This window comes from Streptomyces sp. NPDC002867 (assembly GCF_053591895.1).
Genome location: NZ_JBSFUR010000020.1, coordinates 1 through 56969 on the forward strand (window position 1 = coordinate 1; position 56969 = coordinate 56969).

Genomic DNA, 56969 nt, shown 5'->3' on the forward strand with positions numbered 1-56969 from the left:
GGCACCCTTCTGCCATTCGGGCGCCCCCCAGCAGTCGTTCTGTCTTTCATCGCCTACCCGGAGGCCGGGTGTTGCGACGTTGATTAGAACCCAAGATGCGGCGGGGCTTCTGCGCGCGGTGGGCTACGTCGGCGTGCAGTGTCCGGCACGGGCACCGTTGTGCTCGCTCTCCGCTTTCGAGTACCCGGAGCAGGGACGCTGTGACGACACGCGTCCCACGGCCGATCTGTAGCACGCGGCACGGGAACTCTCCGCGACGAAATCAAGTCGTAGCCCTTCGCCCGTGAGAACCCGAACGCCCTGGAGGCCTCCTCCACGCTACCCGTTCGGCCCCATGTGGCACGGATATGCGTAGGGCTGTATCGGGCGTCCTGCAGCTCGTCGCTCGCATTTCTGACTCTTCAGTCCCTTTCAAGACCGCACTGCTGCGTGCAGCCCTTGGCTCTGTCCCGCACGAGCCACGCGGCAGCGGCAAGCGTTGACGCTGCGCGTCGCGCTGAGTTGATGGCCGTTTCGGCGATGTCTTTCCACGTACGGGGCAGGTTGTGGCGGTGGACCATCAATAGTCGGCGGGATCGCCGGTTTGGTAAACCGGCGATCCCCGGCTACATTCCGGCCGCTCAGCGGAACGGGTTCTCCGTCCCGTGGTCCGCCTCGGTGGCTGCGTCGAGGAGTTCGAGCACGTCAGCGCCGTCCGCATCCCGCTGATCTATCCACCACCCGGCCCGAGTGACCGTACGTGCCTTGTCCTCCAGCTCCGCCCAGTCAGCCTCGTCCCAGGTGTGTTGTCGCGTTCCCTGTTGGATCGACGTGTCGAAGCAGATCGAGCGGGGGTGGATGCGTGCCGGGTTGGCGTACGTTCTGGGTGCCGAGGGACCGTCGGGGGCGGGAAATCGAGTGCCCGTTCTAGGCGGGGTGGAAGAGGCTGGCGAAGCGTGAGGACCGAGTTGGAATTCATCCTGGGAATCCGATTCTTCTTTTCTCCGGACTACCGGATCGATGAGGCGCCGAGCCGGTATCTGTGCCGGTCGTCGTTCGCCCGTCTCGCGCAGGAGACGAAGCGGAACTACTCGGACGACAACTGCCTGTTCTCGACTTCCTGTGGGGGCACGGGAAGACCTGGCGCGATGCCACAGCAGACGATCTGTGGGACTTCGAGGACTGGCGGACAAGCTCGCTGCGGAATCCGCGCCGGATCGGTGGGGCACGGTGGAACCGCTGACTGGCTATCCGGCTGTACGAGTGGGCGGTGCAGCGAGATCACGTCACGGTCAGCCCGGTGAGCGGCGAAGAACGCGCGAACCAGCGAGGTCCGTTGGCTGACGCCGCGGGCATGTCGCCGTTGGGTGGAAGTCGGTCTGCGGGGGAATGGCGCTGACGGCATGTCCTCGCACGGCCCGTCGGCGTACACCTTCAGCGCCTCCCGCTCTGCCTCGTCGACGCTCAGCTGCCACCGCAGCTTGGAGCCGACCCATTCGGCGACGTACTGGCACTGGGCGGCGGCCACCGGCGGCATCCAGGTTGCGGGGTGGGCGCGCGCCGCACCGTCGGTATTACAGCCTGTCACCTGCCACTTGGGGTGGGGCGCGCTGCGCCGGGGCCACCCAGCGAGATGGCCATCAAGATCACATAACATCGGCGCCTGGGCCGTCCCGCTTCACGCGGGCTTGTGATCTCCTGGACTTTTTCCCCGCTCATATCGTCCGTGCAGGCCTGCACGAGTCGCTGTTGCAGGCACTTCAACCGCACGCGAATCCAGGAGATTTCTTTGTCCTTCATACGCATGTCCGCACAGCCTCCCGAGGGAGGACGCCGAAGACGCAGACGCGGCTCGGCCTCATGGCGCTCCGTCACCCTCGGCCTGGCCTTCGGAATGGCGGTCTCCGCCCTCTACGGCTCCTCCGTACCGGCCGCTGCCGTCCCGCACACGACACCACAGGCCGCCGACGCGCGTCAGGCGACCGCCACCCAGGCGGCAGACCTGGCGTCGGCTCGGGTAGCAGCGCGGTTGTCCGGCAAGCGCGTGGAGGCGCTTTCGGAGCGCACCGAGACCTCCACCACCTGGGTGAACAAGGACGGTTCACTCACCACGGAGGTCGCGGCCGGCCCGATCCGCTTCCGTGACGCGGCATCGGGCGAGTGGCGAGACGTCGATGTCGCGCTGGCCGCTTCCCCGGACGGATCCGTCGCGTCGAAGGCGCACCCGCGGGGTCTGAGGCTGGCGGGCAGGGCAGGTGCCAAGGCTGCCTCGCTGAAGGCGGCGCAGGCCGCTCCCGCCACGGACCTGGTGACGCTGGGCGAGGGTGATCAGCAGATCACGCTGCAGTGGCATGGTGGTCTGCCCAAGCCCGAGCTGGACGGTACCCGCGCGACGTACGTGAACGCGGTTCCGGGTGCGGACGTGGTCGTGGAGGCCACCCGTACCGGTTTCGAACAGTTCGTCCAGGTCAAGGCCAAGCCCGCGGCGGGCTTCTCCTACACGCTGCCCCTGAAGACCAAGGGGCTGAAGGTTGCTCAGCAGGCCGACGGCAGCGTGCTCTTCACGGACAGGAAGTCCAAGAAGACCGCCACGATGCCCGCTCCCGTGATGTGGGACGCGAGCGTGGACAAGGTCTCCGGTGAGCACACCCGCCGGGCCAAGGTCACCATGAAGGTCGTCAAGACCAAGGGCGGCGTCGACCTCGTCATTACACCCGACGCAAAGTTCCTCGCCGACCCCGCCACGAAGTACCCGGTGACGGTCGATCCCTCGACCTCCACCCTGGGGAACCTGTTCGATACCTACGTCCAGCAGGGCGAGACCGTCGACTGGTCCAACGACACTGAGCTCGACCTCGGCAACCCGGGCACGAAGAACGCCGACGGCACCTGGCGCACGGCCCGTTCCTTCATCACCTGGAACACCGCCCCGGTCGCCGACGCGCTGATCTCCAGTGCCACGCTGTCGCTGTGGAACTTCCACTCCGGCAACACCGACTGCACCGCGCAGCCGTGGGAGGTGTGGACCGCCAACAACGCCTCCACCTCCTCCCGTTGGACGAACCAGCCGGCGATGGTGACCAAGATGGCCACCTCCACGCAGACCAAGGGCAACACGGCCTGCACCGCCGACGGCTGGATCACCGCCGACGTCAAGGACCTCGTCCAGCACTGGTCCAACAATAAGTGGGCGTACTCGGGCATGGGCCTGCGGGCCACCGACGAGAACGACACCAAGGAGTGGAAGCGGGTCAACTCCTCCAACGCCGCTTCCAACCCGCCCAAGCTGACGGTCACGTACAACTACCGTCCGCGGACTGGTACGAAGCAGGAGGCGGGCGCCCCGTTCTTCTCCTACGGTGGCGCCTACGTCGTCAACACGGTCACCCCGACGCTGCGTGACACGTTCGTCGACGTGAACGGCGACAAGGTCCAGGGCGCGTTCCAGGTCTTCGACAACGCCACCAACGCCCAGGTCGGTGACGTCCTGCGGTCGTCGTTCGTCCCCTCCGGCCAGCCCGCCTCGGTGAAGGTTCCGGCCGGCGTGCTGACCAACGGCAAGACGTACCGCTTCCGTACGTCCCCCTATGACGGTACGCACTACAACCTTGGCTGGTCGGCCGAGAAGACCTTCACGGTCGACACCGCCGCCCCCTCCGCCCCCACCGCGATCAGCTCCACCGACTACCCGTCGAACGCGTGGGTCAAGGGTGCCGGTCAGGCGGGCACGTTCAACGTGACCCCGCCGGCCGCCGACCACAACTGGCTCGAGTGGTCTCTCGACGGCACCACCTGGACCAAGGTCGCCACCGGCGGCGCCTCCGGCGCCAAGGCGATCTCCATCGCCCCGCCCAAGGACGGCACCCACACCCTCGAAGTCCGGGCAGTCGACAAGGCGGACAACAAGTCCGAGCCGGTCTCGTACCCCTTCCACGCCGGCCCCGGCGGTTTCGTCCAGCCCACTGACGGCGAGCGCACCGCCCGGCGCCTGCCGCTGGTCGCCGAATCCGACGGCTCCAAGTACGACAAGGTCTCCTTCTCCTGGCGACGCTCCGAAGCCGACCCCTGGACGCCGATCCCGCCCGGCCACGTCACCTCCGGCGGCACCCCGCTGACGGCCTGGCCCGTCCCCCTCGTGAACGGCAAGAACGCCCCGCTGGTCTGGAACGCCACCGATACCGTCGACCCCGACGGCACGGTGCAGATCAAGGCCGACTTCACGGGACCGAACGCGGCCACCGGAGCGACGGACCCGCTCACCGCGGTCGTGGACAGGAATGCCTCCGGCGCCGCCTCCACCGAGGTGGGCCCCGGTTCGGTGAACCTGCTGACCGGCGACTTCGGCCTCTCCGCCGAGGACGCCTCCGCCTTCGGCATGTCCGTCTCGCGCACCGCCTCCTCCCGCACCCCGGAGAAGGGCGCGCAGCAGGAGGGCCAAGCCCCAATCTTCGGCAAGGAGTGGGTGGCCGGCACGGTCGCCGAGCTCGGCACGTCCGACTACTCCCACCTCCGGCGGATCTCCGACACCGCCGTCGCCGTGACCGACGCCAAGGGCGACGAACTGCACTTCACCGCCAACGCGGCGAAGACCGGCTGGATCCCCGAGCCCGGCGCCGAGGGGCTCCTCCTCACCGGCAGCGTCACGGGATCGTTCACCCTGTCCGACAGCGAGGGCACGGTGACCAGCTTCACCAAGCCCGACCCGGCAGTGCCGACCTGGCAGGTTTCCTCCACGCTGCGGGACGGACTGACGAACACCGAGACGAAGGTCATCTCGGGCAAGACCACGTACAACGGCAAGGCCGTCGCCTTCCCCAAGTGGATCATCGCGCCCACCTCCGCCGTCCAGGCCGCCACCTGTGCCGCCACCCCGGCCACCAAGGGCTGCCGGATGTTGGAGTTCGTCTACCCGACCGCCACCACCGCCACCTCCACCGCCTTCGGTGACGTGCTCGGCCAGGTGAAGAGCGTCCGCCTGTGGGCCACCGCTCCCGGAGCCGCCGCCTCCACCGCCCAGGAGATCGCGGCCTACGCGTACGACGACGGCGGTCGGCTCCGTGAGGCGTGGAACCCGCGGATCTCCCCGGCGCTGAAGACCGCGTACGCCTACGACGCCGCGGGCCGGGTCACCCGGCTGGCCCAATCCGGCGAACTGCCGTGGACCTTCACCTACGGCCAGGCGGGCAACGCCGCCACCGCCGGACCCGGCATGCTCCTCAAGGCCTCCCGCTCCGGCCTGAAGCAGGGCACCGCCGACGTCGAGGAAGGCACCGCGGCCACCTCCGTGGTGTACGACGTACCGCTGACCGGCACCGGTGCGCCCCACAGCATGGGCGCCGCGAACGTGAAGGCATGGGGCCAGCTCGACGCCCCGACCGACGCCACCGCGGTCTTTCCCGCCGACGCCGTCCCGGCATCCCACACCGGGAGCTCCCTGACGGCTGCCGACTACAAGCGCGCCACCGTGCACTACCTGGGTGTCTCCGGACGCGAATCCAACCTCACCGCCCCGGGCGGCCACACCTCCACCACCGAGTACGACCGCTACGGCAATCCGGTCCGCGAACTCAGCGCCGGCAACCGCGCCGTCGCGCTGGGACTCGGCTCGGCCGCCCAGGCAGTCCAGGCCGACCTCGGCATCGACCGGCTCACGACCGCCGAGCGGGCGGACCTGCTGGCCGGCCGGACCGTCTACAACGACTCCGGCACCCGGCAGCTCGAAGAGTTCGGTCCGCTGCGCCGGATCGAGCTGACCGCCGACCTGAAGTCGGGCACCACCGTACTGGCCCCGGCCGGCACGTCCGTGACCGCGCGCTCCTGGACGGTCACCGAGTACGACACCGGGCGTCCCACCGACGGCACCGCGAACGTCAGCGACCAGGTCACCAAGGTGATCACCGGCGCGCAGGTGCGCGAGCACCCCGCCGTCCACGGCGAGACCCGCGCCGTGCAGACCGTGTACGACTGGGTCAAGGGCCTCCCCATCCAGACGATCAAGGATCCGGGCGGTCTGTCGATCACTGAGACCTTGGAGTACGACGCCCAAGGCCGTGTCGTCAAGCAGCGCTCGCCCGGTGCCACTGGCACCGACGCGGCCACGCGCGTGACCACCTACTGGTCCGCGACGGGCGCCGGCGCCTGCCAGGGCCGCCCGGAGTGGGCGGACCAGGTCTGCTCCACCGGTCCGGCGGGCGCGGTCACCGGCGGCGGCACCCAGCCGGCCCAGCTGCCGACCACCACCACCGAGTACGACTGGTACGGCAACCCGGCCAAGACCCTCGACACCGCGAACGGATTGACCCGTACGTCGACCACCACGTACGACGGGGCCGGTCGTGCGACCAAGGTCGCCGTCACCGGTGGCGTCGGACAGGCCGTCCCGGACGTCACCACCGAGTACGACCCGGTTACCGGCCGGGCCGTGAAGACCACCTCGTCGACCGGTGGCACGATCGCCAAGACGTTCGACAAGCTGGGCCGGCTGATCTCCTACACCGACGCCGACGGAGGCGTGACCACCACCGAGTACGACCTGCTCGACCGGCCGGTCAAGGTCACCGACAACGCGCCCTCCACGGTCACCTACACCTACGATCACAACGCCGAACCGCGAGGCCTCCCGACAGCCGCCGCCGACTCCGTCGCCGGTACCTTCCAGGCCGTCTACGGAGCGAACGGATCCGTGAGCGCTGAGAAGCTGCCCGGCGGGTACACGGCGACGCTCACGCAGGACCCGACCGGGGCAACGGTGGCCCGCACCTACACCCGGGACAGCGACGGAACCACCGTCTACTCCGACACGGTGACGGAGACGGTCCACGGGCAGGCCGCGTCCCACGCGGGCTGGTCCACCCAGGACTACCGCTACGACGGCGTCGGCCGACTGGCCAGCGTCCGCGACACCTCCGACACCGTGTGCACCCGTCGTGACTACGCCTTCGACGCACGCTCCAACCGCAAGTCCCTGACCGTAGCCACCGGCACCCCCGGTGCCGACTGCCCCACCACCGGAGGCACCACCACCACCCACGCCCACGACAGTGCCGACCGGCTCGTCGACACCGGATACACCTACGACGCGTTCGGCCGCACCACCGCCCTGCCCGGCTCCACGCTCGGCTACTACGCCAACGACCTCGCCCACCAGCAGACCGCGAACGGTACCCGCCAGACCTGGGCGCTCGACCCGGCCCTGCGGTTCCGCTCCTGGACGGTGGAGACCAGCAGCGGTTCGACGTGGACCCAGACCGCGGCCAAGGTCAACCACTACGCCGGCGACGGCGAGAACCCCCGGTGGATCGTCGAGAACACCTCCACCGGTGCTCTGACCCGCAACGTCGACGGCCTCGGCGGAGGACTCGCGGCCACCACGGGCAAGACGGGCACCACCGTCCTGCAGCTGGCGAACATCCACGGCGACGTGGCCCTGCAACTGCCCCTGGACGCCGGCCAGGCCCCGGTCGCCCTCGACCACGACGAGTACGGCAACGCACGCGCCGGCCAGGCGGCCACCCGCTACGACTGGCTCGGCTCGCACCAGCGTTCCACGGAGACGCCTGGCGGCCTCACCCTGATGGGCGCCAGACTGTACAGCCCGGCCGTCGGCCGCTTCCTGTCGATCGACCCGATCGCCGGAGGCAGCTGCAACAGGTACGAGTACGCCTGCGCCGATCCACGCAACAAGTACGACCTCGACGGCACGGCACTCATGGAGCGCGTGCAGACGGACTGCAACTCCTACAACTGCGTGCGGATCAGGCGCATCTGCGACAGGTCGTCCAAGAAGTGCTCGCTGCAGTGGGACATGTGGTTCCGCAGGGGCTGGAGCGGCGCCTACATCTACGCCGGCTGGCGCTACCAGCTGTCGGTCCGCGGAATCAAGGTGTTCTCCGGCAGCTACAGCCACGGTGAATTGGGCTGGTACAACTTCCACGGCTACTGGTATGGCAACGGCGCCCGCGGCAAGCACAGTTGCTACGGCTTCACGTGCTGGCTGGACCCCGGCGACTCGGTGCAGTTCTCCGCGTCCGGCATCGCCCGGATCGGCTACACCAAGTACTACTGGAACCGGTTCCAGAACTTCGGCGGCGGAGGCAGCTACCGGTACTGACCCGCGTCGCCGCTGCGCGGTGACCCCCGCTGAGCCGGACTGACGGCCTGAGCGGGAGCCCGACACACCGCGGCCGCGCGGCCACACAGCGAATCGGCTGCCCCGGCCACTCCGGCCGGGGCAGCCGATTCGTCTTACCATCCACAGGTGGAGGAAAGCATGCCCGGCAGCGAGCTTGAGCTGCGCTACGAACGACTCTTCGCGCAGTGGCTGGAGCGCGTCCAAGGCGAGCTGGGCTGGCAGATCGCCGAGACCCGTCCAGCGGGCTGGATCCGCACGGCGTATCGCGAACACGGGGAGCTGCCGGCGGCCCGGTTCGCCCTGATCGCGTTCGAGCGGAAGCTGCGCTGCGTCTTGGACGCGTTCCCCCCGGTGGCCGCAGCAGCCGAGCGGGACACGGGCCTGCGCGTCGACATCCGCGCGGACTCCACTCCCCCTTCGCCGGACTTCCCGGTGGGGATGGTGACGGTGGCCGAGTCGGCCGTCCAGTCGTTCGACCCGCTCGGAGTGCTTGCGGAAGTCGCCGACGCCGTTCAGACGTATCTGGCCGACCGCTACGGCCGCCTCTGGCCGCTCTGCCCGGAGCACGACAGCGGTCTGCACGCCATCACGCACGAAGGCGAGGCAGTCTGGTGGTGCAGGGCGCAGGACCACCCCGCGGTCCGGATTCCCGGAAAGTAATCCTGAGTCCGGCCCCGGCCTCCGCTAGGAATGCTGGAGCAGTTCGGATCTCCCCCGGCTGCGCGGTGCCGAGCTTCAGATCATGGCCCTGACCGTCACCGGGCCCACGGTCTACAACCAGCACAACACAGGGAGCGGACTGTTCATCGGTGGCGATAACCACGGCAGCCTGACGATCAACCACGGTGGGCCCAGGCATGGCTGAGAGCCATCCCGAGGATCAGAAGAAGGTCGTGAACCAGACGAACATTCCGGCACGTTCCTGGCCGCAACGTCCTGGGCAATATCGTGAACTTCTTCGTCCCCGCACAACCGTCGACGTCCGCCGACGGTTGTGCGGAGCGAGGCCGACGGCCTAGTGCTCCAGCTGTAGATCGTGATCTTCGTGGTCGTGGAGTGGCGTGGAAGAGATGACGCCAGTGAGCCGGGGGTCCCTGCCGAACAGTGCCGGTCAGGGACACCCGTCTCCGAGCGGGTTATGAGGTCTCAACACCGCGTGACGGCTGCATTGCCGGGCGGAGGAAGGTCCGGTCGAAGCGGTGGATGCAGCGGGTCTCCTTGCTGAGCTGCCAGAGCTGCTGAGCCTCCGAATCGTGCCGGATGGCAGCACGGTAGTCCTCGTAGGCAGCCAGACTGGGGAAGGAGAACAGGGCGTAGGCGATGTCGTTGGCTCCTTCGTGCGGCAAGAAGCAGCCGTGGTGCGTGCCGCCGAAGCGGGTGACGATTGGGATCCACCCCGTCACGTACGTCTCGAACGCGGCAGTCTGGCTGGGGTCGATCTCGTAGCGCAAATGACAAGTGATCATGTGAGTATTCTTCCTGGCCCGGTGGGTGCCCGGTACGGATCGAGCGCTGAGTGCCTCGGCAGCGGGCTGGCCGGCATGCGGTCTTCATGGTTGGAGGGTCGCTTGGCGGTGGTAGTGGCTTGCGCGGGCGCGGGCTTGGTGGCGACGGCGCCAGATCGACCAGTGCAGCCGGTGTGCCACGTCGAGGACAGGCCGGACAACGAGTGTCGTGAACAGGCGCTGGATCTCGTTGCAGGTCAGCGGGATCAGGCCGTCCGGGGCTGGGTCCTGAGCGCGTTCGGCGGCAGTGGCCGCGGCGAGGAAGGCGTGGGCGAGCATCGCGAGAGTGACCCAACGGTGCCAGGACGTCCAGCGTCTGACCTGGTGCTCGTCCAGTCCGGCCAGGCCCTTGCCGGACTGGAAGGTCTCCTCGACCGTCCATCTGCGTCCGGCCACCCGCACCAGGGTGAGCGGCACTCGGTTCGCTGAGTAGCAGCGGTAGAAGGCGAGTTCACCGGTGCTCCGGTTGCGGCGGACGAGTAGATGGCGGTGACCGGGACAATCGTCGGCGATCTCGGCCAGGGGCCCAGTCGTAAAAGCGGTGGCCTTTAGCCTCGATCTTTCGTGGTGGTCCGTCGGTTTCTTGTGGGCCGCTTCGAGGTGTCCGGCCGGTTGTGAACGTGGCGGTAGCCCGGCTGTCGCGTGGAGTGGGCGCCGGGTTCCACGGCTCCGGTCGGGGCGGTATGACTCGCAGGGGCGGGAAGGTGCTGGTCAGGCAGGCTTCGGCAGTGCCTGAAGCCGGTCGATGGCAGCGATGATCACTCCGGTCCAAGGCCAGTGGTCGGGGTAGCGGAGCCAGCGGCGTCGGCCGGTGGTGACCAGTTGGGCGGCGGCCGAGAACAGCCGCAGGCGGAGACGTTTGGGTTCCCATCGGCGGGTGGTGCCGGTTAGGGCGAGCATGGGCATCCAGGCCAGCAGGTCCAGGGCGATCTGCACGATCTCCAGCCAAATCTGGTTCTGTGCGAAGCCGTGCAGTGGCAAGTTGCGCAGGCAGGTGTCGCGGGCGGCGCGGATGCGGTCCTCGGCCCTTGCGCGGCGGCGGTGCCGCAATTCCAGATCAGCGAGCTGGCCGCCTTGGGTGTTGGTGGCGAAGCAGGTTATGCGGTTGCCGTCAACGTCAGTGATCCTCAACTGGGCGCCGGGGTGCGGTCGTTCCTTGCGGACGATCAGCCGCATGCCCTTCGGCCAGGTGCTCAGGTCGGGCATGCCGGTGGTCTCCGCGATCCATGCCCCGGGACGCTGGACGCCGCTGGCGTCGTAGGCCGGCGTCCATGCCCGTTTAGGGATCTTCAGCACCGCCTGGTGGATGGCGTCAGTGATGGTCATCCCGACCGAGTACGACAACCACCGTCCTCTCCGGGACAGCCAGTCCAGGAAGGCGTGAGTGCCGCCGCCGGAATCGGTGCGGATCAGCGTCTGCCGTCCTCGCCGCAGTGCCTTGGGCAGCTGGGACAGGGCCAGTTGGGCGATGGCGATGTGGTCCGCGGCGGTGTTGGAACCGGCGTTGCCCGGACGGAGCAGCGCGGCCACCGGCTCCCCGGACCCGGCCGGTCCATGGTCGACGAACGCCATCAGAGGGTGGTGTCCGAAGGTCTTTTTCCAGGTGGGAGTGGCGTCCTGCTTGTCGGAATGGGCGATGACCAGCGCCCCGTCGATGTCGATGGTTACCAGCCCGTCGGCGGCTGGACCATCCTGCCCGGCCAGCTGCCACACGTGCCGACGCACCTTCGCGCGGGCCGAGCGGATCGCGGATAGCGCCTTCGGCCCGGCCTTGGCGAGGGTGTCGATCAGGCGGGAGACGGTGGGATCGGAGGCCACCGACCCGTAGGCGGCTGGCTCTGCCCGCAGCATCGCCGCGTCGGCCAGGCAGTCCCCGCCCAGGGCGACCGTGAGCGCGACGTCCAGGAGGATTTTGCCCGGGTCGTGCACCGCCCGGTCCTTGCGCCACGGAGCCAGCGCCTCCGAGAAGGCGGCGTCCAGCCCGGTCTTGCGGACGGTCTCGGTCAGCAGGACGCCGCCCGCCTGGGCGACCACAGCTGACGGGGCCGAGGTCGTGCGGAGAGGCGGGTAGAACCCGGTACGCTTCTTCACCTGGAGAGTGCTTCCTGAACTGCGGTGGACAGAGCCTTCGACAAGCCCCATCCTCCCAGCTCAGAGGCACTCTCTGTCTTCCTGGCCGTCCTGTGGAACTCAGTGGGTGTCACTGGATGTGGATGGGCGCAGGGGACCATGTCGGCGGCAGCTGTTCAGCCGGATCCCCAGTCACCAGCAGCGGGTAGCGGAACTGCCACCACCGCGCTTGCTCGGCCATCGCACTTCGGCTCATACCGAGCGGCTTGATCGGTGCTGTCGCCGCTCTGAACCGATCGTCCAGGGCATCGAGCTCGGGCTGACGGAGCCTGCGGATCCGTTCGGTCAAGATCGGCCAGGCATCGTGGAGCCAGTCGCGATCGGCGATATCGTTGTCGAACTCCCAAGCCCACGTGGTGTCGAAGCCCTCTTCGACACTCGTCACGAATTCCGCCCAGGCCTCCATGCGAGCGTTCAGCGTAAGGGCATGAAGGTAGCGACTGGACAGCCGTTGCATGGCTTGATGGACCGACGCGTAGTCCTGACCGTCCAGCAGTTCACTCTCCATGGCTGGCAGCCTCGCACGAGGGCCCAATGGCGGCACCCCCATTCCGCATGTGACTGTGGCCGACGCGGGCAGGACACCGCGCACCTGGCAGGTGCAGCAAACCGACCGAGCCCGAGAGCCGATCCGGACGGCGAAGTGGCAGATCAGAAGCGTTCTCGGTACCCCCAACGTCAGCCGTGCCCAACAAGCCCATGAAAGGGCGAGGCTAGTGACGCGCCATCCTGAAACGGCACGGCCCTACACCCGGTCGCGCCTGAGAGTCGTCTCGCCGAGCCCGAGGGCCATGCCGCCGCCCCCGGGCGGCGGGCCCATGAGCTGACGAGCGAAGTCCTCCAGGATCGAGGGGTTGGTAGCGAAGAACTCCATGACCCGCTCGGTTCGCTGCTCAGGCGAAAGCTCTTTCAGTTCCTGCTGCCATGCCAGGGTGGCAGCACCGCCATCCTCGACCTCGGCATTCACGATGAGGCTCCAGAGCGCCTGCTGGGCGTCCTCACGAGCGAGCCAAGTCATGAACATCTGCTGGAACTGCTCGCTCGTCACAGTGACCTTCGGGTCGCTGGGCGCGGTGGCCACATCTTGGGAAGGCGCGTCAGCCTCGACCCCCGGGACAACAATAGGAGGTGTCGTCGTGACCCCGGCCCGCAAGGCCTTCTTCTGGGCTCTGCGGGCCTGCTGCTTCAGCACCAAGGCTTCGCGCTTGGCAACGAGGAACGGCACGGTCTGGGTGTGCCACCAGTGGGCAACGAGAGGTTTTGCGATTTCTACGAGACCATCGATGATCTGGCCCGCGATGTCAGCCACGGCCTGTTGGCCGGGGGTGAGCTGAGGACGCTGATCCTCCACGTACTCGGTGACGTAGACGATCTCGGGCTTGTCTGCGAAACCTGACTCGTCTTCGGCCTTCAGGCGGATCTCGACGTGCTCCGGTCCCTTGTCACTCGTCTTGGGAGTGAACCCACGACTCCAGCCTTCACTCTTCCGCGAGTCGGCGAGACGCTCGCCCTTGGGGATGCGAACAACTGCGTCGACCTCGTCGTACTCCTGGTCCTCGGCCATGCGTCCTCGTCAGTGCTCGGGTCTTCCTCGGCGCTCGGTCGACGAGGATGTCGCGGTAGTAGAACCTCACCCATAACCGTAGCTGTAGCGTCCGACGATTCGGCAGGTTCGGCGAGCATCGCATCAGCCGCCACAGAGCCGCAGGTCCAAGGTTGTCACCAGTCTCCTTGCCGGATCCGCTCGTCGGACACGATCCCGTAGACGTACCGCCCAGAACGTTCGGGGCATCGTGGAATCTCCGACGGCCCCGCGATCGGCCATGCCTCCAGCGCTGACCTGATCTCGTGCCACTGCACGTTGCGCCGGCTCTCGACGATGACCAGGGTGTAGCGGTTGGTCCGGTAGGTGAAGGGCTTGCCGGTCTTCGTGTAGAAGACCTCTCCTTGGTGCTCCTCGATCCGAGGCCTCGCTGTCTCCATGTTGGGACCGACCGGCACCGGCTCGGGCGGAGGTGGCGGTGGCACTGGATGCCCTGCCCACCGGAGCCGTTCCTCCGGCGTTGGCTCCCGGCTACTCAGATGCCAGGATGCGCTCCCTCGCACGGTGGTCGACGTGACCGCCAGCTCTGTGCCGTCCGGCAGCACCCCACGGCCAGGCTCTCGGTAAGACTCCGCAATCGTGATGTCACGCCGCTCATAGCCGAGCCTGCTGGCAACTGACTCCAGGGTGCCCATCTGAGTGTTCCCGACGTACGACCACTGGTCCTCGCTCGCATCGTCCGAGAACTCCACGACGCCGACAAGGTAGACCCCGTCCTCGTTCGGGTCGCCGAAGAGCTGCCGCAAGCGGTCGGGTCCAAAGTCGCCCGTCATCTATCCGTCCACCCCTGCATCGCCGCTATCAGATTCTCCGTCGATCAACGCGATCACAGTCTCCTTGGCTTGCGGCTTAGTCGCGTGCTGTGCCATCCGGGACCCGATCACGGCCACCCTGCTGAGCACCTCGGCGGCTTCCTTGAGTGTGGTTGAGGGCGGCAGCACGAAGCGCGCGCCAAACTCGACCTCACCGCTGAGCTTGGCCTGCCCCTCGCCGTAGCCATTGCCGAGGAACGCTGGAGCGCGGAGTTCCTTGAGTCGAGCCACGCCATCCTTCTCCCACTGCAACGTCTTGCGCGGCGGATGGGGTCTCCACGGAATCCAGTCCTCTTGGGCGAGGTACTCCTGCCAGAGCAGCGCCAGGTGATCCCAGTCGTAGGCCTTGGAGGAGGTGACTTGCTGCTGCACGAGGAAGAAGCGGAAGTCGACCCCACGAAGCCCGCTGCTCTCGACGAGCTTGCCAACGTCCTGAGTCGGCAAGCTCTCGGTGGCTTCCCAGCGGACGGTGTAACCGCTGCCCGGAATCGGGGCGTCCACGATCGCGACGTACAGGCCACCGGAGCCGATCTCCTGGATGGACTTCGATGAGCCGCCTGGCAAGGCGACGTTGTCGTACATATAGGCAGCACGAAGCCGGAGGGCGAGGTACGGGTCGATACCGTCGATCTGATTCCAGACGGTGTCGCCATCCACCTCCGGCAACTGGGACTCGATGTGGCTCGTCCAGGCTGTGGCGGTCGTCGCGGCCCACGGCACCGGGGACGAGGCGAAGGGAGCGATGAGCTCCTCCCAGGTGAGGTTCTGCCAGTCCTGGGCATGGGTGGTGTCGAGGCGGATGCGCTGAAGCGAGACCGCCACGAACTGGCAGTCGTCTCGGTCCTCCTCGGCGACGTATTTGTAGTACCGCTCCAGCTGTTCAATTCCGAGGCCAGCAAGCAGCTTCACTTCGACGACAGCGACAACCTGACCGTTCGCCCTCCACCACCAGGTCGGGTCGATCCGACGCCTTCCGGCCCCGCGACTTCGAGACCTCCCGACGAACCTGGAGCGGGCCAACAGCCTCGATCCCGAGCACGGAGCGGGTGATCGCCTGGTCGGCATTCATGAGGGTGGCGAGCAGATCGCTCCACGCGTTCTCGCTGTTGATCGAGAGCAGGAAGCGAAGGTCCGGGAGACTGCTCACTCGCTGTCCTCTCCCAGCTCCGCGTCGATGTTGAGCACGCGGATCCCGGACTGCGACTGCGCGAGGAGCACCGCAGCGTTCTCGGCAAGGCGACGGGCGGACTTGAGCCGCAGGTCCAGCTCGACATCGTCACCCCAGTGGACTGACGTTGCGATGGCGAATTCGATCGAACCACCGGACTCCAAGTGGCCGACGATCTCCTTGTGGATGCGGCGGCTGGTGCGCTGACGAGAGCGATCCGTCTTGGCGTTGCGGTAGTTGCTGGCTCGCCTGGCCAGCTCCACGGACTCCCCGATGTAGAGCACGCGGATGCCGTCGTCGTCCACACCGAAATCGTAGCGGTAGAGCCCTGGCACTCGCGGGAGTCCGGGAAACCTCGGCAGGCTGGCTTCGTCCAGCGTGATCGGGCCGGCGCTCAGCCACGAGAACGCAACACGGACGTCGAGCGCCTCCAGTTCCTTGAGCTGGGACTCGTCGAAAGACCCACGACGAGACCGGTCAGCCGCGGGACCGAGCCGCTCTCGGTGGCCGAGGATCCGGCACCGATCAAGAACCCGAGGTTCTGCAGCCACCGCCGAGAGTCATGCGACTGAAACCGGCTGCGCTTGGCACCTGTCGCAAGGGAGATGACCTGCTTGACCGGCCAACGCACACCATCTACTTCGACCCAGTACTCGCGGATCTCCTCGGGCACGTGACCAGCAAGACGCCCACGAACAAGCGTGGGCGTCAGCTCGAAGGATTCGCCATCGAGGGTGAACTGCATGGAATGGAGGTTAGCCTCGATCGTTCACGAGTCCTCGTCAGTTCGCTGACGGGGACTCTGTGCGTGTGGGGTGCGGCTTTTCCGGGGGTGGGGCAGGCTGATGGCCCGGTTGTCGCGTGGGGTGGGCGCCGGGTTCCACTCCCGGGGTGGTCGTGCGGGTTGTTAGGACGGTCGAATTGGCTGGTCAGCCGGGGTTCGGGAGGGTCTGGAGCCGGTTCATGGCGCTGGTGATCACGGGCGTCCATGGCCATCGGGTGGGCAGACGCAGCCAGTGGCGGCGGCCGGTGTTCACGAACTGGGCGGCGGCGGAGAACAGCCGCAGGCGGAGCTTCTTGGGTTCCCAGCGGCGGGTGTCGCCGGTCAGGGCGAGCATCGGCAGCCAGGCGAGGAGGTCGAGTGCGAGGGAGACGATCTCCAGCCAGATCCGGTTCTGGGCGGTGTCGTGCAGGGGCAGGTTGCGCAGGCCGGTGTCGCGGGCGCCCCGGATGGGGTCCTCGCAGCGGGCCCGCAGTCGGTGACGCAGTTCGAGATCGGCGAGCTGGCAGGCTTTGGTGTGGGTCGCAAAGCAGGTCAGCCGCAGTCCGTCGAGGTCGGTGAAGCGCAGTTGGGCGCCGGGGTGAGGCCGCTCCTTGCGGACGACCAGCCGCATCCCCCTGGGCCAGGTGCTCAGGTCGGGCATATCGGTGATCTCCGCGACCCAGGCGCCGGGCCGCTCGGTGCCGCCGGCGTCGTAGGCCGGCGTCCACGCCTTCTTCGGGATCTTCAGCACGGCCTGTGGATGGCGTCGGTGATGGTCATTCCGACGGAATACGACAGCCACCGGCCCCGGCGGGAGAGCCAGTCGAGGAAGGCGTGGGTGCGTGGGTGCCGCCGCCGCAGTCGGTGCGGATCAGTGTCTGCCGTCCCCGCCGCAGAGCTTTGGGGAGTTGTGCCAGGGCGAGTCGGGCGGTTTCGACGTGGTCGGCGGCGGTGTTGGAGCCTGCGTTGCCGGGCCGCAGCAGGGCGGCCACCGGCTCCCCGGACCCGGCCTGGCCGTGGTCGACGAACGCGACGAGGGGGTGGTGGCCGAAGGTCTTCTTCAAGGTCGCGGTGGCGTCCTGTTTCTCGGAGTGCGCGAGGACCAGCACTCCGCCGATGTCCACGATCACCTGGCTGTCGGCGGCCGGACTGTTCGCACCGGCCAGCTCCCAGACCCGCCCCGTGCTCAGGAACGTGCGTCCCGGATCGCCGCGAGGGCTTTCGGGCCGGATGCGGCGACTGTGTCGATGACACGGGAGACCGTGGGATCGGAGGCCACCGGGCCGAAACACATCCGGCTCGGCCCGCAGCATGCCGATGTCGGCCAGGCAGTCCCCGCCGAGCGCGACGGCCAGGGTCACATCCAGCAGGATCTTCCCCGGATCGTGCACGGCCCGCGGCTTGCGCCACGGCGTGAGTGCCGCCGATATCGCGGTGTCCAGACCGGACTTGCGGACCGTCTCGGCCAGCAGCACCGACCCGGCCTGCGAGACCACCCCACGGCCACCGCCCTCGACACGGACACGCGGATACGACCCGCTACGCTTCTTCACCTGGAGAGTGCTTCTTTCCTCGCAGCTGACAGGACCCTCGACAAGTCCCATCGTTGCAGGTCAGCAGCACTCTCCATTTATTTGATCAAGGCCCATACAGACCCACTCGCGAAAGCGCGAGGCTAAGTCGATGGCGGGTGAGCGCTTGCTCCCGCTGCCCACATTGGTCCGCGAGGCACTGAAGGGTCTCCGCGCCACGCAGGCGGCCGAGAAGTTGGCTGCGGGGGAGGCGTACAGCGGCAGCGGCTACGTGCTCGCGGATGGACTCGGCACGGCGCTCAACGGTCGCCAGCTGCGCGTCCGGGCATACAAGATCATGGATGAGAACGGCCTTCGTAGGGTCCGCTTGTACGATGCCCGGGCGTCGTGCTTGACCTACCTCGCGAACAGCGGTGTCCCGGATCACATCCTGGCCCAGTGGGCGGGTCACACCGACGTCAAGACGACCAAGAAGTGGTACGTGAAGCCGGACGTGGAAGACCTTCGCCCGGCGGCGGAAGCTTGGGGAGGCTTGGCGAGCGCCCTACCCCCCGCCAGTGAGAAATTGTGAGATGTGGGAGCGTGAGCGGGTGAGCACGACAACGACTAAGACCCTGCAATACCGCGTTGACGGGCCAGAAGACGCCCCGGCCCTGATCCTGGGAGCGTCCCTCGGTACAACATGGCACATGTGGGACCGCCAGATCGGTGAGCTGTCCGCGCGGTGGCGGGTGATCCGATTCGACCTGCCCGGGCACGGCGGCGCTCCCGCGCACCCCGCCGACTCCGTCGGCGAGCTCGCGGAGCGGCTGCTGGCCACCCTCGACCTGCTCGGCGTGCAGCGCTTCGGCTACGCCGGCTGCTCCATCGGCGGCGCCGTCGGCATCGAGCTCGCCCTGCGCCATCCGCACCGACTGGCGTCCCTGGCGCTGGTCGCCGCCTCGCCCCGGTTCGGCACCGCCGACGAGTTCCGCCAGCGCGGTGTGGTCGTGCGCACCAACGGTCTTGACCCGATGGCCCGCAGCGCACCCGAGCGCTGGTTCACCGGCGGATTCGCGGCCGCCCAGCCCGCCATCGTCGAATGGGCGGTCCAGATGGTCCGCACCACCGACCCCGGCTGCTACATCGCCGCCTGCGAGGCCCTGGCCGCCTTCGACGTGCGCTCCGAACTGTCCCGGGTCGGTGTGCCCACCCTCGTCCTGGTCGGCTCCGAGGACCAGGTCACCGGCCCCGCCGAGGCCCGCACCCTGGTCGCCGGCATACCGGACGCCCGGCTCGCCCTGGTGCCCGGCGCCTCCCACCTGGCGCCCGTCGAGCAGCCCGCCGCCGTGACCGACCTGCTGGCCCACCACTTCGGCACCGCCTGGAACGACACCCTGGCGTCGATCCCGGTCCCGCAGGCGCCCGCCACATCGGCGCCCGTCTCGCCCGTCGCCGAGATCGCGCCGGCCGCGCCCGAGCAGCCCGCGGCGGTGCATTACGGCAGGCCCGACCCGTACGACGCGGGGATGAAGATCCGCCGGGAGGTGCTCGGCGACGCGCACGTGGACCGGGCGACGGCCGCCGCCGACGACTTCACCGGAGACTTCCAGGAGCTGATCACCCGCTACGCCTGGGGCGAGGTGTGGTCCCGTGAGGGCCTCGACAGACGCACCCGCAGCTGCGTCACGCTCACCGCCCTGGTCGCCGGGGGCCATCTCGACGAGCTCGCCTTCCACACGCGCGCGGCGCTGCGCAACGGGCTGACGCCGGCGGAGATCAAGGAGGTCCTCATCCACGCCGCGGTCTACTGCGGCGTGCCGGCGGCGAATTCGGCGTTCAAGGTCGCCCAGGCGGAGATCCAGGAGGAGACGAAGCCCCGCGCATAGCAGGATGTGGCGCATGAGGATCGTCAAGAAGACTCATTCCTGCGTCCGGCTGGAGAAGGACGGGCGCACGCTCGTCATCGATCCCGGCGGCTTCAGCGAACAGGACGCGGCGCTGGGCGCCGACGCCGTCCTGGTCACGCACGAGCACCCCGACCACTTCGACGAGGGACGGCTGCGGGCCGCCCTGGAGGCGAACCCGGCCGCCGGGATCTGGACCCTGCGCAGCGTCGCGGACCAGATCTCGGCGGCGTTCCCCGGCCGCGTCCACACCGTCGGCCACGGCGACGCCTTCACCGCCGCCGGATTCGACATCCAGGTCCACGGCGAACTGCACGCCGTCATCCACCCGGACATCCCGCGGATCACGAACGTCGGCTACCTCGTGGACGGTTCGCTCTTCCACCCCGGTGACGCGCTGACCGTCCCGGACCAACCGGTCGACACCCTGATGCTGCCGGTGCACGCGCCGTGGAACAAGATCTCCGAGGTCATCGACTACGTGCGCGAGGTGCGGCCGCGGCGGGCCATCGACGTCCACGACGCGTATCTCGCCGACATCGCCCGGCCGATCTACGACCGGCAGATCGGCGGACTCGGCGGCGCGGAGCACGGGCGTCTGGCGCCGGGGGAGTCCCGGGACGTCTGACGGCGTGCCCCGGGCGGACCTGTGCCTGTCACACCCCGCCGTTAGGCTTGCCGCATGCGTATCGCCACGTGGAACGTCAACTCGATCACCGCCCGGCTGCCGCGGCTGCTGGCCTGGCTGGAGAGCAGCGGCACCGACGTGCTGTGCGTCCAGGAGACCAAGTGCACCGAGGAGCAGTTCCCCGCCGAGGCCCTGCGCGAGCTCGGCTACGAGTCCGCGGTGAATGCCACGGGCCGGTGGAACGGCGTGGCGGTGGTCTCGCGCGTCGGCCTCGACGACGTGGTCAGGGGCCTGCCCGGCGCCCCCGACTACGAGGGCGTGCAGGAGCCCCGGGCGATCTCGGCGACCTGCGGCCCGGTCCGCGTCTGGTCGGTCTACGTGCCGAACGGCCGCGAGGTCGCCCACGACCACTACGGCTACAAGCTGCGCTGGCTGGAGGCGCTGTCGGTGGCGGTGACCGAGGACGGGGCGGGTGAGCGCCCGTTCGCGGTCCTCGGCGACTTCAACATCGCCCCCACCGACGACGACGTGTGGGACGTGGCCGCGTTCGAGGGTCTGACCCATGTGACCGCGCCCGAGCGTGCCGCGCTGGAGGCGCTGCGCAAGCGAGGCCTCTCGGACATGGTTCCCCGCCCCCTGAAGTACGAGCACCCCTTCACGTACTGGGACTACCGCCAGCTGTGCTTCCCCAAGAACCGCGGCATGCGCATCGACCTGGTCTACGGGAACGGGCCGTTCGGCAAGGCGGTCAAGGACAGTTACGTCGACCGTGAGGAGCGCAAGGGCAAGGGGGCGTCGGACCACGCACCGGTTGTTGTCGATCTCGACATCTAGCGTTTGTGGACGCGCGCCCAGTGGTGCGTCCGGCCGGGGGGATGCGAGGCTGAGCGGTATGAACATCCCTTTCTTGGACAACTGGCTCAGGCGCCATGACGACGATCGGGAGCAAGGGGGAGGGGCCGCCGCGAAGGAGTTCGATCCCGAGCGCGCGGCAGCGATCACCGAGCTGCTGTCCGAGTGTGAGCTGCTGCGCGTCCGGGCGGGGCAGGCCGGGCTTGAACTGGACGATTCCCCGGCCTCGTTGACGGCGCTCGACCAGCTGCCCCCGCGATGGCGGGACGACCCGGAGGAGCTGCCCTGGCTGGGGAACGACGCGGGCCTGTACCTGGGCACCGTCATCGTGCGGACGGTCCCCGGTGCCTCCTGGCACGTCTGGCCGGGTGGGCACCCCGTGGTGCGGCTGGCGTCGGGCCGCGAGGTGAGCGTCGTGGAGGCGGGTCTCGAGTGGGCGGTCAACGGAGCGCCCGAGCTCTCCCAGGTCTACGCGGAGGCCGCCGAGGCCTGACCGGGCGCGGAGGGCGCCGCGTAGGACCAGGAGCCTCCCGTGCGCTTCCCGCGCGCCTGGCGGATGCCCCGGAGTGCTCCCGCTGCCCTGAGGAATTCTCGATTTATACGGCTTATGTCGTGTTTATGCGTGTCGGGTGTGAAGGGCCTCGCCGGGCTGGATAGTTTGCGCTGACCGCGACACGGAGAAAAGGGGCAGGGCAGCGTATGGCCGTCGATCCGTTGATCGAGCTGACGTCAACACCTACTTCTCATTGCGCTCGAGGTGGCGCCCGCCGCCGTAGTTCGTCCCCATAGACGAGGCTGACACAGGCCGCGCCAGCAGCGCCGGCCGAACCACGAACGCTGTTGTCCGGGGTCCTTCGCGCACGCCGGTGCGGGGGTGAGAGGGCAGCAGCTCTTGGGGCACCACCCCGCCCTGCCGTGCGCAGGGCCCGGCGGCAGCCGGTGATCACTCCCTCGCAGCCGGACCGACGGGCAGGACGGGTCGGTGGGCGAAGAGGAGAAGGTCAGCTGCGCGCCGGTCGGGTTGTGCCACCAACTTGCCGAGGCCGAGCGGGCCCCACGTCGTCACCGGTACACGACGAGGGCACCGCTCGCCTCGAATCCTCCGGCGCCGGTCCCGCGCGCCGGGCCTTTCCGTCCCAGCCGCAACGACCGCTTCACGGGCGCGGCACGGGCGCGCGCGCCCGTGCCTCCGACTCCGACGTGCCCCGGCCCCTCGGACTCCTCCGACCTCCGGTCAGCTCACCGCGCTGTCCGAAGTGCTCGGCGCGGGGAGGGCGCTGAGCGCGGCCCTCGTCACGTCGGCGACGACCTCGACCACGTCCGGCCCGTACGCCTGCGAGTTGACCACCTTCAGCAGCAGGCAGAAGGAGTTCCGGCCGTGCTTGCGGTACAGCTTCTCGTGGTGGCGGGCCAGATAGCGGGTGGCGGCCTGGTTGGTGATGGCGCGCTGACCGCAGAACAGGAACACCGGCCGGCTTCCCTCGCCGGCCGTCAGCCGGGCCAGCAGCACGTACTCGGCCGTGCCCCGGTCCATCCGGTAGTGCTCCGTGCCGATCACGAACGACCCCTGGTCGGGGCCGGGTTCCGTGTCGGTGTCGACCAGCACACCGGGCAGCAGGCTCTGCAGGTGCGCCGCCGTCCGCCGGTTGGTGAAGGGCCCGCCGACGCAGAACTCGGTGCGCTCGCCGAAGCCCTGCTGCGTCGCGTCGTGCCAGATGATCTGCGCGTTCGCCCCGCAGTCCTTCACCAGCGCCGACAACTCCAGCAGCGCGAACACGTCGAAGCGGTGGACCGAACCGTCCCGTCCCGCCTCCCGGTTGACGACGAGCAGGCACTCCGAGTTGCCCGGCAGCCCGAAGAACGCCTGCTTGCGCCGGAGCCTGCGCCGCCAGAGGTAGGTGCGGGCTATCCAGCCGATCGAGGCGCTGATCCCGGCGGCCACCACACCGAGCACGATGTTGCGTACGTCGTCCGTCATGGGCGCGCATGCTAGCGGTGTCGGTCGAACGGCGTACCGGGCGGTCCTGACGGGGCGGCGGCGACGGGGTTAGGCTGCGCGGACGTTCGCCCTCGGGGAGGTACGCATGCGTCGTTCCGTCGTACGGAATGTGTCGGTACTGGCCGTTGCCGCGGCCGTCGCCTCGATCGGCGCGGCGGCTCCACCGACCTCCTCCCTGCCGGACGCGGCACCTGCCAAGACCCCGCTCGCCGTCGGATACGGCGGCGCCGTCGCCAGCGTCGACGCCGACGCGTCAGCCGCCGGCATCGAGGTCCTGCGGAAGGGCGGCAACGCGGTGGACGCGGCGGTGGCCACCGCCGCCGCGCTCGGCGTCACCGAGCCGTACTCCGCCGGTATCGGCGGCGGCGGCTTCTTCGTCCATTACGACGCCAAGTCCCGTACGGTCCATACCGTCGACGGCCGCGAGACCGCGCCGCTCTCCGCCGACGCGTCCCTGTTCCTGGAGAACGGCAAGCCCATCCCGTTCGCCGAGGGCATGACGTCGGGCCTCGGGGTCGGCACGCCCGGCACCCCCGCGACCTGGCGGACCGCACTGAACGCCTGGGGCAGCAAACCGCTGAAGGAGCTGCTGCGTCCGGCCGAGCGGCTGGCCGAGGACGGATTCACCGTCGACCCCACGTTCCGTTCCCAGACGCAGGCCAACCAGGACCGCTTCGCCGACTTCCCGGCCAGCGCCGAACTCTTCCTGCCCGGCGGCGGACTCCCGGTCGTGGGCTCGGTGTTCAAGAACCCGGACCTGGCCCGCACCTACAAGGAGCTCGGCCGCAAGGGCGTCGGCGCCCTCTACCGGGGGCCCATCGCCGACGACATCGTCCGCACCGTGCAGGAGCCCCCCGTCGCCGAGGGCGCGGACCGCGTCGTGCGCCCAGGCGACCTGACCCCTCGCGACCTGCGGGCCTACGAGACGATCCGCCGCGCCCCCACGAAGGTCTCCTACCGGGGGCTCGACGTGTACGGCATGGCGCCGTCCTCGTCCGGCGGCACCAGCGTCGGGGAGGCGCTCAACATCCTGGAGCGCTCCGACCTGTCCGAGGACGAGGCCACCCAGGCGCAGTACCTGCACCGCTTCATCGAGGCGAGCCGGATCGCGTTCGCGGACCGGGGCCGCTGGGTCGGCGACCCGGCCTTCGAGGACGTGCCCGTCAAAGGGCTGCTGTCGGAGCGGTTCGCCGACTCGCGCGAGTGCCTGATCAAGGACGACGCGGTCCTGAAGAGCCCGCTCGCACCGGGCGACCCGCGCCGGCCGGCCGCCTGCGGCTCGACCGGCGAAGCCGCCCCGACCACGTACGAGGGCGAGAACACCACGCATCTGACGACGGCCGACAAGTGGGGCAACGTCGTCGCCTACACGCTGACGATCGAGTCGACGGGCGGCAGCGGCATCACCGTGCCCGGACGCGGTTTCCTGCTCAACAACGAGCTAACCGACTTCTCCTTCGCCCCGGCCGATCCCGCGGTCCACGATCCCAACCTGCCCGGCCCCGGGAAGCGGCCGCGTTCGTCCATGTCGCCGACGATCGTGCTCGACCACCACGACCGGCCCCTGCTGGCGCTCGGCTCGCCGGGAGGCGCGACCATCATCACCACCGTCCTGCAGACGCTGACGGGGCATCTGGACCGGGGGCTGCCGCTCGTCGACGCGATCGCCGCGCCGCGCGCCAGCCAGCGCAACCAGGCGACGACCGAGCTGGAACCGGACCTGTGGAACGACCAGGACCTGCGCGCCGAGCTCCAGCGCATCGGCCACGCCTTCCGGCTGAACCCGGAGATCGGCGCGGCGACCGGCGTGCAGCGGCTGCCCGACGGCCGGTGGCTGGCCGCGGCCGAGAAGGTACGGCGGGGTGGCGGCTCGGCCATGGTGGTCCACCCGGTGCCGTGACGCGCGAGGGCGGCCGGGGCACGGCGGCGTAACCCGTCCGGCGGACAAACGGAGCCGGTTCGCGCGCCCGCGGGTAGGGAGCCTTTCGACAGAAAGGACCATTGTGTACATATCACGCACCGCTCTCGCGGCCGCCGCCGGTTCCGTCCTTCTCGCGGCGGCGGCCCTGCCCGCCGCCGCCGCGACCGCCACGGCTTCGCCGCCACGGGCCCTCGCCGCCCACCGGGCAGCCCTGCCGGCCGAGGGCACCGTCCCCGCAGATGACCTGTTGGACGCCCTCGGTAACTGCCGGCAGATATCCAACGGCAAGTACCGCACGGACAACGGCGCACCCGCCGACGTCCCCGTCTGCGAACAGAACGGGGTCGTGCACTGGACCGCCGACCTCGACATCGACTGCGACGGGGTGCGAACGCGGAAGTGCAACAGCACCACCGACCGCTGGTTCCAGCCGCACACCTCCTTCCAGCAGTCCAACGGAAGGCACCTCAACGCCGCGAAGCTGCCGTTCGTCGTCGTGCCGGGTCCGAGTGACATCTGGGACTACCGGGACTCCGGTATCAGCGGCGGAACCGTGGCCGCGCTGGTCTACCGGGACCGCGTCGTGTACGCCGTCGTCGGCGACACCGGCCCGACCGGGATCATCGGCGAAGCGTCGTACGCCGCCGCCGATGCACTCGGCATCGACCCGCATCCGACATACGGCGGCGCTTCCTCGGGCGTCACCTACATCCTGTTCAAGAACGTGCGCGCGGCCCCGATCGAGAGCCACGAGGCGGCCGTCGCGATCGGCGACAGGCTGGCCCGTCAGTACGTCCGCAGGGCGGACGCCGCACTCGGCGACGAGCTGGCCCGCCGACTGGTCGACGACGCCCTGAGGGAGCCGTCTTCCTAGAGCGCCGTGAGGATGCGCGGCCCGTCGTCGGTGACCGCGATCGTGTGCTCGACGTGTGCGGCACGGCTGCCGTCCGCCGTGCGCACAGTCCAGCCGTCGCGCGCCGTGTAGTGGTCGTCGCGGCCGCCCGCGGCGACCATCGGCTCGATGGCGAGCACCATGCCGTGCCGCAGGCGCATGCCCCGGCCTGGGCGTCCCTCGTTGGGCACGCCCGGGTCCTCGTGCATGCGCCGGCCCACTCCGTGCCCGCCGAGGCCGTCCGGGATGCCGTACCCGGCGGAACGGCACACGGTGCCGACGGCGTGGGCGATGTCCCCGATGCGGTTGCCGACGACGGCTGCCTCGATGGCCGCGGCGAGTGCCTCCTCGGCCGTCCGGATCAGGCGCGTGTCGGCCGGCCGTGCGCGGCCGACCGTGAAGCTCACGGCCGCGTCGCCGACCCAGCCCGCGCGGACGGCTCCGCAGTCGAGACCGACCAGGTCGCCGTCGCGGAGCCGGTAGGCGCCCGGGACGCCGTGCACGATCGCGTCGTTGACCGACACGCAGAGGACGGCCGGGAAGGGGGCGGGTGCCCAGCCGGGGTGATAACCGAGGAACGGGGAACCGGCTCCCGTCTCGTCCAGGACCGCGCGGGCCGCCCTGTCCAGCTCGCTGAGCGCGACGCCCACGAAGGCCGCCTCCCGTGCGGCCGTGAGCGCCTGGGCCACGATGCGGCCGGCCTCGCGCATCGCCTCGATCGAGGCGTCTGTCTTGATCTCCACCATGCCAATTACTATACCGGTCCCACCGTTATTCTTATACCGGTACGGACGGGATTAGAATAACGGCATGGTGCGCACCCCCCTCACTCCCGAAGAGCGCGAACGCGGCGAGAGGCTCGGCCGGCTGCTCAGGCAGGCGCGCGGCGACCGCAGCATGGTGGAGGTCGCGGCGGCGGCCGGACTGTCCGCCGAGACCCTGCGCAAGATCGAGACGGGCCGCGCCCCGACCCCCGCGTTCTTCACCGTCGCCGCCCTCGCCGCGACGCTCGGCCTGTCCATGGACGAACTGGTCGTGCGCTGCGCCCTCGTGCCGGCCGCCTGACCACCCTGACGGGCGGCCCCGGTTCGCGACCGCCACAGGACGCGGTGACGGCGCGGGCTGTCACGCCGAAGGTGTTCACGAACCCCTGCGCACCATGGAGCCCGGCGGCTTCGTGAGCCGTACCGAGTACGACGAGACCCTCCGCGGATCGCGTACGAGTTCACCGAGTTCGGGCGTCGTGTTCGGCCCGGTGGACGCGGCGTGCGACCGGGCGCGGGCGTCTGCCCGAACTGCTCGCGGCCCGGGAAGCTCACGAGAGCGGCTGACGGTCTCGGGGCATCGCGGTTCCCGGCCGAAAACGGCATGTAGCAAGGGCGTAACACGCCTGCGGTCGAATGCCTGCGGTTCTACCTCCGAGTGGTCAGGGGCAGCGATGGCGGTGCATCACCTCCCGGCGGAGGTCGGGACGTTCGCGCGGTACCTCGAAGAGCTGACCGGGCGGCTCGACCCCGCGGGCGGCTGGTGCGCGATCTTCTGGCAGCGTGACCCCGACGGAATGCGGGCCTGCCTGGAAGGGGTCGAGATCCCTCCGTGGGACGTGGTCGAGTCCCTGCTCCACGACCTGGCGACGTCGACAGGCCCGGAGGACGCCGAGCGGGAGTGGGGCCGGGCCCGTGCGCTCCATGCGGCGGCAGCGGCGGCACACGACCGGCTGCCGGGCGGACGCGAGGCGCTGGAGGAGCGGCGGGAGCTGATGCGCGACGAGCAGGCGTACGCGGCGGCCCGCGCGGAGGAGCTGCTGCGGTCGCTGGCCGGTGAGCCGGAGGGCACGGCGGAGGCGGAGCGCCTGACGCACGAACTGTCCTGGACGCGTGACGACCACGCCCGCGCGACGTCGCGCGTGAGGGAACTGACGTCCCGCATCGAGTCGTTGCCCCACCCCTCGTCCTGGTTCACCCCGGCCGGACCCGACGCCACGGGTCCGGCCGCGCTGTCCGGCCCGGCCGGCCCCGGGGAGCAGGGACCCGACGGGCCCTGGCCGACCGGCATGCCCGGCGCGGCCGGGGCGTACGCGACCGGGACGGCCGGCTCGGGACAGCCCGTGGGCGGATCACCCGACAGGCAGTGGGCCGCGGGCCCTGCCGGGCCCGCGAGAGCCGGCACCGCGGGCACGGCGGAGACCGGCGCCGTGGGCGCGGCCGAGCCCGGTGCTCCTCGCGGGCACGGCGACCCTGGCAGGGCAGGGCCCCGCCCCGCACCGGCCGGGGCCGGCCACAGCGCACCGGGCGCCGACGCCGGCCCCTACGGGACGGGCAGGCAGGGGGTGCCCGGGGGAACCGGCGCGTTCGGAGACGCCGGGGCGGTTGCACTGCCCGGCGCCGTCGCAGGCGGCGCGGCCCCCCACGGGGCAGGCCCCGGCGCGCCGAGTGTCGGCACGGCTCCGTACGGGGTCCCCGGGCCCGGCAGGGGCGTCGCCGGCGAACCCGCAGAGCGCCGCGCCTCCTCCCGGGGGAAGCGGAAGATCCGGCGAGGGGCCCGGTTCGCGGGGGTGGAGGACGACGGGGGCGGCGCGGTCGCCGTGCCCGTGTTGCCCGTCGCCGGTGACGTGCCACGGGGCGCGCGGTACGGAGGCGCTGCCGCAGCCCCCGAGCCTGCCCCGCCACCCCTGTCCGCGCACGAGACCGCCGGCGCCGAACGGGCCGCGCGCGAGACCGTCGCCGCTCTCGGGCGGCTCCGGGCCGAGGGCCGCGGCGGCGAGGCGCACGTCGTGCTGTGCGAGGCCGCCGCCCGGCCGCCGGGCTGGCTGCCCGCGCTCGCCGCCGAACTCCACCGCGGCGGACTGGACGCCGACTGGGGCACTCTCCTGTGGGAGGTGGCGTCCCAGCCCGCCGCGCACCTCGCCGCGGCCGCCGACGCGCTCGCCGCGGCCGGACGGCCCGACGACGGGCGCCAGTTGCTGCGCCAGGGGGTCGCGCGGCCCGCCGAGGAGATCGCCGAGACCGCGCTCGCGCTGGCGGACGAGGGCCTCGGCGCCCGCGCCCGTGCGCTGCTCGCCGCGTACGCGCAGGTGCGCCCCGCCGAGGACGCCGCCAGGGTCGCCGGCCGCGACCCGTCCCGGCTCGTCCCGGCCCTGCTCGACGCCGCCCGCGACGTCTCGCCGGACCGCGAGCGCGATCTCGTCCACGCGCTGCGCGTGGCCGGTTACCTCGGCGCCTGACCGAGACGAAACCGTTCCGAAATCGACCGCTCGGGTGCGAAACATGATCGACTCTGCGGGTTGACGACGATGGTCTTGCCCCGCTGTGTGACGTGGCTTACGTTCTCCATCTGCGTATTGCGTCTACGTGCGTAGAGGCTCTCTGGCGTCCCGTCGAAGGAGCAGCTCATGGCCCATGTCGTACGCGCCGCCCTCGTCCAGGCCACCTGGACCGGCGACACCGAATCGATGATCGCCAAGCATGAGGAACACGCCCGCGAGGCCGCCGGGCAGGGCGCCAAGATCATCGGATTCCAAGAGGTCTTCAACGCTCCGTACTTCTGCCAGGTGCAGGAGCCCGAGCACTACCGCTGGGCCGAGCCCGTCCCGGACGGCCCCACCGTCCGCAGGATGCAGGACCTCGCCCGCGAGACCGGCATGGTGATCGTCGTCCCGGTCTTCGAGAGCGAGGGCGCGGGCTTCTACTACAACACCGCCGCGGTCATCGACGCCGACGGCAGCTACCTCGGCAAATACCGCAAGCACCACATTCCCCAGGTCAAGGGCTTCTGGGAGAAGTACTACTTCCGGCCGGGCAACGCCGGCTGGCCGGTGTTCGACACCGCCGTCGGCAAGGTCGGCGTCTACATCTGCTACGACCGCCACTTCCCGGAGGGCTGGCGCCAACTGGGCCTCGCGGGAGCCCAGTTGGTCTTCAACCCGTCCGCCACCCACCGTGGTCTGTCCTCCCACCTCTGGCAGCTGGAGCAGCCGGCCGCCGCCGTCGCCAACGAGTACTTCGTCGCCGCCATCAACCGCGTCGGCATCGAGGAGTACGGCGACAACGACTTCTACGGCACCAGCTACTTCGTCGACCCGCGCGGCCAGTTCGTCGGCGACCTCGCCAGCGACAAAGAGGAGGAACTGGTCGTACGCGACCTCGACTTCGACCTGATCGAGGCCGTACGGCAGCAGTGGGCGTTCTACCGGGACCGCCGCCCCGACGCGTACGAAGGGCTTGTTCAGCCGTGACCGACCTGTACGGGCGCCACAAGGCCGTCCTCCCGGACTGGCTCGCCCTCTACTACGACCGCCCCATCGAGATCACCCACGGCGAGGGACGCCACGTCTGGGACGCGGACGGAAACCGCTACCTGGACTTCTTCGGCGGCATCCTCACCACCATGACCGCGCACGCCCTGCCCGAGGTCACCAAGGCGGTGAGCGAGCAGGCCGCGCGGATCATCCACTCCTCCACCCTCTACCTCAACCGCCCCATGGTGGAGCTCGCCGAGCGCATCGCCGCCCTCTCCGGCATCCCCGACGCGCGCGTCTTCTTCACCACCTCCGGTACGGAGGCCAACGACACCGCCCTGCTGCTCGCCACCGCGTACCGCCGTTCCAACCAGATCCTGGCGATGCGCAACAGCTACCACGGCCGGTCCTTCTCCGCGGTCTCCGTCACCGGCAACCACGCCTGGTCCCCGACCAGCCTCTCCCCGCTCCAGACGCTGTACGTCCACGGCGGTGTCCGCACCCGGGGCCCCTACGCCGGGCTGTCCGACGCGCAGTTCATCCAGGCCTGCGTCGCCGACCTGGAGGATCTGCTCGGCCACACCCGCGACGTCGCCGCGCTGATCGCCGAACCGGTGCAGGGCGTCGGCGGATTCACCTCCCCGCCCGACGGGCTGTACGCCGCCTTCCGCGAAGTGCTCGACCGGCACGGCATCCTGTGGATCTCCGACGAGGTGCAGACCGGCTGGGGCCGCACCGGTGAGCACTTCTGGGGCTGGCAGGCGCACGCCCAGAACGGCCCGCCCGACATCCTCACCTTCGCCAAGGGCATCGGCAACGGCATGTCGATCGGCGGCGTCGTCGCCCGCGCCGAGGTCATGAACTGCCTGGACGCCAACTCCATTTCCACCTTCGGCGGTTCGCCCGTGACCATGGCGGCCGGCGTCGCCAACCTCGCCTACCTGCTGGAACACGATCTCCAGGGCAACGCGCGGCGCGTCGGAGGGCTGCTCGTCGAGCGGCTGCGCGCGATCGGCGCGGGCGTCCCCGCCGTACGGGAGGTGCGCGGACGCGGCCTGATGATCGGCATCGAGCTGGTGAGACCGGGCACGGACGAGGCGGACCCCAAGGCCGCCGGCAAGGTCCTGGAGGCCGCGCGCGAGAGCGGCCTGCTGATCGGCAAGGGCGGCGGCCACAACACCAGCGTCCTGCGCATCGCCCCGCCGCTCTCGCTCACCGTCGCCGAGGCGGAGGAGGGTGCGTCCCTCCTCGAACACGCCCTGCGCGCCGTCTAGGCCTGTCCGGCCGACCGAGTCCACACACGAGGAGACCATGAGCACCCGCACCCTGATCCGCGGCGGTCTCGTCATCACCGCCGCCGACGAGATCCACGCCGACGTCCTGATCGACGACGGCCGGATCGCCGCACTCGCCGCACACGGCACCTCCGCCGCCGAGTCCTGGACCGCGGACCGCGTCATCGACGCCACGGGCAAGTACGTCATCCCGGGCGGCGTCGACGCGCACACCCACATGGAGCTGCCGTTCGGCGGCACGTCCGCCTCCGACACCTTCGAGACCGGCACCCGCGCGGCGGCCTGGGGCGGCACCACCACCATCGTCGACTTCGCCGTGCAGTCGGTGGGGCGCTCCCTGCGCGAGGGCCTGGACGCCTGGTACGCCAAGGCCGACGGCAACTGCGCCGTGGACTACGCCTTCCACATGATCCTCTCCGACGTCAACGAGTCCTCGCTCAAGGAGATGGACCTGCTGGTCGAGGAGGGCGTGACCTCCTTCAAGCTCTTCATGGCCTATCCGGGCGTCTTCTACAGCGACGACGGACAGATCCTGCGCGCCATGCAGCGCTCGGCGTCCAACGGCGGCCTGATCATGATGCACGCGGAGAACGGCATCGCCATCGACGTCCTCGTCGAGCAGGCGCTCGCCCGCGGCGAGACCGACCCCCGCTACCACGGCGAGGTCCGCAAGGTCCTCCTGGAGGCCGAGGCCACCCACCGGGCCATCCAGCTCGCGCGCGTCGCCGGCGCGCCGCTGTACGTCGTGCACGTCTCGGCCGAGGAGGCCGTCGCCGAACTCGCGGCGGCACGCGACAAGGGGCTGAACGTCTTCGGCGAGACCTGCCCGCAGTACCTGTTCCTGTCCACCGACAACCTCGCCGAACCGGACTTCGAGGGCGCCAAGTACGTCTGCTCCACCCCGCTGCGGCCCAAGGAGCACCAGGCCGCGCTGTGGCGCGCTCTGCGCACCAACGACCTCCAGGTCGTCTCCACGGACCACTGCCCGTTCTGCTTCAGCGGCCAGAAGGAGCTGGGCCGCGGCGACTTCTCCAAGATCCCCAACGGGCTGCCGGGCGTGGAGAACCGCATGGACCTCCTCCACCAGGCCGTCGTCGACGGCCGTATCAGCCGACGTCGATGGATCGAGATCGCCTGCGCGACCCCGGCCAGGATGTTCGGCCTCTACCCGAAGAAGGGCACCATCGCACCCGGCGCCGACGCGGACGTCGTGATCTACGACCCGCACACCGAACAGACGCTGTCCGCCGAGACCCACCACATGAACGTCGACTACTCGGCCTACGAGGGCCGGACCGTCACCGGGCAGGTGGAGACCGTGCTGTCGCGTGGCGAGGTGGTCATCGACCGGCGCGCCTTCACGGGCCGCGCCGGCCACGGCGTGTACACCCCGCGCTCCACCTGCCAGTACCTGAACTAGCCAGAACCAGGAGGCCACCTCGTGGACTTCGGACTCGTCCTGCAGACCGACCCGCCCGCGTCCGCCGTCGTCGGGCTGATGCGGCGCGCGGAACGCAACGGCTTCCGCTACGGCTGGACCTTCGACTCCGCGGTCCTGTGGCAGGAGCCGTTCGTCATCTACAGCCGCATCCTCGAACACACCCAGAAGCTGACCGTGGGCCCCATGGTCACCAACCCCGGCACCCGGACCTGGGAGGTCACCGCCTCCACCTTCGCCACGCTCAACGACATGTACGGCAACCGCACGGTGTGCGGCATCGGCCGGGGCGACTCGGCCATGCGGGTGGCGGGCCGCAAGCCCAACACCCTCGCCCGGCTCGGCGAGGCGATCGGCGTCATCCGCGATCTCGCCGAGGGCCGCGAGGCGGTCGTCGACGGGCAGCCGATCCGCCTGCCCTGGGTGAAGGAGGGCAGGCTGCCCGTGTGGATGGCGGCGTACGGGCCCAAGGCGCTGGCGCTCGCCGGGCAGAAGGCCGACGGGTTCATCCTCCAGCTCGCCGACCTGTACCTCACCGAGTGGATGGTGAAGGCCGTGCGCGCGGCGGCCGCCGACGCCGGACGCGACCCGTCGTCGGTCACCATCTGCGTCGCGGCCCCCGCGTACGTCGGCGACGACCTCGCGCACGCCCGCGACCAGTGCCGCTGGTTCGGCGGCATGGTCGGCAACCACGTCGCCGACCTCGTCTCCCGCTACGGCGAGCACTCCGACATGGTCCCCGAGGCGCTGACCGCCTACATCAAGGAGCGGCACGGCTACGACTACAGCCACCACGGCCGCGCAGGGAACCCGTCCACCGACTTCGTGCCGGACGAGATCGTGGACCGGTTCTGCCTCCTCGGGCCCGCCGAGGCGCACATCGACAAGCTCAAGGCGCTGCGCGACCTGGGCGTGGACCAGTTCGCCGTCTACAACATGCACGACGCGAAGGAAGCGACGATCGACGCGTACGGCGCGCAGATCATCCCGGCTCTCACCAGATGACCGTCTGTCGAAAGGTCACCCACCATGACCGCGACCGTCCCGCACGTGCCCTCAGAAGGACCCGAACACGACCCGGCGGGAGGCGTCGAACTCCCGCCGGGCGCCCTCCCCGCCGACGGCCGTTTCGTCAACGACGACCTGCTGCCCGTGCCCGTCTCGCGCCGCCGCTGGACCACGTACAACTTCGCGGCCCTGTGGGTCGGCATGGCGCACAACATCCCCTCCTGGCTGCTCGCCTCCGGCCTCGTCTCGCTCGGCATGGACTGGAAGCAGGCCGTGTTCACCATCGCGCTCGCCAACCTCATCGTGCTGGCGCCGATGCTGCTCACGGGGCACGCCGGGCCCAAGTACGGCATTCCCTTCCCGGTGCTCGCCCGTGCCTCGTTCGGGCTGCGCGGCGCCAACCTTCCCGCGTTGATCCGGGCCGCCGTGGCGTGCGCCTGGTTCGGCATCCAGACGTGGATCGGCGGCCAGGGCATCTTCGTCCTGCTGGGCAAGCTGTTCGGCGGCTGGGCGGAGGCGGCGAAGGTCGGCGGCCAGCCGTGGACGCTGTGGGTGTGCTTCGTCCTGTTCTGGGTGCTCGAACTGGCCATCATCTACCGGGGGATGGAGGCCCTGCGCCGCTTCGAGAACTGGGCCGCGCCGTTCGTCATCGTCGGCGCGCTGGTGCTGCTGGCGTGGATCGCGGCCAAGGCGGGCGGCCTCGGGCCGCTGCTCGACCAGCCGTCGAAGCTGGGCTGGGGGGCGGACTTCTGGCCGGTGTTCTTCCCGTCCCTGATGGGCATGATCGCCTTCTGGTCCACACTGTCGCTCAACATCCCCGACTTCACCCGCTTCGGAGCGGGCCAGCGCGCCCAGATCTGGGGCCAGACGCTCGGGCTGCCGACCACGATGACGCTCTTCGCCCTGCTGTCCGTCTTCGTCACCTCCGGTTCGCAGGCCGTGTACGGAGCGGCGGTCTGGGACCCGGTCGCGCTCGCGGGCAAGACGGACAACGTCTTCGGACTGCTCTTCGCGCTGGTGACCGTGCTCGTCGCCACGATCTCGGTGAACATCGCGGCGAACGTCGTCTCACCGGCGTACGACCTGGCGAACCTGGCGCCGCGCCTCGTCAACTTCCGCCGAGGCGCGCTGATCACGGGTGTCGTCGGTGTGCTGATCATGCCGTGGAAGCTGACCGCGACGCCCGAGCTGTACATCTTCACCTGGCTCGGCCTGGTCGGCGGACTGCTCGGCACGGTCGCCGGCATCCTCATCGCGGACTACTGGCTGGTGCGGCGCACCGTCCTCGATCTGCCCGCGCTCTACACGCCGGGCGGACGCTACTGGTACACGTCCGGCTGGAACCTGCGCGCGGTCGCCGCCTTCGCGGTCGGCGGCGTGCTCGCGATCGGCGGCTCCCACTCGGCACCGGGCAAGGGCCCCTTCCCCGCGGAGGGTCTGATCCCGTTCCTGCGGCCGCTCGCGGACTACGGCTGGGCGGTGGGCCTGATGGCGTCGCTGGTGCTGTACGTGACGCTCATGGGGACGCGGGGTTCGCGCACACCGGCGTGAGCGCCGTCGCCAGGCGGTCGCGCCGGCTCGCGAGGTCGCCGGTCACCCGTGGGTGCGCGGCGCGGAAGGTGCGCCAGGCGGCCTGCCAGCCGCGCACGGTGTCCGGTGCGAAGCCGTGCGCGTGCTCGCCGAGCACCTTGCGCAGCAGTGGTGCGCGCAGCCGGGTGCGGGGCGACTCGGCCGGCAGTACGGCGTCGTAGAGGTCCTTGGCGCCCGCCACCCCGTCCCCGGCGGCGTCGGTGCACAGCCACAGCAGCTTCCACGCGAGGGACAGCGCGGGGCTCGCGGTCGGCACCGGGGTGGGCGGTCCGCCGTCGCCCCGAGGAACCGCTGTCCACACCGGTGCCTCGGGCAGCACCTCGTCGCTCGCGAAGTCGATGGGGATCTCGCCCCGTTCGCCCCAGCGGCGCCGGAAGGGCACTTTCAGGCGGACGCCGGCGGTCTCGTACTCGCGGTACGTCCAGTTGCCGTCCTCCTCGATGCCGTCGGCGTCGAGGTGGACGCCACCGGCCGCGTGCGGATCCGCTCGCACGGCCGCCACCAGGTCCTCGTGCGGGGAGGCGGGCTCGTATGCGTACCGCCCCAGCCAGCGCAGTCCCTCCGGCGGCAGAGCGGGACGGCTGCCGAAGGTATCGAACTCGCCTTCCGGGTACCACAGTTGGGCGGCGGCCGCGCCGTGGGCGGCCTCGGGCCACTGCTGCACGTCCGCGATCGCGTCGAGGTGGGGGAAGGGCGCGAGAGGGTCCGGGAACGAGTCGGAGGCCGGCTCCAGGGCGATGAAGTCCAGATCGCCGGGCTCCCGGGCCGCGGGTCCCAGCCATGCCGTCAGCGTCATGGAGCCGCGCAGCACCAGACCGCCGCTCCACGGAGCAGTGGCGATCAGACGCAGCACATGATCGAGGGCCGCGCGACGGGCCTCGCGCACGGTGCACACCTCCTGGGTCGGCACGGGCGGTGCGACCGTAACAGGTGCCGCCGACAGGCTCTCTCAGCGGCGGTCGCGCTGGGCCGCGACCAGCTGGCGCAGCGTCTTCTCGCCAGGTCCGCCGCGCTGGACACGTTCCGCGAAACCGGGAAACTGTCCCGCTATGGCGCTGAGGAGCCTCAATTCGAGCGGAGCGACGTTGATCTCGGCGACGTCGCGTTCCACCGCCCGCATCACACCGGCCACCACCTGACGCGGTGACACCGTCCGTATGCCCGCCGGGGGCTTCGCGCCCGTCTCGGCGAACATGCCCGCGTCCCGGACGAAGCCGGGCTGGACGACCGAGACCCCGACGCCCGTGCCGTGCAGGTCCTGGCGCAGCCCCAGCGCGAAGCCGCGCAGCCCGAACTTGGTGCCGCTGTACAGCGACGCCGACTTCGTGGCCGCCTTGCCCGAGATGGAACCGATGAACGCCAGATGGCCCCGGCCCGCCGCCACCATGGCGGGCGCGAGCAGGCGGGCGAGCATGGCCGGCGCGTGCAGGTTCACGGCGAAGGCGCGCTCGACCTGCTCGGGGGTGTAGTCGAGGAGATCGCCGCTGGAGGGCAGCGCGGCGTTGGCGATCAGGACGTCCGTGCCGGCGGCCTCGTCGGCGAGGCGGCGCACGTCGTCCGGTTGGGCCAGATCGGCGACGACCGCGCGGGCGCCGTGGCGCTCGGCGAGGGGGCGCAAAGCCTCGGCTCGCCTGCCGCTCACCGTCAACGTGGCCCCGCGGGCCACGAGTTCGGCTGCCAGGGCGCCGCCGATACCGCCGGTCGCGCCGGTGAGCAGAACGCTTGCTCCGGTGATCCGCATCTGGTTACCCTCCAGTTCTGTTCGTTCGAACGAACGATAAGGAGGCGGGGGCAGCGTGTCCACAGACCCGTTCGGCGGACTGGCCGAGCACGCAAGGGCGTTGGCGGCGGGCGAGACCACGTCCGAGGCGCTCGTGACGGGCGCGCTCGCCCGTATCGAGGCCACTCAGGGCACCCTCAACGCCTTTCGTACCGTGCGCGGTGAGGCCGCCGTCGAGGAGGCGCGCGCGGCCGACCGCAGGCTCGCCGCGGGGGAGAGACTGCCACTGCTCGGCGTGCCGATCGCGGTCAAGGACGACACCGACGTGGCCGGTGTGCCCACGTTCTTCGGCTGCGCGGGCGACATCCCGCCCGCCGCGGAGGACGGAGAGGCGGTGCGCCGGCTGCGGGCCGCGGGCGCGGTGATCGTCGGCAAGACCAACACGTGCGAGCTGGGCCAGTGGCCGTTCACCGAAGGCCCGGCCTTCGGCGCCGCCCGCAACCCCTGGTCCACCGGCCACACGCCCGGCGGTTCCTCGGGCGGCTCGGCGGCGGCCGTGGCGGCGGGACTGGTGCCCGCGGCGCTCGGCTCCGACGGCGCGGGATCCGTTCGCATTCCCGCGGCCTGGACCCATCTCGTGGGCATCAAGCCGCAGCGGGGGCGCGTCTCCGTCCACCCGTACGACGACTGCTTCCAGGGCCTGACCGTCAACGGCCCGCTCGCCAGGACCGTCGCCGACGCCGCCCTGCTGCTCGACGCGGCCGCGGGCGCCCACCCGCGGGAGCGCTTCCGGCCGGCCGCGATCGACGCGTCGGCGGCGGCCCGCCGGCAACCGGGACGGCTGCGCATCGCCCTGGCCCTGCGTCCACCACTCACCCTCACAGGCGCCCGTGCCCACCCCGAGGTGCGCCGCGCGGTCACCGCGCTCGCCGAGACACTGGCCCGCCTCGGCCACGACGTCGAGGAGGCACGCCCCCGTTACGGCCTGATCGGGCTCGCCTTCCTGCCCCGCGCGGCGGCCGGCATCGCCGCGTACGCCGACCGCCACCCCGACCCCGCCCTGCTCGACCCGCGCACCCGGTCCGCGACCCGCTCCGGCCACCGCCTCGGCCGTCTGGTGCCCGCCGCACGCGCCCGCGAGGCCGCGCAGCACCGCAGGATCGGCGCCTTCTTCGGCGGTTTCGACGTGCTGCTCACCCCCACCACGGCCGTCCCGCCGCCACGGGTCGGGGCCTTCGACGGGCTGTCCGCGCAGCGCACCGACATCAGGATCGCCGCGGCGTGCCCGTACGCCTGGCCGTGGAACGTGCTCGGCTGGCCCGGGGTGAACGTGCCCGCCGGCCTCACCTCCGCCGGACTGCCCGTCGGCGCCCAACTCCTCGGCCCCGCGGGCAGCGAGGAACGGCTCATCTCCCTCGCCGCCCAACTGGAGGCCGATCAGCGGTGGTACGAGAAGCGTCCGCCCTCGCCGCACGGCCTGGCGGCCGTCGGCGGCACCCCCACCCCGTGACCAGCGGGAGCGTGCCGATGGGACAATGGCGTCCATGTCCACCGCCGCCCGCACCGTCGCCACCCGGCAGCGCATCATCGAGGCCGTCCTGCACATCATCGGCAGGGACGGGGTCGCGGCGGTCACCAACCGGCGGATAGCCAAGGAGGCCGGGGTCTCGCTCGGCTCGGTGACGTACCACTTCGCGACCCAGCACGACCTGCTGCGGGAGAGCCTGCTGCACTTCGTCCGCGACGAGACCCGGCGCTTCACCGCACTCGCCGACCAGTGCCGCGGCGAGGGCGTCGACATCGCGGGCGCGGCGGCGCTCGCCGGCCGGGTGGCAGGCGGAATCGGCTTCGACAGCGAGCACATCGCCACGTTCGAGCTGTACGTCGAGGCGGGGAGGGACGAGCGGCTGCGGGAGGCGGCGGCCGAGGCGTTCGCCGCGTACGACCGGCTCGCCGCCCAGATCCTGACCGGTCTCGGCGTCCCGGACGCCGAGCGGTACGCGGCGACGACGGTCGCCCTGGTGATGGGCCTGCAACTGCGGCGGCTGGCCACCGGCGGCCCCGCCGAGGACCTGGTCGACGCGTTGTTGCTGCTGGCGCGGGGTGCGGTCGCTCCGAGCGGCGGAAACGGCGTGCCCGTACCGCCTGCCGGGCGCTGACGCCCGCCTGATGCGGGCCGGACACCACGAAATTACCCTGAAAGGGTGCATAGCGCTCGCCGATGCGCCGCGCTCGCCCTGGGGCTGGGGCTGGCGCTCGGTCTCCTGCCCGGCCACCCCCTCGCGGCCGACGCGCCCCGGCTCGCGGCGACCGTGCGGGACGTGCCGGGCGAGAAGCTCGGAGCGAGCCACGGGCCCGGCTGTCCGGTGCCGCCGCAGCGGCTGCGGCTGATCACCATGAACCACTGGGGCTTCGACGGGCGCGTCCACCGCGGCGAACTGATCGTCCATCAGGACATGGTCCGCCCCGTGCTGCGCGTCTTCCGGGAGATCTTCGACGAACGCTTCCCGATCCGGCGCATGCGCGTCATGGCGGAGTACGACGGGAGCGACGCGCGCGCCATGGCGGACGACAACACCTCCGCCTTCAACTGCCGCCGGGTGACGGGCGACGCCGGCCACCTGTCCCGCCACTCCTACGGCGACGCCGTCGACATCAACCCGCTGGAGAACCCGTACGTGGACCGCTCGGGCGCCGTCCACCCGCCGGCCGCCGGCCGCCATCTGGAGCGCGACCCGGCCGCCGAGGGGCTGATCATGCCCGGCGACGCCGTCACCCGCGCCATGGAGAGCGCCGGCTGGCAGTGGGGCGGCCACTGGTCACCGCCCGACTACCAGCACTTCTCCGCCGACGGCACCTGAGCGGCACCCCCGGGCGCCCGGCCGGGCCGAACCGCGGAGGAACGCGGGGTTACGGGGCGGGGAACCGGCCGCCTCCCGCGATGTCAGCGGGGCATGGTTGGCTGGTGACATGATCGATGACTTTCTGACCGGTGATCTCTCCGACGTCGAGGAGGCGCTGCGCAAGGCGGCCGCCGCCGAGATCACGCCGCGCTACCGGCAGCTCGCCGAGCACGAGATCGTCGAGAAGAACGGCCCGCACGACCTCGTCACCGCCGCCGACCGGCTCGCCGAGGCGCATCTGACCGCCTCGCTGACGGCCCTGCTGCCGGGCTCCGTGGTCGTCGGCGAGGAGGCGGTGCACGCGGATCCGGCGGTGTACGAGGCGCTGCACGGCGACGCGCCCGTGTGGATCGTGGACCCCGTCGACGGCACGCGCCAGTTCGTCCACGGCGAGCCCGGCTTCTGCACCCTGGTCGCGCTCGCGCACCGTGGCGAGGTCCTCGCCTCCTGGACGTACGCGCCCGTGCCCGACGAGCTCGCGGTCGCCGTACGCGGCGGGGGCGCCCGGCTGGGCGGCGAGGCGCTGCGTTCCGGCTCGCCCGCCCCCGGCGCGGTGCTCGAGGTGGCCATGTCGCACCCGGACTACACGACTCCCGAGCAGAAGCGGGCGCTGCTCGGACTCGCGGAGCCCGGGGTGCTGGCGCGTCCGTGCGGATCGGCGGGTCTGGAGTACCTGGACGTCGCCAGGGGCGTCCTGGACGCCGTCGCCTTCTCGTGGGAGTACGCCTGGGACCACGCGGCCGGACTGCTGCTGGTCACGGAGGCGGGCGGCGCCCACTTCACCGTCACCGGCGAACCGTTCCGCATCACGGGCGGCAACAGCCTGCCCTTCACGGCCGCCCGTGACGAGGCGACCGCACGGCGCATACGGGAGCTGCTGACCTGACCCGTCCGGCAGCGTCCCCGGCCGGTGCTGTCAGGTCAGCCGTGACCTGACCTCCCGCACCAGCTCGCCCGCGGACTCCACCGCCGCCGCGTCCAGACCGGCGAGCGCCGCCGACACACGCGCGGTGAAGTCACCGGGCACACCCGGGAGCGCGGCGGCGGCCGCCAGCGCGCCCTTCTCGTTCAGGCACCACACGCGGTGATACGCGTGCAGCGACTGCACCAGCACGCCGAACGCCCGGGACAGGCACAGCGAGACGTGCAGCGTGTCACCCGACCCCGCCGACTTGCGCGCCACCGCGACGGAGAACTCCGCCTCCCACGCGGCCTCCACCAGCGCCGCGCGCAACGGCTCCGGGTACGTCGCCGTCTGCGCCCGGAGCTCCCCCAACTCGCCTGTGGGATCGTCCAGTACGCGGCACAGCGCCACCTCGCCGGCGTAGGCGGGCGACCAGAAGCCCAGTGGATGCCCCGGCTGCACACCCGTCTCGTAGCGGCCGGCGCGGCAGTCCGCCCACACACGCCGCACCCGGTCCAGATCCCGCAGGATCCAGTCCACCGCCGCCCCGTCCACGGTGAGCCAGGCTCCGCCGTCGACCCACGGCCCCCAGCCGCCGGGCCCGGCGACCTCCACCGGCTCACCGGCCAGTTCGGACGCGAGCTCCGCGAGGGCCGCGACATCGGGCTCGCCGCGGTAGTACACCCCCAGGTCCCAGTCCGAGTCCGGCCGGTGGGCGCCGCGCGCCCGGCTGCCGCCGAGCGCCACCGCACGGACCCCGGCAACGGCCGTGAGCCGCCGGGACATCGTCTCGATCGTGGTCTCCATCAGGAGGGAACGGTACCCGTGGCCCCGCTGTCGGTGCCCCGGAATATCCTGGGTCCTCATGGCCTCGGCTGACAAAGGAGTCCGAAGGTGCCGTCGATGCTCGATGCCGTCGTCGTGGGGGCGGGCCCCAACGGACTGACAGCCGCGGTCGAACTGGCCCGCCGCGGCCTGTCCGTCGCCGTGTTCGAGGCCCTGGACAGTGTGGGCGGCGGTGCGCGCACCGAGGAGCTGACCCTCCCCGGCTTCCGCCACGACCCCTGCTCCGCCGTGCACCCGCTCGGCATCGGATCGCCCGCGTTCGCCGGCATGCCGCTCGCCCGGCACGGCCTGGAGTGGCTGCACCCCGAGCTGCCCCTCGCGCACCCCTTCCCCGACGGCTCGGCCGCGGTCCTCAGCCGCTCGGTCGGCGAGAGCGCCATGTCCCTCGGCGCCGCCGACGCGGGCGCCTACCGCCGCCTGGTCGCACCGTACCTGGGGCACTGGGACGACCTCGCGGCCGACTTCCTGCGCACGCCCTGGGACGGCCTGCCCCGCGCCCCGTACCGCTTCGCCCGCTTCGGACTGGACGCGATCCAGCCCGCCACCTGGCTCGCCCGCCGCTTCCGGGGCGAGAAGGGCCGGGCGCTGCTCGCCGGGCTCGCGGCACACGCGATCGCGCCCACGAGCGGAGTCGCCACGGGCGGCATCGCCCTGATGTTCGCGCTGGCCGCGCACGAGGTCGGCTGGCCGGTGCCCCGGGGCGGCTCCCAGGCCATCTCCGACGCCCTCGCCTCCTACCTGCGCGAGCTCGGCGGCACCGTGCACACCGGCATCGAGGTCAGGCGCCTGGACGAGCTGCCGCCCGCCCGCGCGTACGTCTTCGACACCTCGCCGACCGCGCTCGCCAGGATCGCCGGACTGGGCCACGCGTACTGGCGCTACCGGTACGGCGCCTCCGCGTTCAAGATCGATTACGCGCTTTCCGGACCGATGCCGTGGACCGCGAAGGAGGCCCGCGCGGCCGGCACCGTGCACATCGGACCGACCGCGGGCGAGATCGACGACGCTCTGCGCCGGGCCGTCGAGGGGCGCGATCCCCGGGCCCCGTTCCTGATCACCGCCCAGCCCAGCCTGATCGACCCCACCCGGGCCCCCGAGGGCCGCCATGTCCTGTGGGCGTACGGCCATGTGCCGGCCGGCTGGGAGGGGGACGCGACGGAGGCCGTCGAGCGGCAGCTGGACCGGTTCGCGCCCGGCTTCCGTGACCTGGTCCTCGCCCGCGCCGTCGCCGGCCCGCCCCAACTGGCCGCGCGCAACGCGAACTACGTCGGCGGTGACATCGCCTGCGGGGCGTTCGCCGGCCTCCAGACCGTGCTGCGCCCCCGGCTGGCCCGCGTCCCGTACGCCACCACGCACCCCGCCGTGTTCCTGTGCTCGTCGGCGACCCCGCCGGGGCCGGGGGTGCACGGCATGTCGGGGCACCACGCGGCGAAGGCGGTCTGGCGGCGACTGCGTCAGCGCTGACGCGGCCTGCGGCCTCCGCCGGGCGCGGGTCGGCATCATGGGGCGCATGACACAGCACGCACCGGACATCACGCTCGTACGCGGTGACATCACCGAGCAGCACGCCGACGCCATCGTCAACGCCGCCAACTCCTCGCTGCTCGGCGGAGGCGGCGTCGACGGAGCCATCCACCGCATGGGGGGCCCCGAGATCCTCGCCGCGTGCCGCGCACTGCGCGCGTCCCACTACGGCAAGGGCCTGCCCACCGGCGCCGCCGTCGCGACCACGGCCGGCCGGCTGCACGCGGCCCATGTCATCCACACCGTCGGGCCGGTCTGGTCCCGCGAGGAGGACCGTTCGGCGCTGCTCGCCTCCTGCTACCGCGAATCGCTGCGCGTGGCAGCCGAGTTGGGGGCGCGGAGCGTGGCCTTCCCCGCCATCTCCACCGGCGTCTACGGCTGGCCCATGGACGACGGCGCCCGCATCGCGGTCCGCACCGTCCGCGAGGCCGCCACGCCGCCGGTCGCCGAAGTGCGCTTCGTGCTCTTCGACGAGGACGCGTACGCCCATTTCCAGGCGGCTCTGGCCGCGGAGGGCTGAAGCCGCCGGTCCTGGCCCGGCGTCCGGGTCATGGCGCCATGAGCACGGCCACCCCGGTGATCCGTCCCGCCGCCAGGTCCGACAGGGCACGGTCGGCCTGCCGCAAGGGGTAGCGCGTGACCCGTACCGCGGGCCGCAGCCGCGCCGCTTCGGCGAGGAAGGCGCGGCCGTCCTCGCGCGTGTTGGCGGTGACGCTGCGCACCGTGCGTTCCTGGAACAGGTGCGCGTCGTAGTCCAGCGGGGGGACCGCGCTGAGGTGGATCCCGGCGATCGCGAGTGTGCCGCCGCGGTCCAGGGCCGCCAGCGCCACCGGCACCAGGCCCCCGGCCGGGGCGAACAGGATCGCGGAGTCCAGTGGTTCCGGCGGGTCGCCGGCTCCCGCGGAGGCCGCGCCCAGCTCCCGCGCCAGACGCTGCGCGCGCGCCGACCGGGTGACCACGTGGACCGTTGCGCCCTGGGCCACGGCGAGCTGTGCGGTCAGGTGCGCGGATGCCCCGAAGCCGTAGATCCCGAGCCGGCCGCCGGGCGGCAGCTCCGCCAGGCGCAGGGCGCGGTAGCCGATGATGCCCGCGCACAGCAGCGGTGCGGCCTCCTCGTCACGCCACCCTTCCGGCAGGCGGTAGGTGAACGGGGCGTCGACCAGGATGTGGCCGGCGAATCCGCCGTCGATGTCCCAGCCGGTGTAGCGGGACCCGGGGCACAGGTTCTCCCGCCCGGCGAGGCAGTGACGGCACCGTCCGCAGGTCCCCGCGAGCCAGGCCGCCCCCAGCCGGTCGCCTTTCCGCAGGCCGGTGACACCGGGCCCGGCGACGACGACCTCGCCGACGACCTCGTGGCCCGGTGTGCAACGCGGCCTGCGCGGCGGCAGGTCGCCCTCGGCCAGGTGCAGGTCGGTCCGGCACACCCCGCAGGCGCGTACCCGTAGCAGCAGTCGGCCCGGTCCGGGTTCCGGCGTCGGGCGCTCCAGCCACCGCAGCGGGGCGGACGCGATCGGACCTGGGGACTCGACCACCCAGGCCGACGTCGCTCCGGGCACCGGGGGCGCCATCCTCGTCCTGCCGCTTCCGTCTTGTGTCCGGTACCGGCCCGGCGAGGGGCCGGGCCGGCGGTTCACTCACATACTCCAGCGCAGCACCGCCCCGAGGCCGCCCGCCGGGCCGTGCATACCCTCGGGAACCATGAGGACTTCGCCGCCCGACGCGGCGGCGGAGCGCAGCAGCGCGTCGTCCGCGCGCGCCCGTTCCGGCTTGGCGACACCCATGGCCTGCGCCTGGCCGCGCTGCACCGCGACCTGGTCCACGCCGGGGCCGATCCACACCTCGCGGCCCGCGTCGGCCGCGTCCGGTGTGAGCAGCAGGGTCGCCACCTGGTGCTTGCGCACCGCGTCCACGACCGCGGGCATGCCTTCGGCGGCCTCTCCGGGCCCGGTGTCGACGGCGGAGGTCTCGCGGTGCTCGCCGGGCCTGCCCCGTCCGACACGGAAGCGGTCGAGCGCGCTCTCGAGCCGGTCGCGCGCGAACTTCTCGCACGCCTCGGCGATCTGCCGGTCGAGCAGGCTCTTGGACGCGCCCGGCGACCTGCTGCCGTTCCCGGCCTCGACGGTGACGGCCTGGACACGCTCGGGGAGCCGGTTGAAGACGGCCCTGCGCTCGCGGGGATCGCCGGTCAGCACGATGAGTTCGGCGTTGCCCTCGGACAGCCTGCGGGCGAGTTCGCGGGCGATGATGTCGGCGGTCTCGTTCCAGGTGTTCTCGACTTTGTTCCGGTAGTGCCACTCGTACCGGTCCGCGGGAATGCTGCGGTGCCCGCGGCCCTGCCACTCCTTGCCGTTCGCCTGGCCCAGGGCCTCGCGGTGGTGTGCGTCGCGCAGCTCGAGATCGGCGCCCGTGCGGTCGATGTACGCGACCAGGCACGCCGGCCGATCGCCCCGCAGGTCCGCGAGCGGCGCGACGTGGGGCAGGATCGACCACGTCGCCGGAATGCCGGCCGGCGGCATCGAGAGCGGGGTGTCGAGCACGACCTCCGCCCCCTCGGCGAACAGGGCCCGTCCGGGCGGTGCGCCGGAGACGGGCTCGTGGGCGAGCTTGTCCATGACCGCCCTGACGGTGTACGCGTCGGCGCCCGCCTCGATGAGCTGGGAGGCGACGGCGCGCTCGCGGAGCTGCTGCACCTTCTGTGCGTCCTCGGTCGCACGCGTGGTCTCGATGTAGACGGAGGCCCATGGGCCTGGCCGGGCGAAGAGCGGTTTGAGGAAGCCGAGTTCCATGATTACCCCCAGGCAATCGTGGATGGTGAATACCACCAGATTATGCCGGTATAGCGCCTGTGAAGCGCGTGGCGACCAATGACGTGACGACGCCGTGAGTGCCCCCGTTCGGCCCTCCGAAACGGGCGGCAGGGATACGGTGACCGCACGCGTCCACCCGGATCCCGCTCGTGGCCGGCCAGGCCCTCGGGCCAGTGCTGCCAGCGGGGCGTTGATGTCGGATTTCCGCCAGCCCCGGTTGTCGGCGTGCCCGATGCTTGAGCCCATGCACACCGACACCGAGCGCTGCGTACGCGCCGTCCAGTCCAAGGACGGGCGGTTCGACGGATGGTTCTTCACCGCCGTCCTGACCACACGGATCTACTGCCGTCCCAGCTGCCCGGCCGTGCCTCCGAAGGCCGAGAACATGACCTTCTACCCGAGCGCCGCCGCCTGCCAGCAGGCAGGGTTCCGCGCCTGCAAGCGCTGCCGGCCCGACACCAGCCCGGGCTCGCCCGCCTGGAACGCCCGTGCCGACACCGTGGCCCGCGCCATGCGGCTCATCGGCGACGGCGTCGTCGACCGCGAGGGCGTACCCGGGCTCGCCGCCCGGCTCGGGTACTCCACGCGCCAGATCGAGCGCCAGCTCCTCGCCGAGCTGGGCGCCGGGCCGCTCGCTCTCGCCCGTGCCCAGCGCGCCCAGACCGCCCGGCTGCTCGTCGAGACGACGTCCCTGCCCATGGCCGAGGTCGCCTTCGCCGCCGGGTTCTCCTCCATCCGCACGTTCAACGACACCGTCCGGGAGGTCTTCGCCGTCGCGCCCGGCGACCTGCGCACCCGCGCGTCGGGCCGCCGCTCCGCGCCGCCCGTCACGCCCGGGGTGATCGCGCTCAGGCTGCCGTACCGCGCGCCGCTCACCCCCGGCAACCTGTTCGGGCACCTCGTCGCCACCGGCGTCCCCGGCGTCGAGGAGTGGCGGGGCGGCGCCTACCGGCGCACCCTGTCCCTCCCGTACGGGCACGGCATCGTGGCGCTCACGCCGCAGCCCGACCACATCGCGTGCCGGCTCTCCCTCACCGACCTGCGCGACCTCACCATCGCCATCAGCCGCTGCCGGTGGATGCTCGACCTCGACGCCGACCCCGTCGCCGTGGACGACCGGCTGCGCGCCGACCCCGAGCTCGCCCCGCTGGTCGACAAGGCCCCCGGCAGGCGCGTGCCGCGCACCGTCGACGCGGCAGAGTTCGCCGTGCGCGCGGTGCTGGGCCAGCAGGTCTCCACCGCCGCCGCCCGCACCCACGCGGCCCGGCTGGTCACCGCGCACGGTGTGCCGGTCGAGGACCCCGAAGGCGGGCTCACCCACCTCTTCCCGGCCCCCGACGCCCTCGCGGCGCTCGATCCCGAGGCCCTCGCCCTGCCGCGCAGCCGACGCACCACCCTGACCACGCTGGTCGCCGCGCTCGCCGACGGATCGCTGCGGCTCGACCCGGGCAGTGACTGGGACCGGGCCCGCGCACAGCTCGCCGAGCTGCCCGGTTTCGGCCCCTGGACCGTCGAGGTGATCGCCATGCGCGCGCTCGGTGACCCCGACGCCTTCCTGCCCACCGACCTCGGGATGCGCCGCGCCGCCGCCGGACTCGGCCTGCCCGCCACCCCGGCCGCCCTCACGGCACGCGCCGCGGCCTGGCGGCCCTGGCGGGCGTACGCGGTCCAGTACCTCTGGGCCTCGGACGACCACCCCATCAACCACCTCCCTGCGTAAGGAAGTCCGGAGCATGACCAGGCAGCACACCGTCGTCGACAGCCCCTACGGCCCGCTCACGCTCGTCGCCACCGACGGCGTGCTCAGCGGGCTCTACATGACCGGTCAGCGGCACCGCCCGGGGGAGGAGACCTTCGGCGTACCCGACGAGACGCCGTTCGGCGCGGCCGTCGAGCAGCTGGCCGCGTACTTCGCCGGCGAACTCACCGTCTTCGACCTGCCGATGCACTGCGACGGCACACCGTTCCAGCGCAGCGTCTGGGACCAGCTGCGGCGCATCACCTACGGCGAGACCCGCACCTACGGCGAACTCGCCGAGATCCTCGGCAACAAGGCAGCCTCTCGCGCGGTCGGTCTCGCCAACGGCAGGAACCCGATCGGGATCATCGTCCCGTGCCACCGGGTGATCGGCTCGTCCGGCAGCCTCGTCGGCTACGGCGGCGGGCTCGACCGCAAGAAGCGCCTGCTCGCCTTCGAGCAGGGCACGCCGGACGACGCGCTGTTCTAGAAGCGCGCTGCCCGGTCGTCCCGCCCTCAGGACGCCAGGTGCTCCGGCGGCTGGGCCGCCAGGCGGTCGAGCAGGGCCGGAAGCGCCGTGCCGATCGGCTCGCGCACGATCTCGTCGGCCAGTTCGTCGTACGGCGTCGGCTCCGCGTTCACCACGATCAGCCGCGCCCCGTGCTCGACCGCGATCCCCGCCAGGGACGCGGCGGGCTGCACCTTCAGTGTGGTGCCGACGGCGACGAACACCTCGCACGCCTTGGCGATCGCCATCGCCTGGCCCAGCACCTCCGGGTCGAGCCGCTGGCCGAACATCACCGTCGCCGACTTGAGGATCCCGCCGCACGTGAGGCACGCCGGATCCTCCTCGCCCGCCTCCACGCGGGCCAGCGCGTCGGCCATCGGCGAGCGCACATGGCAGCGTGTGCACGTCACCGTGCGCGCGGTGCCGTGCAGTTCGAGCACCTTGCGGTCGGGCATGCCGCCGAGCTGGTGCAGTCCGTCCACGTTCTGGGTGATCACCCGGACGGCGACCCCGGGACGGCGGTCGAGCTCGGCGACGGCGCGATGCGCGGCGTTCGGCTCGGCGCGCCAGGTCGCGCTCTCGCGGCGCATGATCCAGGAGCGGCGCCGGATGTCGGGGTCGGACATGTAGTAGTCGTACGTGACGAGCTTCTCGGCCTCCGGATCCCGCCGCCACAGGCCCTGCGGGCCGCGGTAGTCGGGGATGCCGGAATCGGTGGAGATACCGGCGCCGCTGAGGATCGCGACGAGTGTCATACGAACGAGCGTACGCAGCCCGGCGGGCCGGTGGCGACCGATTTGACCGCCGCCTGCCCGCCTGCCCGCCTGCCCGCCGGTCCGCGGACGGTCCCTAGGGGGTGACCTTGGCGAACGGCGTCGGTGTCAGACCCGTCCAGCGTTGCTGGACCGCCTTGCCCGACTCCTTCACCACATCGCCGTCCTGGACCCTCGCCGTCTCGGCCAGGTAGAAGCGCCCGTCGTCGAGCGAGACCAGACCGTACTGCCCCGTCGACTGCCAGCCGTAGGTGCCCGAGGGTTCGTGGTGCAGTCCCTCACGCAGCAACGGCAGCAGCCGCCCGGTCTCGGGCTCCTGCTGGCCGCGGATCTCGCCCCAGCGGGGTCTGCCGTCGCCGTCGACGACGAACAGCGAGTAGTTGGGAAAGCCGGGCTTGGATCCCTTGTACGCGGCCATCAGCCAGTTGCCGCTGTGCCCGTCGTACTCCAGGTTCTGCACGCCGTACCTGGTGTTGCCGGTGTACAGGAAGAACTTGCCGTCCGTGCGCGCCGGGCCGCTGCGGTGCGGCGCCGACTCGGTCAACGGCCGCTCGTACTTGTGCCACTGGCGTACGTCGTACTGGAGCAGGACCTGGTGGTCGTTGTCCTGGCGCGTCGTGTTGGCGTAGACGCCGTAGGCGATGGTCAGCTTCTGCGGCCCGTTCTTCCTGCCGAACACCGGGCCGAAGGCGACCCCGTCGATGCCGCTGCACCCGTAGCGGTGGTCTGCCGTCGCGCCCGTGTTGCCGTCGAAGACGCCGTCGCCGTTCATGTCGGCGGTGTAGTCCTCCACGACCTCCCGCAGGTGGACCGTGGTGACGACCCCGCTCGTCTCCGCGTCCATGTTCATCCGGTCGATCCGGTCGCCGTCCAGGATCGCGATGTAGAACGCCTCGGCCGCCTTGTACTCCAGCGAGCCGTAGACGCGCCCGTCCGCGGTGTTGAAGTCCAGGTCGCCCAGATGCCCGGTGAACCCGGTCACGGATCCGACCGGCCTGCCCTGCAGGTCCGTCTTGACCAGCAGGTTCGTGAACGAGAAGTACATGAACCCCTTCTGCCGGTCCAGCGCCATGCCCTGCAGGTGCCCCGCCTGCCAGGCGCCGCCGTCCACCGTGAGGGGTGGCTCGACCGCCTCGGGGGGCGGGCCGGCGGCGGTCGCGGGGGTGGTGGTGCCGATCGTCGCGGCGGCCACGAAGGCGGCGGCCGTCAGCAAGCCGTACGCGTGCCTGTGCATGATCCCTCCGGTGTCCTCGAAGTCCGGATGGTGCCCAGCGGGGGTGTGCGCGCCGTACCGGACGGCGCGCACACCCGTAAGCGGCATACCCAGATGTACTGATGCTCTGTCAACGAATGGCGGCAGAGACCTCATTGGGGACCCGGCGCGCGGCGGCCGTCAGCCGGTTGCCGCACCGGAACCGGTGAGCGGGGCGAACGGCAGGGGAGTGCGGCCGGTCCAGCGGCGCAGCAGCGCCTTCCCCGTCTGGGTGGCGGTGCCGCCGCGCGCCTTCGTCGACTCGCCGACGTAGAAGCGGCCGTCGTCGAGGGAGACCAGGCCGAACTGCCCCGGCGCGTGCCAGCCGTACGTCCCCGAGGGCGCGTGGTGCTCCCCCTGCGGAAGGAGCGACAGCAGCATCCCCCGCTCCGGCCGCCGCTGGCCGCGGACGTCGCCCTCGACGGGCGGCCTGCCGCCGTCGACGGCGAAGAGCCCGTAGTTGGGGAACTGACGCTTGGCGCCCTTGTACGCGGCCATCAGCCAGTTGCCGCTGTGCCCGTCGTACTCCAGGTTCTGCACGCCGTACGTCGTGTTGCCGGTGTACACGAAGAACTTGCCGTCGTGCCCGGCGGGCCCGCTGCGGTGCGGACGTGACTCGTTCAGCGGGCGCTCGTACCGCCTCCAGTCCCGTACGTCGTACTGGAGCAGGACCTGGTGGTCGTTGTCGCGCCGCGCGGTGTCGGCGTACACGCCGTAGGCGACGGTCAGCATCTGGGGGCCGCCCGTCGTCCCGAAGGCGGGGCCGAAGGCGACCCCGTCGATGCCGGCGTTCCCGTACCGGTGATCGGCGGTGTCGCCGGTGTCGCCGTCGAAGACGCCGTCGCCGTCCATGTCCGCGGTGAAGTCGCGGGCGACCTCGCCGAGGTGGACGGTGGTCAGGACCCCGCTGGTCCGGGCGTCCATGTTCATGCGCGTGATGCGCCTCCCGTCGAAGACGGCGATGTAGAACGCGGCGTCCCTTCCGTACTCCAGCGAGCCGTAGACGCGGCCGTCCGCCGTGTTGAAGTCGAGGTCGCCCAGGTGGCCGCCGATGCCACGGACCGACCCGAGCGGCCGGCCGCTCAGGTCGGTCTTGACGAGCATGTCGGTGAAGGAAAAGTACAGGTGGCGCCCGGCGCGGTCGAGCGCCATGCCCTGGAGATGGCCGGAGCGCCAGGAGCCGCCGTCGACCGCGACGGGCAGCGGTCGCGCAGGCAGCTGGGGATTCCTGGCGGCGGTCTGCGGGGGTTGTGCGGGGATCTCGTGCGGGGTGGCGGCGGGGGCCGCGCCGGCGACGGTCAGCGCCAGAGCGGCGAGGGCGGTGATCCAGCCGCGCAGGTGCGTGAGCATGGTCCCTCCGGAGTCCTGGGGATCCGGAGGCTGCCCGGTGGGTGTGCACGGGCCTGGGCGGCGCGGACAACGCGCCGTGAACGCCCGTCTACGGTACGGCGGTCAGCGGCATTCGGTGCAAAACGCTCATTCGTGGGGTCATGGCTTCGGCGGCAGTCCGTTCTCCAGCTCGACCGCCCCCGTGCCGGCCGCCAGCGCGTCGAGCGACGCCTCGACCCGCAGGTACAGCGAGCCGAGCAGGTAGTGGGACAGGTCCTCGCGTGCCACCAGTCGCCAGGACAACAGCTCGTCCTCCTGGAGCCTGATCGCCTCGAACCGGGCGTCGGTCAGCACGCCGCCGTCGTACACGTACGCGGCGATCGGCGGCCGCCCCTCGCCCGGCACCCAGTCCACCGTGAGCAGCGAGCCCAGCTCGAGATCGAGACCGATCTCCTCCAGCGTCTCCCGGCGCGCGGCCTGCCGGGGCGTCTCGCCGAGGTCCGACTCCACGGTGCCGCCGGGCAGCGCCCATCCCTTGCGGTAGTTGGGCTCGACGAGCAGCACCCGCCCCTCGGCGTCCCGGAACAGTGCGGCGGCTCCGGCGAGGATGCGGGGGAGGGAGGCGATGTAGGCGGCGTAGTCGGAGGTCGTCACGGCAGGCAGCGTAGGTCATCCGCCTCCTGCCGCGGCGGGTGCGCCATGCCCCGGTGGCGCCGCATATGGAGGAAACACCCACGTGCGCGCCGTGACGCCGTCCGATGCCGGGGTAGCAGGGCGTCCGAGGGTGCGGATAGGGTCGGGGACGGCGCGACTGCCTGTTCGACAGCAAGGGATACACGGTGAGGGACGGAGCAGTTTCTCAGCCTGCGCGGGTGCTCGTCGCAGCTGACAAGTTCAAGGGCTCGCTCACGGCGGTGCAGGTCGCCGAGCGGGTGACGACCGGGCTGCGGCGGATCGTCCCGGACCTGGAGGTCGATACCCTGCCCGTCGCCGACGGCGGCGACGGCACGGTCGCCGCGGCGGTGGCGGCGGGGTTCGAACGCCGTGAGGTACGGGTGACAGGGCCGCTCGGCGACCCCGTGACAGCGGCGTACGCCCTGAAGGACGGCACCGCGGTCGTGGAGATGGCCGAGGCGTCGGGCCTCCAGCACCTCCCGGCCGGCGTCTTCGCACCGCTCAGCGCCACGACGTACGGCTCCGGGGAGCTGCTGCGCGCCGCGCTCGACGCGGGCGCGCGCACGATCGTCTTCGGCGTCGGCGGCAGCGCGACCACGGACGGCGGGGCCGGGATGCTGGCCGCGCTCGGCGCCCGCTTCCTGGACGCGGACGGCAAGCCCGTGCCGCCGGGGGGCGGCGGCCTGAGCGCGCTCGCGACGGCGGATCTGTCGGGCCTGGACGCCCGTTTCGAGGACGTCGACCTGATCCTCGCCAGCGACGTCGACAACCCGCTGACCGGACCGAAGGGCGCGCCCACGGTCTACGGCCCGCAGAAGGGTGCGACGCCGGACGACGTGGCCGCCCTCGACGAGGCACTCGCCCACTACGCGTCCGTCCTCGGCCCCGACCTGGCGGACGCGCCCGGCGCGGGCGCGGCGGGCGGCATCGGCTACGGCGCGCTGGTCGCGCTCCGTGCCCGCTTCCGGCCGGGCATCGAGGTCATGCTGGACGTGCTGGGCTTCGCGCAGGCGCTGGAGCGGGCGACGCTGGTCATCACCGGCGAGGGCTCGCTGGACGAGCAGACGCTGCACGGCAAGGCCCCGGCGGGCGTGGCCTCGGCGGCCCGCGCGCAGGGCATCGAGGTGGTCGCTGTCTGCGGCCGCCTGGCCCTCCCGCCGGAGGCCCTGGGCCGCGCGGGCATCCGGCGCGCCTACGCCCTGACCGCCCTGGAACCGGACCCGGCGCTGTGCATGGCCCACGCGGGCCCGCTGCTGGAACAGGCGGCGGAGTCGATCGCCCGCGACTTCCTCACCTGACGGGACGCCCCAGGGCGCGGCAGCTTCGGGCCGCGCCTTGCGGCCACCGCCCGCGAGGCCCTGCCCCGCCCCCTGGCGCGCGTCGCCCGGGGGCGGGGCTTCTTCCGTGGAGCCCCCGCAGTCACGGGCCTCGACGCCCGCCGCCCACGCACGCGGTATGTGCGGATCCCCCGGTGCAGGAAGGCGGCCACTGGGTACCCGGCACTACGGCACGACGTGCACAGCCTGCGCGGGCAGACCCTGCCCCGCGGCAGATCCAGGAGGAGGCGCAGTAATGAGCACGGTGAAGGAGTCCGTCGAGGTCGAGGTTCCCGTGAGCACCGCCTACAACCAGTGGACGATGTTCGAGGAGTTCCCGAACTTCATGGAAGGCGTGGAGGCGGTCACCCAGGTCGACGACCGCCACAACCACTGGACCACCAGGATCGGAGGAGTACGGCGGGAATTCGACACCGAGATCATCGACCAGCTCCCCGACGAACGCATCGCCTGGCGCACCATCAGCGGCGACAGCAAGCAGAAGGGCATGGTGAGCTTCCAGCGCCTGGACGACACGCACACACGGGTGGAACTCGTGATGGACGTCGAGCCCGGCGGCATGGTGGAGAAGGCCGCCGACATGACCGGAATGATCGACCGGCGCGTCAAGGGCGACATGCGGCGCTTCAAGGAGTACATCGAGCACCAGGGCGGCGAGAGCGGAGGCTGGCGCGGTCGCATCAAGCCCGGATGACGCCGGGGCCGGGAGCGCTCGTCACCGCCCCGATGGCCGGTCCTCGCCGACAGCGGGGAACCGAGGCCGAATCGCAGGACGTCGGTTCCCTGCTCCCGATACGCTCTGTGCATGGTGCATGTACTGGGCAGCAGGATGCTGCTGAGCCCCACCGATCCGCAGCGCTCGCGCGACTTCTACGGCCGCGCTCTCGGGCTGGCGGTCTACCGTGAATTCGGGACCGGCCCCGAGCGGGGAACGGTGTACTTCCTCGGCGGCGGGTTCCTCGAACTCTCGGGCCGCTCCGACACCCCGCCCTCGCCGGCCGTGCGGCTGTGGCTGCAGGTGCCCGACGTGCGGGCCGCCCACGACGAACTGCTGGAGCGGGGCGTGGAGGTGCTCAGAGCGCCGCAGAAGGAGCCGTGGGGGCTGGTCGAGATGTGGATCGCCGACCCGGACGGGGTGCGTATCGCGGTGGTCGAGGTGCCCGAGGACCATCCCCTGCGCCATCGCCCGTGACCCACTCCGAAAAACGCCGAGGGCCCGGAAGCTTTCGCTTCCGGGCCCTCGGCGTACAGGACGCGTGTGCTACGGGATCTGCGCCGCACGGGCCTCGCGGCTCTCGCGGCGGTTGTCGCGGAACGTGTTCACGCGACGGGCGGTGGCGAAGAGGGGGATCGTCGCCGCCATCACGATCTGCAGTGCGCAGCCCATCTGGAGCAGCACCTGGCCGCCCGGCGCGTCGAACGCCCACGCCGCCAGCATGCCCATCGCCGAAACGATCCAGCCGAGCATCGCCACCGCGAGGACACCCCGCGGCTTGGGGTACTCGACCCGGCTCACCATCAGCCACGCCGCTCCGATGATCGCCAGCAGCGTCGGGATGAAGGGCAGCTCCAGCAGCACGATCGAGACGACCGTGAGCGCTCCGAAGGGGCTCGGCATGCCCTGGAACATGCCGTCCTTCATGGTCACGCACGAGAATCTCGCAAGCCGCAGCACCACCGCCAGCAGCACCACGATCGCGGCCACCGCCGAGACCCGCTGATGGGCGTCGTCCGCGACCATGCCGTAGACCAGCACGAAGTACGCGGGCGCGAGACCGAAGCTGATCAGGTCCGACAGGTTGTCCAGCTCGGCGCCCATCGGCGACGACCGCAGCTTGCGGGCCACGAGCCCGTCGCAGAGGTCGAAGATCGCCGCCAGCAGCATGAGGATCACGGCCGTCGCGGCGCTGTGCCGCGCCATGCCGGTCTCCTGGCTGCCCTGGAGGTGCGGGATGAGGATGCCGGTGGTGGTGAAGTACACCGCCATGAAGCCGCACGTGGCGTTGCCGAGCGTGAGGGTGTCCGCTATCGACAGCCGCAGAGAGAGCGGCATCTCCTCCGCGTCGTCCTCTTCCTCGGACTCCGCCGCCCAGTTCGCCTGTGTGTCGGGATCAATCACGGTCAATGCGAGTCACCCCCGCCGTCGTGGTCTGGCCCACCTCGACAGCGACCTCGACACCCTCGGGAAGGTAGATGTCGACGCGCGAGCCGAAGCGGATCAGACCGATGCGATCACCCTGCTCGACCTTGGTGCCCTGCGGGATGTACGGGACGATACGCCGTGCGACCGCGCCGGCGATCTGCACCATCTCGATGTCGCCGAGTTCGGTGTCGAAGTGCCAGACAACGCGCTCGTTGTTCTCGCTCTCCTTGTTGAACGCGGGCACGAAACCGCCGGGGATGTGCTCGACCGACGTCACCGTGCCGGCGAGCGGCGCGCGGTTGACGTGGACATTGAGCGGGCTCATGAAGATCGCGACGCGGGTGCGTCCGTCCTTCCACGGCATGATGCTCTGCACCACTCCGTCGGCGGGCGAGATGACCCGCCCGGACGTGATCTCGCGCTCCGGGTCGCGGAAGAACCACAGCATGCCCGCCGCGAGCGCGGTGGCGGGCACGGCAACGGCCGCGGCCCGCCGCGAACGGCGGGCACGGGCCAGGCTGAGGGCAGCGGTGGCGACGGTCGGCAGAAGCCACGGCGATGCTCCGCGAGCGATACGTACGCCAAAGCGGCTGTCGCGTGGTGCAGAGGTTTGGCTGTGGGGCATGGATGACCTTCGTAGCGGATGATGCCGCGCTGGGTAACACGGGGGACGGCGGCTTTCCGGCCGATGTTATCGGGTACGGAGCACAACTGGGAAAGCCGGAAACCGAGTCGGCGGCCGGAAGATGATGACAGGGTGTGATCTTCTTCGCGGCCTAACCGACTCAAAAGCGGCAATCAACCTTGGAACCGGTACTCCTCGAGCAGCCGACGTCCGATGATCATTTTCTGGATTTCGGCGGTACCTTCGCCGATCAGCAGCATCGGAGCCTCGCGGTAGAGGCGCTCGATCTCGTACTCCTTGGAGAAGCCGTAGCCGCCGTGGATGCGGAAGGCGTCCTCGACGACTTCCTTGCAGTACTCGGAGGCGAGGTACTTCGCCATCCCTGCCTCCAGGTCGTTTCGTTCCCCGGAGTCCTTTTTGCGTGCCGCGTTCACCATCATGGCATGCGCGGCCTCGACCTTGGTAGCCATCTCGGCCAGCTTGAACTGGATCGCCTGGTGGGAGGCGATCGGCTTG

At 71.1% G+C, this 56969-nt stretch carries 52 protein-coding genes and 2 pseudogenes (1 of these 54 running past the window's edge); 28 read left to right on the top strand and 26 right to left on the bottom strand.

The window, feature by feature from the left end:
• Positions 1-1384: 1384 nt before the first annotated feature.
• Positions 1385-1528: pseudogene (locus tag ACWD0A_RS20035) on the bottom strand (HNH endonuclease); the annotation flags it as partial.
• Positions 1529-1873: 345 nt separating this feature from the next.
• Here ACWD0A_RS20035 and ACWD0A_RS20040 point away from each other — a divergent pair.
• From ACWD0A_RS20040 to ACWD0A_RS20050, 3 genes are all read left to right on the top strand, one after another.
• Positions 1874-8089 (top strand): DNRLRE domain-containing protein, encoded by a 6216-nt coding sequence (locus ACWD0A_RS20040; protein ID WP_451300065.1) that lies wholly within the window; start codon positions 1874-1876, stop codon positions 8087-8089.
• Positions 8090-8236: 147 nt separating this feature from the next.
• A complete protein-coding gene (locus ACWD0A_RS20045; protein WP_451299855.1) occupies positions 8237-8770 on the top strand; it encodes a hypothetical protein in 534 nt (177 codons plus the stop codon).
• Positions 8771-8852: 82 nt separating this feature from the next.
• Entirely contained in the window at positions 8853-8975 is a 123-nt protein-coding gene (locus tag ACWD0A_RS20050; protein WP_451299857.1) for a hypothetical protein, read from the top strand.
• A 271-nt stretch (positions 8976-9246) separates the two neighbouring features.
• On the opposite strand, the gene ACWD0A_RS20055 is transcribed toward ACWD0A_RS20050, so the two are convergent.
• The 11 genes and pseudogenes from ACWD0A_RS20055 to ACWD0A_RS20105 all read right to left on the bottom strand — a co-directional run bounded on the left by ACWD0A_RS20055 (position 9247) and on the right by ACWD0A_RS20105 (position 17644).
• Entirely contained in the window at positions 9247-9576 is a 330-nt protein-coding gene (locus tag ACWD0A_RS20055) for an NIPSNAP family protein (protein WP_451299859.1), read from the bottom strand.
• Positions 9577-9660: 84 nt separating this feature from the next.
• Positions 9661-10168: pseudogene (locus ACWD0A_RS20060) on the bottom strand (IS701 family transposase); the annotation flags it as partial.
• Between the two features lie 158 nt (positions 10169-10326).
• On the bottom strand, positions 10327-11706 hold the full coding sequence (locus ACWD0A_RS20065; RefSeq protein WP_451299861.1) for an IS1380 family transposase: 1380 nt from the start codon (positions 11704-11706) through the stop codon (positions 10327-10329).
• Positions 11707-11815: 109 nt separating this feature from the next.
• On the bottom strand, positions 11816-12253 hold the full coding sequence (locus tag ACWD0A_RS20070) for a hypothetical protein (protein WP_451299863.1): 438 nt from the start codon (positions 12251-12253) through the stop codon (positions 11816-11818).
• A gap of 237 nt (positions 12254-12490) precedes the next feature.
• Positions 12491-13309 (bottom strand): hypothetical protein, encoded by an 819-nt coding sequence (locus ACWD0A_RS20075; RefSeq protein WP_451299865.1) that lies wholly within the window; start codon positions 13307-13309, stop codon positions 12491-12493.
• A 155-nt stretch (positions 13310-13464) separates the two neighbouring features.
• Positions 13465-13728, bottom strand: a complete 264-nt coding sequence (locus tag ACWD0A_RS20080; RefSeq protein WP_451299867.1) for a hypothetical protein — start codon at positions 13726-13728, stop codon at positions 13465-13467.
• 393 nt (positions 13729-14121) lie between these two features.
• The gene (locus ACWD0A_RS20085; RefSeq protein ID WP_451299869.1) at positions 14122-15069 is read right to left on the bottom strand and encodes a hypothetical protein; all 948 of its coding nucleotides are present in this window, start codon (positions 15067-15069) and stop codon (positions 14122-14124) included.
• Positions 15070-15303: 234 nt separating this feature from the next.
• Positions 15304-15633 (bottom strand): hypothetical protein, encoded by a 330-nt coding sequence (locus ACWD0A_RS20090; RefSeq protein ID WP_451299871.1) that lies wholly within the window; start codon positions 15631-15633, stop codon positions 15304-15306.
• Between the two features lie 89 nt (positions 15634-15722).
• Positions 15723-16073: a hypothetical protein gene (locus ACWD0A_RS20095; protein WP_451299873.1), complete on the bottom strand. Its 351-nt coding sequence runs from the start codon at positions 16071-16073 to the stop codon at positions 15723-15725.
• A 184-nt stretch (positions 16074-16257) separates the two neighbouring features.
• On the bottom strand, positions 16258-16842 hold the full coding sequence (locus tag ACWD0A_RS20100) for a transposase (RefSeq protein ID WP_451299875.1): 585 nt from the start codon (positions 16840-16842) through the stop codon (positions 16258-16260).
• Between the two features lie 25 nt (positions 16843-16867).
• On the bottom strand, positions 16868-17644 hold the full coding sequence (locus ACWD0A_RS20105; RefSeq protein WP_451299877.1) for a transposase: 777 nt from the start codon (positions 17642-17644) through the stop codon (positions 16868-16870).
• 130 nt (positions 17645-17774) lie between these two features.
• On the opposite strand from ACWD0A_RS20105, the gene ACWD0A_RS20110 reads away from it, so the two are divergent.
• The 5 genes from ACWD0A_RS20110 to ACWD0A_RS20130 are packed head-to-tail and all read left to right on the top strand — an operon-like array spanning position 17775 to position 21482.
• Entirely contained in the window at positions 17775-18194 is a 420-nt protein-coding gene (locus ACWD0A_RS20110; protein ID WP_451299879.1) for a tyrosine-type recombinase/integrase, read from the top strand.
• 1 nt (position 18195) lies between these two features.
• Positions 18196-19491, top strand: a complete 1296-nt coding sequence (pcaDC, locus tag ACWD0A_RS20115) for a bifunctional 3-oxoadipate enol-lactonase/4-carboxymuconolactone decarboxylase PcaDC (RefSeq protein ID WP_451299881.1) — start codon at positions 18196-18198, stop codon at positions 19489-19491.
• A 13-nt stretch (positions 19492-19504) separates the two neighbouring features.
• Positions 19505-20137 (top strand): MBL fold metallo-hydrolase, encoded by a 633-nt coding sequence (locus ACWD0A_RS20120; RefSeq protein ID WP_451299883.1) that lies wholly within the window; start codon positions 19505-19507, stop codon positions 20135-20137.
• 54 nt (positions 20138-20191) lie between these two features.
• Complete coding sequence (locus tag ACWD0A_RS20125; protein ID WP_451299885.1) at positions 20192-20971, top strand: exodeoxyribonuclease III; 780 nt, start codon at positions 20192-20194, stop codon at positions 20969-20971.
• A 58-nt stretch (positions 20972-21029) separates the two neighbouring features.
• On the top strand, positions 21030-21482 hold the full coding sequence (locus ACWD0A_RS20130) for a DUF6278 family protein (RefSeq protein WP_451299887.1): 453 nt from the start codon (positions 21030-21032) through the stop codon (positions 21480-21482).
• A gap of 741 nt (positions 21483-22223) precedes the next feature.
• Here ACWD0A_RS20130 and ACWD0A_RS20135 read toward each other — a convergent pair.
• Positions 22224-22967 carry a hypothetical protein gene (locus ACWD0A_RS20135; RefSeq protein ID WP_451299889.1) on the bottom strand — a complete coding sequence of 248 codons (744 nt, stop codon included), beginning with the start codon at positions 22965-22967 and terminating at the stop codon, positions 22224-22226.
• Between the two features lie 106 nt (positions 22968-23073).
• On the opposite strand from ACWD0A_RS20135, the gene ggt reads away from it, so the two are divergent.
• A complete protein-coding gene (gene ggt / locus ACWD0A_RS20140; protein WP_451299891.1) occupies positions 23074-24888 on the top strand; it encodes a gamma-glutamyltransferase in 1815 nt (604 codons plus the stop codon).
• Positions 24889-24991: 103 nt separating this feature from the next.
• Positions 24992-25783 carry a glycoside hydrolase family 75 protein gene (locus ACWD0A_RS20145; protein ID WP_451299893.1) on the top strand — a complete coding sequence of 264 codons (792 nt, stop codon included), beginning with the start codon at positions 24992-24994 and terminating at the stop codon, positions 25781-25783.
• Here the strand turns inward: ACWD0A_RS20145 and map are convergent.
• A complete protein-coding gene (gene map, locus ACWD0A_RS20150; RefSeq protein WP_451299895.1) occupies positions 25780-26547 on the bottom strand; it encodes a type I methionyl aminopeptidase in 768 nt (255 codons plus the stop codon). The two genes, ACWD0A_RS20145 and map, sit on opposite strands and share 4 nt — an antisense overlap.
• A 64-nt stretch (positions 26548-26611) precedes the next feature.
• Here map and ACWD0A_RS20155 point away from each other — a divergent pair, with 64 nt between their 5' ends.
• The 7 genes from ACWD0A_RS20155 (at position 26612) to ACWD0A_RS20185 (ending at position 35330) form a co-directional block, all read left to right on the top strand.
• Positions 26612-26866, top strand: coding sequence for a helix-turn-helix domain-containing protein (locus ACWD0A_RS20155; RefSeq protein WP_392322653.1), 255 nt, complete (start codon positions 26612-26614; stop codon positions 26864-26866).
• 373 nt (positions 26867-27239) lie between these two features.
• Positions 27240-29024, top strand: coding sequence for a hypothetical protein (locus ACWD0A_RS20160; RefSeq protein WP_451299898.1), 1785 nt, complete (start codon positions 27240-27242; stop codon positions 29022-29024).
• Between the two features lie 168 nt (positions 29025-29192).
• A complete protein-coding gene (locus ACWD0A_RS20165; protein WP_451299900.1) occupies positions 29193-30035 on the top strand; it encodes a nitrilase-related carbon-nitrogen hydrolase in 843 nt (280 codons plus the stop codon).
• Entirely contained in the window at positions 30032-31312 is a 1281-nt protein-coding gene (locus ACWD0A_RS20170; RefSeq protein ID WP_451299902.1) for an aspartate aminotransferase family protein, read from the top strand. Before ACWD0A_RS20165 ends, ACWD0A_RS20170 begins: the two co-directional genes overlap by 4 nt.
• 37 nt (positions 31313-31349) lie before the next feature.
• A complete protein-coding gene (gene hydA / locus ACWD0A_RS20175; protein ID WP_451299904.1) occupies positions 31350-32753 on the top strand; it encodes a dihydropyrimidinase in 1404 nt (467 codons plus the stop codon).
• Between the two features lie 21 nt (positions 32754-32774).
• On the top strand, positions 32775-33776 hold the full coding sequence (locus tag ACWD0A_RS20180; protein ID WP_451299906.1) for a TIGR03842 family LLM class F420-dependent oxidoreductase: 1002 nt from the start codon (positions 32775-32777) through the stop codon (positions 33774-33776).
• Between the two features lie 24 nt (positions 33777-33800).
• Positions 33801-35330, top strand: coding sequence for an NCS1 family nucleobase:cation symporter-1 (locus tag ACWD0A_RS20185; protein WP_451299908.1), 1530 nt, complete (start codon positions 33801-33803; stop codon positions 35328-35330).
• Here the strand turns inward: ACWD0A_RS20185 and ACWD0A_RS20190 are convergent.
• Both ACWD0A_RS20190 and ACWD0A_RS20195 read right to left on the bottom strand, forming a co-directional pair.
• The gene (locus ACWD0A_RS20190) at positions 35296-36279 is read right to left on the bottom strand and encodes a nucleotidyl transferase AbiEii/AbiGii toxin family protein (RefSeq protein ID WP_451299910.1); all 984 of its coding nucleotides are present in this window, start codon (positions 36277-36279) and stop codon (positions 35296-35298) included. The genes ACWD0A_RS20185 and ACWD0A_RS20190 overlap by 35 nt on opposite strands.
• 39 nt (positions 36280-36318) lie before the next feature.
• A complete protein-coding gene (locus tag ACWD0A_RS20195; RefSeq protein ID WP_451299912.1) occupies positions 36319-37110 on the bottom strand; it encodes an SDR family NAD(P)-dependent oxidoreductase in 792 nt (263 codons plus the stop codon).
• A 55-nt stretch (positions 37111-37165) separates the two neighbouring features.
• Here ACWD0A_RS20195 and ACWD0A_RS20200 point away from each other — a divergent pair, with 55 nt between their 5' ends.
• From ACWD0A_RS20200 to ACWD0A_RS20215, 4 genes are all read left to right on the top strand, one after another.
• Positions 37166-38599 carry an amidase gene (locus tag ACWD0A_RS20200; RefSeq protein ID WP_451299914.1) on the top strand — a complete coding sequence of 478 codons (1434 nt, stop codon included), beginning with the start codon at positions 37166-37168 and terminating at the stop codon, positions 38597-38599.
• Positions 38600-38633: 34 nt separating this feature from the next.
• Positions 38634-39248: a TetR/AcrR family transcriptional regulator gene (locus ACWD0A_RS20205; RefSeq protein ID WP_451299916.1), complete on the top strand. Its 615-nt coding sequence runs from the start codon at positions 38634-38636 to the stop codon at positions 39246-39248.
• A 45-nt stretch (positions 39249-39293) separates the two neighbouring features.
• Complete coding sequence (locus ACWD0A_RS20210; protein ID WP_451299918.1) at positions 39294-39950, top strand: M15 family metallopeptidase; 657 nt, start codon at positions 39294-39296, stop codon at positions 39948-39950.
• A 109-nt stretch (positions 39951-40059) separates the two neighbouring features.
• On the top strand, positions 40060-40878 hold the full coding sequence (locus ACWD0A_RS20215; protein ID WP_451299920.1) for an inositol monophosphatase family protein: 819 nt from the start codon (positions 40060-40062) through the stop codon (positions 40876-40878).
• Positions 40879-40908: 30 nt separating this feature from the next.
• Here the strand turns inward: ACWD0A_RS20215 and ACWD0A_RS20220 are convergent, their stop codons facing one another.
• On the bottom strand, positions 40909-41703 hold the full coding sequence (locus ACWD0A_RS20220) for a nucleotidyltransferase domain-containing protein (protein ID WP_451299922.1): 795 nt from the start codon (positions 41701-41703) through the stop codon (positions 40909-40911).
• 87 nt (positions 41704-41790) lie between these two features.
• On the opposite strand from ACWD0A_RS20220, the gene ACWD0A_RS20225 reads away from it, so the two are divergent.
• The gene (locus ACWD0A_RS20225; protein WP_307712623.1) at positions 41791-43206 is read left to right on the top strand and encodes a phytoene desaturase family protein; all 1416 of its coding nucleotides are present in this window, start codon (positions 41791-41793) and stop codon (positions 43204-43206) included.
• Between the two features lie 46 nt (positions 43207-43252).
• Positions 43253-43786, top strand: a complete 534-nt coding sequence (locus ACWD0A_RS20230; protein ID WP_451299924.1) for an O-acetyl-ADP-ribose deacetylase — start codon at positions 43253-43255, stop codon at positions 43784-43786.
• Between the two features lie 28 nt (positions 43787-43814).
• On the opposite strand, the gene ACWD0A_RS20235 is transcribed toward ACWD0A_RS20230, so the two are convergent.
• Positions 43815-44834 (bottom strand): zinc-dependent alcohol dehydrogenase family protein, encoded by a 1020-nt coding sequence (locus ACWD0A_RS20235; protein ID WP_451299926.1) that lies wholly within the window; start codon positions 44832-44834, stop codon positions 43815-43817.
• A gap of 66 nt (positions 44835-44900) precedes the next feature.
• On the bottom strand, positions 44901-46052 hold the full coding sequence (locus ACWD0A_RS20240) for a baeRF2 domain-containing protein (protein ID WP_451299928.1): 1152 nt from the start codon (positions 46050-46052) through the stop codon (positions 44901-44903).
• 265 nt (positions 46053-46317) lie between these two features.
• On the opposite strand from ACWD0A_RS20240, the gene ACWD0A_RS20245 reads away from it, so the two are divergent.
• Positions 46318-47793 (top strand): AlkA N-terminal domain-containing protein, encoded by a 1476-nt coding sequence (locus tag ACWD0A_RS20245; protein ID WP_451299930.1) that lies wholly within the window; start codon positions 46318-46320, stop codon positions 47791-47793.
• Positions 47794-47806: 13 nt separating this feature from the next.
• Positions 47807-48301 (top strand): methylated-DNA--[protein]-cysteine S-methyltransferase, encoded by a 495-nt coding sequence (locus ACWD0A_RS20250; RefSeq protein WP_451299932.1) that lies wholly within the window; start codon positions 47807-47809, stop codon positions 48299-48301.
• Between the two features lie 26 nt (positions 48302-48327).
• Here the strand turns inward: ACWD0A_RS20250 and ACWD0A_RS20255 are convergent, their stop codons facing one another.
• From ACWD0A_RS20255 to ACWD0A_RS20270, 4 genes are all read right to left on the bottom strand, one after another.
• The gene (locus ACWD0A_RS20255; protein WP_451299934.1) at positions 48328-49074 is read right to left on the bottom strand and encodes an SIR2 family NAD-dependent protein deacylase; all 747 of its coding nucleotides are present in this window, start codon (positions 49072-49074) and stop codon (positions 48328-48330) included.
• 94 nt (positions 49075-49168) lie between these two features.
• On the bottom strand, positions 49169-50326 hold the full coding sequence (locus tag ACWD0A_RS20260) for a hypothetical protein (protein WP_451299936.1): 1158 nt from the start codon (positions 50324-50326) through the stop codon (positions 49169-49171).
• Positions 50327-50485: 159 nt separating this feature from the next.
• The gene (locus ACWD0A_RS20265) at positions 50486-51694 is read right to left on the bottom strand and encodes a YncE family protein (RefSeq protein ID WP_451299938.1); all 1209 of its coding nucleotides are present in this window, start codon (positions 51692-51694) and stop codon (positions 50486-50488) included.
• A gap of 138 nt (positions 51695-51832) precedes the next feature.
• Positions 51833-52327: an NUDIX domain-containing protein gene (locus ACWD0A_RS20270; protein ID WP_451299940.1), complete on the bottom strand. Its 495-nt coding sequence runs from the start codon at positions 52325-52327 to the stop codon at positions 51833-51835.
• A 185-nt stretch (positions 52328-52512) separates the two neighbouring features.
• On the opposite strand from ACWD0A_RS20270, the gene ACWD0A_RS20275 reads away from it, so the two are divergent.
• From ACWD0A_RS20275 to ACWD0A_RS20285, 3 genes are all read left to right on the top strand, one after another.
• On the top strand, positions 52513-53646 hold the full coding sequence (locus ACWD0A_RS20275) for a glycerate kinase (protein ID WP_451299942.1): 1134 nt from the start codon (positions 52513-52515) through the stop codon (positions 53644-53646).
• Between the two features lie 274 nt (positions 53647-53920).
• Positions 53921-54379: an SRPBCC family protein gene (locus ACWD0A_RS20280; RefSeq protein WP_451299944.1), complete on the top strand. Its 459-nt coding sequence runs from the start codon at positions 53921-53923 to the stop codon at positions 54377-54379.
• Between the two features lie 111 nt (positions 54380-54490).
• Positions 54491-54877, top strand: a complete 387-nt coding sequence (locus ACWD0A_RS20285; RefSeq protein ID WP_451299946.1) for a VOC family protein — start codon at positions 54491-54493, stop codon at positions 54875-54877.
• A gap of 69 nt (positions 54878-54946) precedes the next feature.
• Here the strand turns inward: ACWD0A_RS20285 and pssA are convergent, their stop codons facing one another.
• The 3 genes from pssA to ACWD0A_RS20300 form a co-directional block, all read right to left on the bottom strand.
• The gene (gene pssA, locus ACWD0A_RS20290) at positions 54947-55804 is read right to left on the bottom strand and encodes a CDP-diacylglycerol--serine O-phosphatidyltransferase (protein ID WP_307712604.1); all 858 of its coding nucleotides are present in this window, start codon (positions 55802-55804) and stop codon (positions 54947-54949) included.
• Complete coding sequence (locus ACWD0A_RS20295) at positions 55797-56453, bottom strand: phosphatidylserine decarboxylase (RefSeq protein WP_451299948.1); 657 nt, start codon at positions 56451-56453, stop codon at positions 55797-55799. The genes pssA and ACWD0A_RS20295 overlap by 8 nt, the downstream gene beginning before the upstream one ends.
• 173 nt (positions 56454-56626) lie before the next feature.
• Positions 56627-56969: the 3' end of an acyl-CoA dehydrogenase family protein gene (locus ACWD0A_RS20300; protein WP_307712602.1), read on the bottom strand. 863 nt of this gene lie beyond the right edge of the window; the window shows 343 of its 1206 coding nt (coding positions 864-1206); the start codon falls outside the window, past its right edge; it ends in the stop codon at positions 56627-56629.

Excerpts from the sequence above, each read along its gene's own strand:
- ACWD0A_RS20135 (WP_451299889.1), bottom strand. The coding sequence starts at position 22,967 with ATGACGGACGACGTACGCAACATCGTGCTCGGTGTGGTGGCCGCCGGG.
- ACWD0A_RS20185 (WP_451299908.1), top strand. The coding sequence starts at position 33,801 with ATGACCGCGACCGTCCCGCACGTGCCCTCAGAAGGACCCGAACACGAC.
- ACWD0A_RS20075 (WP_451299865.1), bottom strand. The coding sequence starts at position 13,309 with ATGGCCGAGGACCAGGAGTACGACGAGGTCGACGCAGTTGTTCGCATC.
- ACWD0A_RS20230 (WP_451299924.1), top strand. The coding sequence starts at position 43,253 with ATGACACAGCACGCACCGGACATCACGCTCGTACGCGGTGACATCACC.
- ACWD0A_RS20285 (WP_451299946.1), top strand. The coding sequence starts at position 54,491 with ATGGTGCATGTACTGGGCAGCAGGATGCTGCTGAGCCCCACCGATCCG.
- map (WP_451299895.1), bottom strand. The coding sequence starts at position 26,547 with ATGGTGGAGATCAAGACAGACGCCTCGATCGAGGCGATGCGCGAGGCC.
- ACWD0A_RS20195 (WP_451299912.1), bottom strand. The coding sequence starts at position 37,110 with ATGCGGATCACCGGAGCAAGCGTTCTGCTCACCGGCGCGACCGGCGGT.
- ACWD0A_RS20245 (WP_451299930.1), top strand. The coding sequence starts at position 46,318 with ATGCACACCGACACCGAGCGCTGCGTACGCGCCGTCCAGTCCAAGGAC.
- ACWD0A_RS20055 (WP_451299859.1), bottom strand. The coding sequence starts at position 9,576 with ATGATCACTTGTCATTTGCGCTACGAGATCGACCCCAGCCAGACTGCC.
- ACWD0A_RS20070 (WP_451299863.1), bottom strand. The coding sequence starts at position 12,253 with ATGGAGAGTGAACTGCTGGACGGTCAGGACTACGCGTCGGTCCATCAA.
- ACWD0A_RS20280 (WP_451299944.1), top strand. The coding sequence starts at position 53,921 with ATGAGCACGGTGAAGGAGTCCGTCGAGGTCGAGGTTCCCGTGAGCACC.
- ACWD0A_RS20265 (WP_451299938.1), bottom strand. The coding sequence starts at position 51,694 with ATGCTCACGCACCTGCGCGGCTGGATCACCGCCCTCGCCGCTCTGGCG.
- ACWD0A_RS20295 (WP_451299948.1), bottom strand. The coding sequence starts at position 56,453 with ATGCCCCACAGCCAAACCTCTGCACCACGCGACAGCCGCTTTGGCGTA.
- ACWD0A_RS20215 (WP_451299920.1), top strand. The coding sequence starts at position 40,060 with ATGATCGATGACTTTCTGACCGGTGATCTCTCCGACGTCGAGGAGGCG.
- ACWD0A_RS20205 (WP_451299916.1), top strand. The coding sequence starts at position 38,634 with ATGTCCACCGCCGCCCGCACCGTCGCCACCCGGCAGCGCATCATCGAG.
- ACWD0A_RS20120 (WP_451299883.1), top strand. The coding sequence starts at position 19,505 with ATGAGGATCGTCAAGAAGACTCATTCCTGCGTCCGGCTGGAGAAGGAC.
- ACWD0A_RS20095 (WP_451299873.1), bottom strand. The coding sequence starts at position 16,073 with ATGCAGTTCACCCTCGATGGCGAATCCTTCGAGCTGACGCCCACGCTT.
- ACWD0A_RS20235 (WP_451299926.1), bottom strand. The coding sequence starts at position 44,834 with ATGGCGCCCCCGGTGCCCGGAGCGACGTCGGCCTGGGTGGTCGAGTCC.
- ACWD0A_RS20080 (WP_451299867.1), bottom strand. The coding sequence starts at position 13,728 with ATGGAGACAGCGAGGCCTCGGATCGAGGAGCACCAAGGAGAGGTCTTC.
- ACWD0A_RS20130 (WP_451299887.1), top strand. The coding sequence starts at position 21,030 with ATGAACATCCCTTTCTTGGACAACTGGCTCAGGCGCCATGACGACGAT.
- ACWD0A_RS20125 (WP_451299885.1), top strand. The coding sequence starts at position 20,192 with ATGCGTATCGCCACGTGGAACGTCAACTCGATCACCGCCCGGCTGCCG.
- ACWD0A_RS20260 (WP_451299936.1), bottom strand. The coding sequence starts at position 50,326 with ATGCACAGGCACGCGTACGGCTTGCTGACGGCCGCCGCCTTCGTGGCC.
- ACWD0A_RS20040 (WP_451300065.1), top strand. The coding sequence starts at position 1,874 with ATGGCGGTCTCCGCCCTCTACGGCTCCTCCGTACCGGCCGCTGCCGTC.
- ACWD0A_RS20255 (WP_451299934.1), bottom strand. The coding sequence starts at position 49,074 with ATGACACTCGTCGCGATCCTCAGCGGCGCCGGTATCTCCACCGATTCC.
- pcaDC (WP_451299881.1), top strand. The coding sequence starts at position 18,196 with ATGTGGGAGCGTGAGCGGGTGAGCACGACAACGACTAAGACCCTGCAA.
- ACWD0A_RS20220 (WP_451299922.1), bottom strand. The coding sequence starts at position 41,703 with ATGGAGACCACGATCGAGACGATGTCCCGGCGGCTCACGGCCGTTGCC.
- hydA (WP_451299904.1), top strand. The coding sequence starts at position 31,350 with ATGAGCACCCGCACCCTGATCCGCGGCGGTCTCGTCATCACCGCCGCC.
- ACWD0A_RS20165 (WP_451299900.1), top strand. The coding sequence starts at position 29,193 with ATGGCCCATGTCGTACGCGCCGCCCTCGTCCAGGCCACCTGGACCGGC.
- ACWD0A_RS20240 (WP_451299928.1), bottom strand. The coding sequence starts at position 46,052 with ATGGAACTCGGCTTCCTCAAACCGCTCTTCGCCCGGCCAGGCCCATGG.
- ggt (WP_451299891.1), top strand. The coding sequence starts at position 23,074 with ATGCGTCGTTCCGTCGTACGGAATGTGTCGGTACTGGCCGTTGCCGCG.
- ACWD0A_RS20250 (WP_451299932.1), top strand. The coding sequence starts at position 47,807 with ATGACCAGGCAGCACACCGTCGTCGACAGCCCCTACGGCCCGCTCACG.
- ACWD0A_RS20155 (WP_392322653.1), top strand. The coding sequence starts at position 26,612 with ATGGTGCGCACCCCCCTCACTCCCGAAGAGCGCGAACGCGGCGAGAGG.
- ACWD0A_RS20110 (WP_451299879.1), top strand. The coding sequence starts at position 17,775 with ATGGCGGGTGAGCGCTTGCTCCCGCTGCCCACATTGGTCCGCGAGGCA.
- ACWD0A_RS20160 (WP_451299898.1), top strand. The coding sequence starts at position 27,240 with ATGGCGGTGCATCACCTCCCGGCGGAGGTCGGGACGTTCGCGCGGTAC.
- ACWD0A_RS20050 (WP_451299857.1), top strand. The coding sequence starts at position 8,853 with ATGGCCCTGACCGTCACCGGGCCCACGGTCTACAACCAGCACAACACA.